Here is a 57,671-nt window from a genome sequence, read left to right on the forward strand (position 1 = left end):
CAAGTGGTGCGTTTGGTGATAAGAACGTCGGGACAGGAAAGGCGGTGAGTGTCAGCGGCGTCACGATCAGCGGCACTGATGCCAGGAACTACACGTTGCTGCAGCAGAGTGGCCTGAGTGCGAATATCACGCCGCGGGGCTTAGATGTTGAAATCCTGCCGCAGAGCAAAGTGTATGACGGCACGACAAGTGCAATGTTGAGGACGAGTGATTATCAGCTAATGGGCTTCGTTGGAGGTGAAGATGCCACGATCACCAATACTTCCGGAGCTTATGACAGCGCCAATGTGTTTGAAGCCGGCATCGTGACTGCCGCACTAGAAGGTGGGGATTTCAGCGCGGGTGATGGCACTTTACTTAGCAACTATCAACTGCCAGTTTTGGCTGAGGGAGTCGGAACAATTACGACTCGTTCACTATCGACTTGGCTTGGTAGCGAAGGCGGCCTTTGGAGTGACTCCTCTAATTGGGATGTTCTTCCTGCTTTCGGCAACGTCGATTCTGTCTTTATTGGAGCAGGTAGTGGATCAATTGTTTATGATTCCAGCGCCGGCTTTGTGTCGTTGCAGACTCTGAATATTGGGGGCAGTCTCAGTATCTCGAGCGGATCACTGGCAATTTCTGGAGCTACAGAGATATTGGGAGGGGGGTCTCTCAGCGTCTTGGCTGGTGTCTTCTCCACGGCTGAAGTACTGAATTCTGGAAATGTACGTCTAGCCTCTTCTGCAGCCTCGCTAGGTTCTATTACGAATAATGGGGGAGGCATTGTTGCTGATTCTGGCCTTCAGGTCACAAGCTTGAATCTGCTTGGAGGGACGGTGAGTGGGTCTGGCCCTCTCGCTGTGACAGATAGCTACTCACAGTCCGGAGGATTGATTAGTGGTTTTGATTCTGTCTCTATTAATCAGGCTAATGGTGATCTCAGCTTGACCGAAGGTGAGATCCTGGCCCCAGGTGGTTCCATTGCCTTGTACAGCAATTCAGGCTCACTGCTATTGGAGAGTATGTCGCTTGATGCTAGTGGCGCTGCCAATGGAGGCCTGATCACATTGGACGGTGCCAAAATTGATATTCTGAACAGTAATGTTAATACTTCTGGGGCCGATGATGGCGGAACGATTTTGATCGGTGGCGTGGCTTCGGGGGTGTTATTGCCTGATTCAGTCATAATTACGGATTCAAAATTGGTTGCAGACCCTCCGGCGGCGGGCGGAAACATCGCCATTAATGGCTCTGCCATTGACATCTCCAGCGCAGGTGGTGGGGGGACGGTTCTTAATATCTTTGGTAGCAGTGGAGGCAGCCTCACGATAGGATCTTCCCAGACCAATTCTATCTTCCTTGATTCATCAACATTGATTCAGTCTGGGCCTGGTGGATCAATCGTGTTCCTGGCTTCTTCTCCGGGTGGGATCGTCAATTCTTCCACGGTTGAAATTCTGGGTGGCTCTACCCCGTCAGTCCCTTCACCCCCAGTGGTTCCTCCTGTCTCGGTTGCGCCAGTGCCAACGCCAACGCCAACGCCACCAACACCAATCCCTGTTCCCCCTGCCTCACCGATCGCCCCGACGATCCCTCCAGTTGCCGTGCCACCTGGTTCACCTACGTCTTCCACTCCCAGCGTTCCTTCATTGCCACCGATTAGTTCAGATTTGTCTGCTGTTGCAATTGCCTTAAACTCTGTAATCAATCAGCCTCCAATTGCAGTCCAAGAGGCCGTGCCTCTCGTCGCAGCCATTGCTCCAGTGCCGCTGAATACTGATTTTCAGTTGGAGCGAGAGTCTCCGGTGAAAATCAGTCTTGATTCAAGTTCCTTCCTTTTTTCTGACGATCTTCTGCTATCGGCAACGATTGATGGCGATTTGCAGCCGAATCAGCTTGCAGATGGATCCATCCTGATTGATTTGCAAAGCGATGCTTTGCTTCGTGTTGGTGTCGATCAAGGGGAGCTTGCATTGGCCGGCGAGGCTGATATCTTGAGGGATGTTGAGATTGCAGATGACGGATCTTTTTTGATTGAGCTCAATAACGATGAGCTCTTTATCCAAGGGCTTGAGGCTGCAGGCATACGACTTGTTGAAACTGTTGGGAGCAGTGCAGCCTCAGAAGTGGCAATTATGGTTGATGGAGCAGTGTTGATTGATCTCCGATCTGACACCTTTCTTGGTCCTTTGGCGAGCCAGGATGAGTTGGCTTTGGTGGAGCAAGTAGGCGAGAGTTTTGACACTCTGATGAAAGAGGATGGTAGCGTAGTGATTGATCTGCGAAGCGAAGAACTTGTTGCTTTGGGCGATGACGAACGCGTTGAAACAATAGCCGCTGCTGATGCTATTCAAGATTCGGATCTACTCAGTGAGCGTGTTGGAGGGAGGGAGATCGCTGCGATTGTCAATGAAACAGGAGTTGCTACAATTCAGTTGGCAATGCTGCCGATCACAAGTTTAGAGGCTTCTCAAGCCTTCGCAGCGGGTGAACAAAATGCTTTGGATTTTACGGCCGCAAAACTTGGTTTGGGTCGTGGTGACCGTAGTACGCCCGTCACAGTTGAGGAGGTGCAGAGTGTTCTTCAGCAGGTTGCGCGAGCCACGAATTATTCCCCTTACAGACCGGCTGCCCTGCGATTGAGCTTTACAACGAATTCTTCAGAGCTTGCTTCTAGTGATACAGGTTTCCTGGATGTCACTTTGGTTCCGGCACAGGGTGAGGTGGTGGGTCGTCGCGTGGTTGTCAACACGCGCCAATTTGGCGACCAACTGAAGAAGCTCTATAGCCAGCTCGCCAAGCAGGAGTCGATGAATGTGGAAGATCCGCAGTCTCCTTCTCGTCAGCTTTATGACGTTTTGATTGCACCTGTGGCAAAGGAAATGAAGCAACTGGGTGTTACCACCCTGCTTTTGTCTGCAGATGCTGGGTTGCAGGCGATACCCTTTGCCGCCTTGCATGACGGCACGGCATACCTTGCCGAATCGATTGGCATGTCGTTGACTCCTTCCATTGGTTTAATGCCGTTGGATGTACCACCGGCCGGCTCCGATCATCGGCAGTTGCGGGCTGGTGCTTCCCAGTTTGAGGGCCTGGCTCCATTGCCGCTGGTGCCCCAGGAACTCGAGCGCCTCAGCCAGGCCAAGCAGGGGGATAGTTATCTCAATGCCCAGTTCAGTCCTCAAGTGTTATTGGAGCAGGCTGGAGATGCTTCCATCAAGCAGGTTCATGTGGCCACCCATGCGGAGTTTTTGCCTGGTGGACCATCGAAGTCTCGTCTCTTCACGGGGACTGGGCCGCTTAGCTTGGCCGAGTTCGCATTTTTGCGACAACGCCGCCAAGGGGAACCGCTGGAGCTGTTCAGTTTGAGTGCCTGCCGTACGGCCTTGGGGGATCGAGATAGCGAGCTTGGTTTTGCAGGCCTGGCACTGCAAGCAGGCTCCCGTAGTGCGATCGGTACGCTCTGGTATGTGGATGACGTCGCTACGTCTGCTTTCTTCGTGCAATTTTATCGATACCTTGATGCCGGTTTGCCAAAGGCGGAGGCGCTTCAGGCTGCTAAGCGGGATTTTGCGAGTGGAACAGTGAAGTTGCAGGGTGATCAAGTCGTAGGTGTTGATGGCGTGCCATTGCTATCCGGCCTTACCGCTGCACAGCAACGTCGTGTGGTGACAGGGATGCAACATCCTTACTTCTGGGGAGGGATTGGCCTGCTTGGTACTCCTTGGTGATGAAGCCTAAACAATATCTCGATAAAACTGCATTTGGCTGTAGTAAATAATGGTGATAATTTGTCAACAGACGATCAATGTGGCTTGCTTGGCTGCAGGGGGTATGGAATGTCGTGCAACTTGTTGGGTGAGTTGTCTGCTCTGGGTGCTGAGTCTTGAGCTTCGGCTTGGTTGTCGTGGGCGTCAAGCTGCCTTGTCTTGATAATTGGTTTCATTCTGGCTGTCGCGTTCGATTTACTGGGTTGCTGCTTGCATGTCCATCTAGTTTGGAATCGACAGCGGCATCTTCAGGCTTGTAGCATCGGCTGACTGGAGGGCTGTGAGGCTTGATCGTGCTGGCGGTGCGCGTAATCCGATGAGTGCTTATTCAGAAGCCTGATACTTTCGGGCCGCTCTGATCTTTTTTAAGAAGTCTGAAGCGTGGCTGGAGGTGCCAGGGCGCCTGGAGGCGGTGATTGGGGTCGCCGTGCCCCTGTGTGGGGCAATTCTGTTTTTTTGACCTAGCGTGGTTTTATCCAGTGTAGTAATGAGTTGTCGACCATGGGCAGCAGGGGGCGGCTGGCGCTGAATCGCCCTTGGGCGATTCCCGCTTTGGGTGTTCGGACAGGATGGGCTGTCTGGGGATGGAATGGCCAGACGTCTGTGTTGGGGCCGTTGACGTGGGGCTTGGGGCTTGCCGGCCTGAGCCTCACCAGCATGCTGCTGGGCGTAAGCCCTGCAGCAGCGGAGGTCAAAGGAGCGGCTGGGGTGAGGAGCCTGGGCACGGTGGTGAATGGCGTCAAAGACGGCAGCTGCAATGCTGGCCTGTGCGGTGTGAGTGGTGGCACGGGCGCTGGCAGCAACCTGTTTCATCGGTTTGGGTCATTCGATACGCGTGGCGGTATCACGGGAGTACGAATTGAATCGGGTGGATATAGCAATGTCATGGTGGGGGTGATTAATTCTCTGGGAAGTTTTATTGATAAGCCTGTTTCACTGAGCACCAAGGGGAATCTGTTCTGGTTGTCTCCTGGCGGGATCACGATCAGTGGATCCGGCGGCTTCCAGAATGTGCAGCATCTCAATCTCAGCACCGCCACGGGTCTGCGGATTGGATCCGGCCTGTTTGATGTGCTTGCAACAACGCCGGCCCAGGCGGCTCTGCTCAGTGGTGAGCCGCTGCGGGGAAGAGGTGGCTTGGTCACGGATCCCGCCACGCTGGCGGAGATGGGGCTGCTCTCCAACGGCGACATCTCGATCTCCGCTGGCTTGCTCACCGTGGATCAGGGGCTGCTGCTGGATGCGCAGGGTGGCAACCTCTTGCTCCAGGCCGCCGGACTCCAGGTACCTGGCGGATCGGTGGAGCTGGCCGGCCGCAGCGTCGATCTCACCGACAGCCGAGTGGATGTGAGCAGCACCACCGGCCTCGGCGGCAGCATCGCCATGAGCGGGGAGACGGTGAGCCTCAGCCGCAGTGTGCTCGATGCCAGCGGCGCCAGTGGTGGTGGATCGATCACCGTGGAAGCCGTACGCCAGGTGACCCTCCAGGACAGCGACCTGCTGGCCCGTGGTGGCGGAGGCAGTGTCGTGGAGGAGGAGGTCCCGGCAGTGGAACCTGGCGACACGACCGTTTCCGGGGCGGAGGAGCCGACCACCACTGCACCTGATGCTGAGGATGAGGTGTCCGGTCCTCCGCTGGATCCCCCGGCCGAGGCGTCTGGGGAGGATCCGGTCGCCACCGCCGAGGTGCCGCCGTCAGAGCCGAGCGCAACCGAGCCAGTTCCTGAGGCGGAGGCAGGCTCAGCGGAGACCGCCTCCATCCCCAGCTCCGATGCGGCGGAGCCCCTGCCCGTTTCCGTTTCGCCCGAACCCGAGGCGGTGGTACAGCCTGCCCCGATGCCTGAACGCAGGGTGTCCGGGGCCCTGGCGGCCGGTGAGCCCGCCGATGGGGGTTCGATTCGGATTATCGCCGAGGTGGTGCAGATCTCCGGCGGCACGATCGATGCTTCCGGCACCGATGGCAGTGGGCGAGTGACCCAGGTCGATGGCCTCACAGGCTCCTGGAGCTTGGAGACCGTGGCGCCCCGCGACCTCGCCCCCGAGGTTCCGGTAGCGCTGCAGGAGCCACAGGTGGGGAGCACCACGCTCGATCCCTTGCTGAGCGAGGCTTCACCGTCTGGTCCGGAGCTGGAGGGAAGTCTGGGGCCCATCGCTCCCCCACCGCCCTTGGATGCTGCTGTAGCGATCACGCAGCCCACTACGGCGCTGGTGGAGCCGTCCCCAGCCCCTCCCCGCGGCCACGGCGGAGCCGTGACGATCGAGGCCACCAGCGTGCTGCAGGGAGGGGCGATCACGACAGCCGGTGCCAGCGGCGGCAGTGTTTCGATCACTGCGCAGGACCTGGTGAGCGGCGCACCGATCCTGACCACGGGCATTGCCGGCACGGGGGGCTCCATCACCCTGGCGGCCGACCGTTCCTTCCTGCAGACCACCGGGTCCCTACTTGATGCCAGCGGCCTAGAGGGGGGCGGTTCGATCCGGGTGCAGGCCGGCACCGACCTGCTGGCCTCCGGCACTCTTCGGGCGGTGGGGGAAGGGGCCACTGCGGAGGGGGGGCTGATCGAGGTTTCCTCGGGCGAGAGGGTGTCCCTGCTGGGCGCCAGCCTGGATGCCAGTGGGGGGGGCGGGGGCGGCACCATCCACGTGGGTGGCGGCTTCCAGGGGGCGCCCCTGGAGGGGGGCGGTGCCAACGCCTCGGCCGTGCGGGTGAACGGTTACACCAGCCTCAAGGCCAATGCCCGCAGCAGCGGTGATGGCGGCACCGTGGTGGTGTGGTCGGAGCAGGCCACCGATTTCTATGGCTGGGCCGAAGCCCGTGGGGGCAGCCTCGGTGGTGATGGCGGCCTGATCGAGGTCTCGGGCCGCGACAGCCTCGTGTTCGGCGGCATGGCGGATGCCTCAGCTCCGGTGGGCACCGCAGGTTCGTTGTTGCTGGATCCGAAGAACATCATCATCGATGCCTCCGGTGTGGGGGGCTTCAGCTACAGCATCCAGAACATTCTGGCGCCTACCGGTGATGCGCAGGTCAACCTGATCGAAACCTTCCTCGGCAACAGCCGCATCCTGGTCAACGACCTCAACGCATCCTTCGGTGGTGCTTCGGGCGCGGCCTATTTCTTTGACGGCACCAGCAATGCCCTCCTGGCCACGCTGTTCGGCACGGCGGCCTTCGGTGAAGACGACACCATCCTCGGCTCAGGACTGGCCTCCAGCAAGCTGTTCCTGTTCACCCCCGAGGCGGATGTGGGCGGGGTGATTGATGCCGGTGCCCTCTCCTGGGTGGATCTCAATCCAGTGGGGGCCACCAGCCCCACGGTGCGCTTCTCCGATGGAACGTCCACGGCCGTGATTGGGACCGGAGTGTCGATCGTGGGGGGCAGCACCGGTGATTTCAACGGCTATTCGCTCAGTGGCGCCTACGCCGGCTACGACTTCGATCAGGGAAACTCCATCTATAACTATCTTCTGCTCACACCCTCCTGGGATCAGGGTGCCGTGGCGGATGCCGGCGCCGTGACCTGGATCCAGGGCAGCACCGGCCTGCTCTCGGGTGGCGCCACCGGTGCGGCGATCGGCACCAGCCATTCCCTGGTGGGCAGCTCCAGCGGCGACTTCACCGCGGTGTATCTGCGGGATCTGAGCAGCACCAACGACTACAACCGCCTGGTGCTCACGTCGCTGTGGGACAACGGTGCCGTGACCGATGCCGGTGCCCTCACCTGGATCAACGCCAGCACGGGGCTGTTGGCGGATGGGACTACCGGCGGGGCGATCGCGGCGAATCACTCACTGCTGAATACCGGCAGTGCGATCTACAACACCACAGACCCTTCCACTGGCCTGATCGACAACTCCAACCAGTGGTATACCGCCCGCGACGACTTCTCCCAGAGCTCCGGCTCACTTCTGGTCTACAGCGGCGGCTGGGATTCCGGTTCTGTCGTGGATGCCGGTGCCCTCACCTGGATGAATGGACGCACCGGTGGGATGGTGGATGGCAGTTCCGGTGGGGAGATTTCTTCGCTCAATTCCCTTGTGGGCAGCCAATCCGGAGATCTCCGCTGGCCTGATGCCCAAGCTTCTGACGATGCGGAAGCCTTTTATAATTATGGTTACCTCTACAGTGGCCAAGGCACGGTCCCCGGGGATGCGGGTCCGGTGCCCGTCTCCACGGTGTTGATCGGCCATTCCTACTGGGATAACGGCAGTGCCATCGATGCGGGCTTCGCTCTCTGGCTCAATCTGGATGCTTCCACCGGAGTGGGCCGTCTGGCGGATGGCAGGCCCGCAGCGGGTGTGATTGGCGCAGCCAATGCCTTGGTGGGCTCTTCCTCGTACGACTCCATTGGTGATTACTGGGAGACGCAGGGACTCTTTTATCGCTACAGCTCTCCCCTCGCTAGTGAACGCTTCCTCCTGACCAACCACCGGTGGGACAACGCCAACCTCGCCGATACCACCTCCGGTGTTGTGGCAGTGGATGCCGGCGCCGTGACCTGGCTCAATCCCCTCAACGGCACCCTCGCCGATGGCTCGCAGGCCTTCGGGGCGATCTCCAGTCGCACGTCCTTGGTGGGTACCAGCACGAACGATCTGATCGGATGGTCCCTCCAGCAGGTTCCCGTTCAACAGAGTTACGGCACCACCCCCAACGTTCTGATCACGGCGACCGGCTGGGATCGGGGCACGGTGCAAGATGCAGGCGCCCTGGTCTGGATCCGCGGCAGCGATGGCTCCCTGGCCCAGGACGCTGCTGCCACAACTCCGCCGCCGCTGGCGTTCGGCAACGTTTCGCCTGCCACGGCCCTGGTGGGCAGCTCCGCTGGAGATGGGGTGGGATCCGGCCTCAACTTCCTCTACGCGCCCTACGACATCGATCTGGGTGCCTATCCCACCCCCAACCTTCTGCTGGCCACCCCGGCCTGGGATAACGGCGCTGCGGTGGATGCCGGAGCGGTCACCTGGATCTCCATGGATACCGGCCGGCTCTCCAGTGGTGCAACGGCCCTCGGAGATCTTGGCAGCGTCAATTCCCTGGTGGGCTCCACGGCCGGTGATCAGATCGGTTCGCGGGTGGAGGCCGGCTATGCCTATCAGTACTACGCCCCGCAGAACGCCCTGATTGTGGCTCCGGGGTGGGATGCCGGTCCCTCAATTGTGGATGCGGGCTCGGTGACCTGGATCAGCGGCGACACCGGCAAGCTGGCTACGGGGGCCGACAGCTTCGGGCCCATCTTCTCCCTCACCTCCCTGGTGGGTTCCTCTTCCGGCGACCAGGTGGGAGCGGAGATCGCCCAACTCACGAGCTTCTACTCCTACGACGGGCGGGTGGCCGTGGCCCTGCGCACCCCCGGTTGGGACGCCAGCCCCACGGCCCAGGACGCAGGCGCCGTGACCTGGCTGGATGTGCGCAATGGAGCCCTCGCGGATGGTTCGCCAGCCGTGGGGGTCATCAGCGGGCGCAATTCCTTGGTGGGGCGCTCCACCGGTGATGCCGTGGGGGCCGATGTGGCTACCCAGGGGCTCAGCGATGGCTCTACTGGCCTGGCGCTTCTCTCTGGCAGTTGGGATAACCCGGAGACCGGTGCCGTGAACGCCGGTGCCTTCACCTGGCTGAATGGCGGCTCCGGGCAATTGGCCGATGGGGCCACACCGGCCCTGGGGGCGATCTCCAGCCAGAACTCCCTCGTGGGGACCAGTACGGGAGATGAGGTCGCTGCTCTGAACTACACCACGTCTCCGGGCATGCTCCTGCGGATGCCGTTCTGGAACAACACGGCGCTGGGAGCTACTGATGCAGGTGCCGTGGCCTGGGTCAACCTCTCGAATGGATTGCTGGCAGACGGCTCCACAGCCATTGGTGATGTCTCCAGTGCTAATGCGCTCGTTGGCAGCTCCACTGGCGACAATGTCGGAATTCAGGCTTTCCTCTGGTACGGGAATGCCTTGCTTGGAAGCCCCACCTGGGATGACCCCACCAGCCTTGTTCGGGATGTGGGGGCTCTGACGTGGATCAACGTTCCCAGCGGCCTTCGCAGTGATGGTGGCGCTCTGATTGGCCAGCTCGATAGTAGTAATTCCCTTGTGGGCAGTACCGCCGGGGACAAGGTTGGGACCTTCCTTTCCACCTCCACCTCAACCGCTGGTGCGGTGACCGAAGACACGCTCGTTCAGACCCCGCAGAGCAGTTCCTACTGGTTGCTCGGTACGCCCGATTTCGATGCCGGGGGCGTGGCAGATGCGGGTGCTGTGACCTTCCTGGATCTCTCGGGGGGGCGCCTGGCCGGTTCCCAGCTGATCGAAGGCCTGCTCAGCAGTGTCAATTCGCTGCTGGGGGCCAGCACAGGCGAGCGCTTTGGGGTGCTGGAGGTTGTAGGTACCGAAACCCAGCAGCAGGTCTACTTCGCCAACGGCGGACTTCTGCTGCACAGCCCAGGGTTTGATGCTGGAGCCGCGGCGGATGCCGGCGCCCTTGCCTGGATGCGTTACACCGATGGTCAGCTTGCCGATGGCAGCTTCGGTGGAACGCTTGGAACCACGACAGCGCTTTTGGGCACGACGGCAGGGGACACCACCGACTTCGGGGTGACCAATCTCTCCGGCAACAGCCTGGCCTTCTTCCCCCAATGGCACGACACCAGTGGCGCCGCCGTGGGCGCCCTTGCCTGGATCAGCGGGAGTAGTGGCGTGCTTGCCAACGGCAGTGGTGGGGCCGCGATTGGAGATGTGTCGCTCCGTGGCGCTGCCCTGAATGATTTCAGCGGTTATTCCACCTCCCTTCTGGGGGGCAATGCCCTGCTGTTCACCCCCGGCTGGGACAACGGGGCGGCCCAGCCGGATGCCGGCGCGGTGACCTGGATCAACATGGCCAATGGTCAGCTCGCCACTGCGCCCGGTGCTCCGCCACTCACCTCCGGCGTGTTGGGCTCTGCGGTGTCCCTGGTGGGTAGCCAGTCCGGCGACCTGGCGGATGTGAGCCTGCAGGGTGTGGGCTTCAACAGCGCTCTGTTACTCACCCCCAGCTGGGACCGCGGCGCCGTTGTGGATGTCGGCGCAGCCACCTGGATCCAGGCAGCCACGGGCCAGCTGGCGGGAGCCCAGGGTCCCGCCGTAGGAGCGATTGGCCCCGAACTCTCCCTGGTGGGTACCAGCAGCGGAGATTTCGCGTCGGCCTCGATTCGCTCCACCGGCAGCAATCAGCTCCTGTTCACTCCCCTCTGGGATGACGGCAGCCACCCGGATGTGGGCGCAGTGACCTGGATGAACGCGGCCACCGGCCTGTTCAGCGATGGATCCACAGCTGGAAGCATCGGCACGGCCCGTTCCCTGGTGGGATCCAGCAGTGGTGATTTCGCGGATGCTCTGCCGCTGGCCGCTGGCACGAATGCCCTGGTCTTCACGCCCGGGTGGGATCAGGGCTCCGTGGCGGATGCCGGTGCCATCACCTGGATCTCCTCGGAGACTGGCCTACTCAGCACCGGGGCCACCGGAGGGGCCATCGGCAGCTCCCTCTCGTTGCTGGGCACCACCAGCGGAGATCTGCTGGATCTGGATCTGCGCTCGCTGGCGGCGGGTCCAGTGCTGATCAGCAGCCCGCGCTGGAGCGACGGCACCCGAGTGGATGCTGGCGCCATCACGTGGATGGATGCCTCCAGCGGTCTGCTGGCTGATGGCAGCACGGGTGCCGTGATCGGTACGGCCAATTCCTTGCTGGGGACCGGTTACAAGCCGGGCGACAACACCGATCTGCGTTACGCGATCAATGAATTCTCCTATCCCACCTCGGATGGCACTGGTCACAGTCTTCTGATCTACAGCCAGTACTGGAATCCCGATTACAGCTCGGTGGCGTCTACTGATTCCGGCAATGGGGCTCTCACCTGGATGGATGCCCGCACGGGTTTGCTGCTGGATCGCAGCAGTGGCGGGGCGATTGGTTCGAGCAATTCCCTCGTGGGTTCTGTCGCGGCGGATTTCCAGCCGGAGCGAGATAGCTACTTTGATTCCTACAGCTACTTCTATGGCTACTACAACGCCAATGGACTCCCCTATACACCCTCTCGGATCTATGGCGAGTTCAACCTGATCCGTAGTGGCTCCAAGGTTCTGGTGCGTAATACTTTCCTTGACCAGGGTTCTCTGGTGGATGCCGGTGGCCTCACCTGGATCAACATGGAGACTGGTCGCTTGGGTGATGCACTCACCAGCGCCACGGGTGTGATTGGCTCTTCCAATTCCCTGGTGGGGAATGCGGCTGATCAGGCCTATGGCTCCCGTTTCCTTGGCCTCGCACCGCAGTTCGTCGACACCCAGCAGCTGAGTGGCTGGGCCCATGGCAGCGATCCCATTCCAGAACTGAATCGCATCGCGGTTCTCTCTGCCTCCTCCGGCCCGGTGGGCAGTGCCGATGCGGGGGCTGTGACCTGGGCGAATGTCCAGTCGGGCCAGTTGGCGAACGGTGCACCAATCCTGGGGACTGTTGGCAGCGCCAATTCCCTTGTGGGTACAACCAGTGGGGATCAAGTGGGCGTCCTCTATTCCCGCTTCCCGGGTGCCGCCTCTTCCTGGAATCTGGTGCTTGAGACCCCCAACTGGGATAACGGAGCCGCCAGCGATGCCGGAGCTGTGACCTGGCTGCAGGGCAATACCGGCCAGCTGGCGAGCGGCCAGGCGGCGGTGGGGCCGATCAGCAGCGCCAATTCCCTCGTGGGGAGCACCACCAACGACCGCATCGGGGAGACACGCCGCCTTCTGGGCCAGGTGCAATACGACTCCTACGGCGCCTATGGCTCGAGTGTGGCCTACATCAGCAGCACTTGGGATAGCGGAACTGCAGCGGATGCCGGCGCTGTGGTGTGGATCAACGGCGCCAACGGTCAACTCGCCAATGGTGCCGTGGCTGTGGGACCCGTCAGCAGCCAGAACGCTCTGGTGGGTCTGGCCAGTGGCGACCGCGTCGGCGCCGCCGCTGAGGATGTGGGCTATTACTACTCCCCATCCGGGGTGAATCTTCTCCTGCTCAGTGGTGACTGGGATAATGGCTCCCTGGTGGATGCCGGCGCCGTGACCTGGATCAATGGCGGCACGGGTCAGCTGATGGATGGAACCGCTGCGATCGGAGCGGTGAGTTCCACCTTCTCCCTGGTGGGATCCCAGGCTGGTGATCGGATTGGGGGCGACTATCTCTCCTTCGGTTCGATCTCTTCGAGTGGTGCGGGTCCCGCTTCCTCCTCCTATGGACGCAACATCCTGTTGATCTCCCCCGATTGGGACAACGGTGCCTTCGCGGATGCCGGCGCCGTCACCTGGATCAGTGGCTCCACCGGTCTGATGGTGGATGACACGGGAACGGGGGTTGTGAGCTCCACTAACTCCCTGATTGGCAATTCAAGCGGCGATCGGATCGGCTCCTCCGTGGTGAAGCTCTCCACGGATGGAAGCTCTGATCCCAATGCGTTTCTTGTGAATGGTCCCGGTGCCACCCCTCCGGGCACCGGCAATCCGCTCAATACCACTTCTGCAGACGAGAACCGCGTCGCCCAGCAGGTCACGATCGCGACCCGTCCGCCCCTCTCCGCTCTGCCCGATGCCAACGGCACCGGCACGAACAACGCCCTGCTGTTCGGTACCAGCTCCGGGGAGAACGTGACCATCCTGCCCTCTGCCATCACGTCGGTCACCAGCACCGGAACCGATGTGCTGCTGCAGGCCACGAACGACATCTTCCTGCGCTCCAATTCGCCGATCACGGCATCCGGTGGAGCTGCCGGGGCTCTCACCCTCCAGGCGGGGCGAAACATCACCCTCAATTCCAGCATCACCACCAGCAATGGCGATCTCTCCTTGCTTGCCAACGACGCTGCCGTGAACAGCGATCCAGCCAACCTCGCCAAGCGCGATCCAGGGCCGGGATCCATTCTTCAGCTCAGCGGCACCAGCATCAATGCTGGCAGCGGCACCGTCACGATGCGGGTTGGGGCCACGGCACCCGGGGCCGAGGCCGGCACCATCAGCCTCGCCCAGGTGTCTGCGGGAAGCATCGATCTTGCGGGACCCACGATCGGTCTTTCCGGTGCCAGCCTCACCTCCCGGGGAGGATCGATCCGGCTGGAAGCGGATGTGCTCTCCCTTGCCTCCAGCCGCATCGACGCCTCCGCATTTAGCGGCGATGGAGGCCATATCCAACTCGATGGCACATCGATGGTGATCGGGGGCAGTGTGCTCACCGCCTCCAGTACCGATGCCGCCGGTCGGGGGGGGCGGATCGATGTGGGATTGAATTCGGAATCGCGTCTTCCTGATCTCTCCATCACCACTTCAAATCTGTTGGCCCAGGGCGGCCTTGACGGCGGCTTGATCGGATTGGATGGCCACACGATCACCATCTCAGGCGGTGAGATCAACACCTCTGCCACGGGAACCGATCCTGCGGCCACAGGGGGGCGAATCCGGATTGGCCTGTATGACGATGGTGCCTCAATCACGGGCTACCTGCCGAACGTTGTGACACTGAACGATGCCACCTTGATCGCGGATCCTCCGGCAATCGGTGGCCTGCTCACCGTGAATGGAACCACGATCAATGTGAACCAATCGTTGTTCAACATCACCGGGACGAGTGGGGGCACGTTGTTGATCGGTTCCCCCTCCACCAATACGCTCGCTTTCGGTTCCGGAACGACGCAGTTGCTGGGTGGCACTGGCGCCAGTTACACCCTTCAGGGCACCACGATCTTCGGCTTCGGAAATGTACGCGGTCCTTCCGGGGCCACGATCCAGACCATTGGCCAGCTCGGCCCTGCCCCCACGCCGACGCCGACGCCGATTCCCACGCCTGTGCCGTTGCCCACGCCGACCCCCCTACCCACGCCCACTCCAGCGCCGGCACCCACTCCATCTCCTGGCCCTGCGCCCACACCCACTCCGATCCCGACACCCACTCCGATCCCCACGCCCACGCCGAGTCCAACACCAATCCCCAGCCCAACGCCGTCGTCCACGTCCCTGCTGGAGCAGGTGTTGATTGTTCAGTCGCTGATCAATCAGCCGCCAAGCACGGATCAGGAGGTGAACCCGTCTCTGGATGCGTCAGCGCCGTTGCCACTGGGAGCGGAGTTGGATGTCTCTGTGGAACAACCCATGCGCATCAGCCTGGAGACTAGCTCCTTTCTGTTCAGCGAGGAGCTGGCCCAGGCGCCGGGCTTGCTGAGTAATGCCTTGGTGGCTGAGTCGATCCTGGATGGCAGTCCGGATGCTGGAGACACGGGCAGCGATGTTCTGAATCAGGACCTTTTGTCGGCCTTGTCTTTTGCCCTTGAGTTTGAGCTGGATACGCTTGCTGATCTCCCGGCGCTTGCTCTGTTCGATCAGGAGGGACTGGCCCAAGCGGATCTGGCGTCTGATGATTTCAGTCGCTCCTTACTGGAGACGCGTGAGTTGGGATCCTCCAATGATTTCGCGAATGCCTTTCTGTTTGTCAACGAGATCGCCCAGCTCCCCGGCAGAATTTCGGACGTCTTCCTGAACCAGTCGATCCTGGATGGCCAGCTGGATGGCCAGCTGGATGCCACCGTCACGGCCACCGCCGGTGATACAGCACAGCAGAGCCTGTTTTCTGACCTTCCTTTCGCCACCGTGTTCGAGGTGGACGTTCAGACTGAGCTGCCGTCGATCGAACTGCAGGATGATGACCTGCTGGCCCGGGCGGATCTGGCGACGGATGATTTCAGCCGCTCGTTGTTGGAGGCCCAGAAGCTCCGCTCCGCAGATGTGGTCATCTCCATGCTCAATCTGCTCGATGGACTGGGATCTCCCCTGCAGCTGTCGGTGCTGCCGATGACCACGGCCCAGGCGATCCAATCCTTTCAGCAGGGTGAACAGCGCGCCTTCGATGACACGGCCGAGAAGCTTTCCCTGACGGGCGAACGCCGTGTCACCCCGCTCACCACGGAAGAGGTGCAAAGCGTGCTTCAGCAGGTACAGCGTGCCTCCAACTATGCGCCTTACAAGTTGGGAACCCTGCGGATGAGCTTCAGCCGAACCGCTGGTGCTGCTGGGGATGGAGATTTCATTGGAGACGGCTTCCTCGACATCACGCTGGTGCCGGCGGAGGGCACGGTGGTGGGTCGCCGCGTCACGGTGAATGCGGCTCAGTTCGGCGAGCAGCTGCGCCAGCTGTACGGACAACTGGCCAAGCAGGATTCGATGGATCTGGCCAATCCCCAGGCGCCGGCGCGACAGCTCTACGACGTGCTGATCCGGCCGATGGAGCAGGAGATCGAATCCCTTGGGCTCACGACGCTGCTGCTGTCGGCGGATGCGGGCTTGCAGGCGGTGCCGTTCGCGGCACTGCACGATGGCAAGCAGTACTTATCGGAACGCATCGGCATCGCCCTGACCCCGTCGATCGGGTTGATGCCGCTGGATGTGCCACCGGCGGGGGAGAAGAGTCAGCTGCGCACAGGTGCGTCGCACTTCCAGTCACTGGCGCCCCTGCCGCTGGTGCCTCAGGAGCTGGATCAATTGGCGTTGGCGATCCCAGGGCGCGCTTTCCTCAATGCGGCCTTCACACCCCAGCTGTTGCTGGAGAAGGCTGGTGATCCCGCCTTCCAGCAGGTGCACGTGGCCACCCATGCGGAGTTTCTGCCGGGCGGACCGGCCAAGGCACAGTTGTTCTCCGGCACGGGGCCGATGAGCCTGGCGGAGTTCTCCAGCCTGCGCCAGCGGCGCGAGGGCCTGCCGCTGGACCTGTTCACCCTCAGTGCCTGCCGTACGGCCCTTGGCGATAAGGACAGTGAACTGGGCTTTGCCGGCCTGGCCCTGCAGGCGGGATCCCGCAGTGCGATCGGCACGCTGTGGTACGTGGACGACGTGGCCACTTCCGCCTTCTTTGTGCAGTTCTATCGCTACCTCGATGCGGGCCTGCCGAAGGCGGAGGCGCTGCAGGCGACCCGCAAGGCCTTTGCCAGCGGTGCGGTGCGGCGGCAGGGGGATGGGGTGATCGGTGCCGATGGACAGGTGCTGCTCAGCGGCCTCACCGGGGCGCAACAGCGGCGCGTGGAGAATGGACTGATGCATCCTTACTTCTGGGGTGGGATGCAGTTGCTCGGTACTCCCTGGTAATCGCTGATGACACGCCTTCTGCAGGTCCGGCGGTTCTGGGGGTTGGCCCTGCTGCTGTCATCTCCGCTGCTGGGCCTGCTCACCGTGGTGAAGCCGGCTGGCGCCCAGGTTCAGGTGCTGTGCGACGGCACCTTGCTGGAGGCGCAGGGCAGCGCTGAACGCAAACGCACCACCCAGCGGCTGGGCATCTCCCTGGGGCTTGAGGCGGAGGCGGCCTCGGCCGATGTCGCCCTGGAGGATCTACAGCGCCGGCTGGCGGCCGTGCGCACCGCCCTTCAGGATCTGGGTGTGAAGGACTTCAGGGTCAGTTCTCCATCGACCTGGCAGCGTTCGGCAGAACCGAAGCGGCCTGCAGGGTTCACCGCACAGCTTCAGGTGAGCGGCGACCTGGCACCGGAGCGTCTGCAGCGTCTGGTGCGGGAGGTGGGTGCCCTGCCGGGGGTTCGTTTATCTCCGGTTCGGCCTCAGGCGGATCCCGTCGGCGACGCAGGGGTGCGCCGCGAGCTCCTGCGGCTCGCGTATCAGGACGCCTTGCGGCAGGGCCGAGAGCTGGCCGAGGCGATCGGGCTCTCCCAGCTCCGCCCCTTGCAGGTGACGGTGGATGGCGGATACAGGCCGATGCCGATGCTGGCCAAGGCCGCCGATGCGGCCGCTCCCCCACCCTTTGATCCGGCCGAACTGCCCAGTCCGATCGACAGGTTGCAGCTGCAGGCCCAGTTCTGCGCGCGCTGAGCTGATCGCTGCTGGGCCTAGCCGCCTCGCAGCACCCCGAACAGCTGCCGCATCCGCTGCAGCACGCTCACTTCGGTGGGCAGGGAGCTCTGCTGCATCAGTTGATCGAGACCAGCCTGTCTGTCCTGCACCATCCGGGCGATGCGCTCCAGCAGCACGGGATCCTGCTCCAGCAGGGGTTGCAGATCCTGCCGCTCCACCTCCAGTAGCAGGGTTTCGCTGACCGTGCGCACCGAGGCGCTGCGGGGTGCGTCGGTGAACAGGGTCATCTCCCCGAACACATCGCCAGGTCCGAGGCTGGCCACCCGGTGGCTGCTGGAACCCCCATCCGACTTGAGCACCTCCACGGATCCAAAGACGATCTGAAACAAGGTGTCGCCTCGATTGCCTTCGCGCACCACCGTTTCCCCGGGTCCAAAGCGCAGGCAGCGGCTTTCGCGGGCCAGGTGCTCGCGCTGGCTCACATCCAGACTGCTGAACAGGTTGTGTTCGCTCAGCAGCGCCGCGCGCGCGGCCGGATCCAGCGGCTCGATCGGCGGGGTGCCCCGGTCCGGACGCTTGGGCCGCAGTTCACGCACCGGGTAGGGAACGCTGTGTCCGGCGCGTTGCAGCGCATACCAGATCTGGGCCAGCAGATCGCTGCGCACGTCGTAGCGGCTGCCATCGGTGGCATCGAGATGCCACACCATCAGGTCGTACATGATGGCGCTGTCGCCGTACTCCGCCACCCAGATCCGCGGGGCAGGATCGGCCAGCACCCGAGGGTGCTTCTGCAGCACGGCCAGCATGAGTTGCTGCGCCTGGGCCGGCGGCAGGCCGTAATCCAGCCCCAGGCTGAAGCGGTTGCCCACCGGATCCCGCTCCTTGTAGCGGCGCAGGACCGCCTGGGACACGGTGTCGTTCGGCACGACCACCCGAGCCCGATCCAGACCCATCAGGTGGGTGTTCATCAGGGTCAGTCCCACCACCGTGCCTTTCGCCTCGCCCAGGTCGATCCAGTCGCCTTCGCGGAAGGGCGGATCCAGCTGCAGGGTGATGCCGGCGAACAGGTCCTTGAGGGTTTCCTGCGCCGCCAGGCCCACCACGGCGGTGAGCACGGCTGAGGTGGTGATCAGGCCCACCAGGTTGACCCCGGCGTAGTCACGCAGCACCAGCACCGTGGCGGCCGCCGCCGTGAGCAGTAACAGCAGATCCCGCAGGATCTTCGGGACGGGAGGCCACCAGCCCAGGGCGGGCGGGACCTGCAGACAGCCCCAGAGCATCAGGCGGATCAGGGCATAGAGAGCCGCGAGCACAGCGGCTGTCTGCAGCCAGCGTGTCAGATCGATCCCCAGCGGATTGCTCCCCGCCAGGGCAGCCGGCAGGAGGATGGCAACGGCCTGGATCCCCAGGGCAACCAGTGGGAAGGCCAGGGGCAGGGGGGGCAGGCGTGGCCGCCGCCGCACCAGCGCAGCCAAGGCGAGCAGAGCGATCGCCAGCCCGATCGTGAGCACCAAGCGATCGAGGGCCGGCATGGCCATCCGCTCAAACCGCGAGCATTCTGGTGGGAATGTTCCCCCTGTGCCGTGCGGTCGTGAATGATCCCGCCGTGACCTTCAACCTGTTTGTGATGCTCTCCCTGGGGCACTTTGTGGGGGATTTCGCGCTGCAGAGCGATCGCATGGCGGTCGAGAAGTGCCCCGGCTGCGAGGTGGTGCTCTCCTGGCGGTGGTGGCTCACGGCCCACGCCGCCATCCATGGCTTTCTGGTGGCCTGGATCACCGGCGTGCCACTGCTGGGTCTGGCGGAATGGGGAATCCACACGTTCATCGACCTGGGCAAATGCCGCGGCCTGTACCGGCTCAGTACTGATCAGTTTCTCCACATCCTCTGCAAAGCCCTGTGGGCCGGATTGGCCACAATCCCGCTGGTTGCGGCAGGCTGGAGGGGATGAGAGAGGCTGCGGGTCCATGGCAGGTCACCCTGAACGAAATTCATCCACCTCCAGGCCCTTGATCCGGCCACTGCAGGCGCTCGTGCCTGGTCTGCTGTTACTGCTGGCCGCCAGCCTGTTGCCGGAAGTGCTGGCCCAGTCCACCCTGCGCTCCACGTTCCCCGGACGACGGGTCGGAGGGGGGACCCGCGGCGAGTGCAGTGCCCGGCTGGTGGCCAACCTGGTGCCCTCCACCAGTGTGTTCGCGCCGGGCTCGTCCCTCCAGATCGGTCTTCTGGAAGGACCGACCGCCAACCCGCGGCCCTTGCGCCTCTCCTTCCGCCCGCTCAACAGCAGCGGCAGCGCCGATGCCGCCCGCTCCTCGGGTTCCCAACGGCTGCTGCCGGCATCTCCTGCGGGCGTCACCCTGCTCGCTCTGCCGGCCCTGAAGGTGCCCACCGTCTGGGAATCGGCCTACCAGTGCGAGGAGGGCAGTGCCGCCCCAGCCGATGATCCGCTGGCCTTTGTTCAGTCGGAATCTCCGCCTGCGGTGAGCCTGCTGGTGGCTGACAACGACAGCACGCCGGAGGACAAGCCACTGCAGAGTGCTCTTCAGCAACTGCGCAAGTCCTGTGGCTCCACCGTGCCGCGGGCCCAGGTGGCCAAGGCCTTCGGCCTGGCGGATGTGGTCACTGGGGAGTGGCCGGCGCAGCTGCCGGTGCGCTGTCTCTGAGCGCTGCTCCGCGCAGCTCCCAGATGTCGAGCGGCTCCTGCCGGCCCTTCACCTGCAGCTCGCCCCAGTGCTCCCACTCCAGGGCCCAGTCTTCAGGCAGCAGCGCCCGGGTCGCCGACGACACCAGCACCCGGCAGATGTTGTCCTGGCGGGTTTTGTCGATGCTCTCCAGCCGGGAGGCGCAATTCACGGTGTCGCCGATCACGGCATATTCCAGGCGTTCGCTGCTGCCCATCGAGCCGGCCAGCACCTCGCCGGAGTGGATGCCGATGCGCAGATGCATCGCCGGGGCCCCTTCGCGGGCCAGCTCCTGGTTGAGGGTGTCCAGGCCGTTCTGGATGTCCAGGGCGGTTTCGATTGCGGCGCGGGCATCGGCCGTGGGGCTCTCGCTCACCGGTGCTCCGAACACGGCCAGGAAGCCGTCGCCGGTGAACTTGTTGACCATGCCGCCGCGCTCGGTGATCGCCGGTACGCAGTAGGCCATGCCCCGGTTCAGCCAGCTGAGCAGCTCGGCTGGCTGGAGTTGCTCGGACACGCTGGTGAAGTTGCGGGTATCGGAGAACAGGATCGTGACCGGCAGCTGGCGGCCCTCGAAGCGCCCGTCGCTCAGCAGCTCCTCCCGTTGCTCCCAGAGCTGCTTGGCCACCGCCGGGGAGGTGGTCTGGCCCAGCAGCCGCTGGATCTGCTGGCGTTGCTGCTGGCTGGCCGCGCCGCGGCGCAACCAGCCGGCACCGGCCATCAGGGAGAGGCCGGCCAGGGGAGTGATGGCACCGATCCAGATGTGCTGAATCGACAGCAATGCCACCAGCCCCCCGGCCAGTCCCAGCCCCACCAGCGCCACCGCCACCACACTGCGCCGCAGGCTCCTGAAGGCCTCGCCGAGGGCGATCCCCAGCACCACGGCCAGCAGTTCCAGGGCCAGGTCAAGCTGGCCCGAGGAGGTCCAGACATGGAGGCGCAGATCACCGTTCTGCCGATCCAGCAGGGCCGCCACCCGCAGGGCATGGATCTCCACGCCCGGCATCAGCAGCTGCTTGGCACCACTTGTGAAGCGGGTGTGGGGGATCTCGAACAGATCCCGCAGGGATGGTGCCGTGCTGCCGATCAGCACGATGTGGCCCTGGATCTGCGTCGCCGGCACCTTGCCCGCCAGCAGGGCCTGCAGATTCCAGGTGGGGAAACTGCCCGGTCGGCGGAACGGCAGCATCTGCTGGTATCCCGCTGCATCGAGCCCGTGGTAGCCGCCGGATTCGGTTTCCAGCCAGGGGCCAGCAGCGGAACCCTGATCCAGATTGCTCCGCAGGGTCTTGCTGCCGCTGGCCACCTCCACCAGCCGCAGCGGCAGGGACACGGTGGCTTCGTCCTGTCCGGCCACGTGCACCAGATCGCGGCGCATCACCCCATCGGCATCCACCACCAGATCGTTGAAGCTCAGCCGTTCGGGGGGTGCTCCAGGGATCGGCTCGATGCCCTCGGCCACGTTGAAGATCGTGACCAGGCGGGGCTCGCTCTTCACCAGCTGCCGCAGGCAGTCCTGGTTCGGCCCCATGCCTTTGTCGCGGTATAGATCCAGGCCGATCGCCACCGCACCCTCCTGCCCCAGCTGCTCGATGGCCCGGCAGAGCAGGCCATCCTCGATCGGCCAGCCGTAGGTCTGGATGTCGGACTCATCCAGGCCGATCAAGGTGATCGGCAGTTCCTTGCCGGCCGGGGCCGGGCGTTGGCTGGTGAACAGGTCGTAGAGGAGCAGGTCGAGGGATTCGGCGATCCGGCTGCGCTGCAGACCCACAAGCAACACGGCGGCAACGCCGTAGGGGGCCATGCCCTTGAGCAGGGCAACGCTCCAACGACCCATGCAGCTGATCTCCGCGGAAGGATGCGCTGATTCTGGCGGCTGTCTGGGGAGGCGCTGCGGTGGGGAGGGCCTGGCAGGCGTGCCCGATTCGGGAAATCTCCATACAGTGGGAGACGGCGGAACGATCCCTGCAGCTCCTGATGATCAGTCCATCGCTGCCCACGGCGCTGTCCACGGATCCTTCAGCCGATGGTTTAGCCGGTGGCTTGTCCAGCGATCACGCGCTGGTGGAGATCCTCTCCATCGCCACAGCCCTGAGCAGCGCCAGTGATCTGCGCAGCCTGTTGCATCTCATCCTCTCGAAATCGAGGATGCTCACCAATAGTGATGCCGGCAGCATCTTTCTGGTGGAGCGTCCCGATCGCCGCCGCGATCCGAAGGGCCGTGAGGAGCTTTGGTTCGCCGTGTCTCAGAACGCCACGGTGGCCGCGCGCGCGCACGCCGCCGGTGAGACGGATGCGTTCGAGGACAAGATGATGGATATCCGTTTTCCGCTCACCCCGGAGCGGCTGGTGGGCTGGACGGCCCTGGCCGGCGACGTGCTCAATATTGCGGATGTCTACGACCTGCCAGAAGATCTGCCCTATCACTTTGATGCCAGCGTTGATCAGAGCCTCAACTACAGGGCCGTATCGATGCTGTGCGTGCCGATGCGATCCACCAGTGGCCAGATCGTGGGGGTGATGCAGCTGATCAATCGAAAACATGAGGCCGGCAGCCTGATTGATCCCCAGACTGCCGTGTCTTTAACCCGGCCATACAGCCAGTTCGATCAGCAGTTGATTGAAGCCCTGGCCAGTCAGGCGGCGGTGTGTGTGGAACGCACGCGGCTGCTGGAAGCCCAGCAGCAACTGATCGATTCGATGATCACCTTGCTGGCGGGCGCGATCGATGCCAAGAGTCACCATACCGGAGGTCACTGTGCCCGTGTCCCCGAACTCGCTTTTCTGCTGGCCCGAGCGGCCGATGCGGAGACCGAGGGTCCCCTGACGGACTTCCGCTTTGCGACCACCGATGATTGGCGTGAGTTCCGCATCGGTGCCTGGTTGCACGATTGCGGCAAGATCACCACGCCGGAATACGTGGTGGACAAGGCCACCAAGCTGGAAACGAACTACAACCGGATCCATGAGATTCGCACCCGTTTCGAGGTGCTGCTCCGCGATGCCTGGATCGAACGGCTCGATGCCGTGCTGGCGGGCGGTCACCCCGAGGAGGCGGATCGCGTCTATGCCGCCACCAAGGCCGAGTTGGAGGAGGATTTCGCCTTCATCGCCTCCAGCAATCTGGGGGGGGAATTCTTCGATCCCCAGAAGGTTGAACGTCTCAGCAAGATCGCCCAACGCACCTGGTTGCGCTGCTTCGATGATCGACTGGGCCTGTCATGGGAGGAACAGCAGCGTCGCTGCAGCGAGACTGACATTGCGGCCGACCACCTGCCTGCGTTGGAACATCTGCTGGCTGATCAGCCCTGGCAGGTGATTCCCAGGTTGCCGGAAGATCGCCCGGACTCTAAATACGGCTTCAAGATGGATGTGCCTGAGAACCTTTACAACCGCGGAGAAATCTATAATCTCTCTGTGTCGCGCGGCACCCTCACCGACGAGGAGCGCTACAAGATCAACGAGCACATCATTCAGACGATCGTGATGCTCGAAAGCATGCCCTTCCCTGAGAATCTCTCGCGGGTCTGCGAGTACGCCGGCTCCCACCACGAGACCATGGATGGCCGGGGGTACCCGCGCAAGCTCAATGCTGAGGATCTGTCGGTGCCATCGCGCATCATGGCGATCGCCGATATCTTCGAGGCGCTGACCGCAGCTGATCGCCCCTACAAAAAAGCCAAGACCCTTTCGGAATCGGTGGCGATTCTGGCCGGATTCCGGGATCGAAAGCATATCGATGCCGATCTCTTTGCCCTGTTCCTGCGCAGCGGCGCCTACCGCGACTATGCCGAGCGTTTCCTGGAGCCAGGCCAGATCGATGCGGTGGATGTTGAGAAATTTCTCTAGCTCAGCCACCGCTCCTGTTCGCGCTCAAACCCGATGACGCCGCAGACCCCGATTGAGGTGCTCAGCGGCCAGGCTCTGGATGCTCTCCGCCAAGGTCAGCCGGCCAAGGCTCGGGCCCTGCTGGAGCAGGCGCTGCGGCTGGATGACTCTCACCCCGCGGTGCGCCACAACCTGGCCGAGCTGCTGGCCCGCAGTGGCGAGTTGGCAGAGGCCGAACGCCTGTTCCAGGCGCTCCTGCGGGATCAACCCCATTTCCTGCCGGCCTACCGCTCCTACCTGCGGTTGCTGGAGCAGCGACAGCGGGCCGGGGCGGCCTCGTCACAGGGTTCGGACCAGGGCGCGCCGGCTGACGATCCCCGTTCGGTGGTGCTCAACAACTTCGGCAACGCCCTGCAGGCCGCTGGGCAGCTCCCCGAATCGGAGACGGCCTACCGCCAGGCGCTGCAGCTCGCTCCTGACTATCCGCATCCCTGGTCGAACCTGGCCAACGTGCTGCGTCTGCAGGGACGGTTGTCGGAGGCGGAGCAGGCGGCCCGCCGGGCGCTGGCCCTGCGCCAGGACCATGCCGGCGCCTGGGTCAATCTCGGCTGCGCCCTCACCGAGATGCTCTGCGAGGCCGAGGCCGCCACCTGTTTCGAGCGGGGCCTGGAGCTGACGCCGGCCAATGCGGAGGCGCGCCATGCCCTCGGCAGTGGCCAGCTGCTGAACCTGCTCAGCCGTGACGATCTGTCCGAGGCCGAAGTGCTGGCCCGCCATCGGGCCTGGGGAGAGGCCCTGGTGGCGGGGATTCCGCCCCGGCCCCTGCCGCCGGTCCGCGCCGGTACCCCCCGGCTGGCCTTCCTCTCCAGCGATCTGCGCCGCCATGCGGTGACGCTGTTTCTCGAACCGCTGCTGGAGCATTGCGATCGGCAGCGGTTCGAACTGGTCTGCTATGCCAGCCAGCCGCAGCCGGGCGATGCCGTGGCCCAACGGCTGCGTGCCCTGCCCCTCACCTGGACCCCTTGCCTGACGCTCTCCGATGCGGCCCTCGCCGATCGGATCGCAGCCGATGGAATTGATCTTCTGATTGATCTCAACGGCCACACCCGTGGCATGCGCCTGGCGGCGCTGGCCTCCCATCCGGCCCGGCGTCAGGCCTCCTGGCTCGGCTATCCCTTCCTCACCGGTCTGCCCAGCCTCGACTACCGCCTCACGGATGGCTGGGTGGATCCCGAGGGGGAGATCGCCACTGACGAGATGATCGCCACGCACGAGGAGAGCGGACCGGAGCGTCCGATGCGGCTGGACCGTTGTCAGTTCGTCTTCCGTCCGCAGGAGGGGATGCCGGAGGTCTCGCCTCTGCCAGCGCTGTCCAGTGGGCGGATCACCTTCGGCTCGCTGAATAATCTTCAGAAGTTGAATCCTGCCGTGGTGGCGCTGTGGAGTCGCCTGTTGCTCCAGGTCGAGGGCAGCCAGCTGCTGCTGCAGTACAGCCAGGCCACCGATCCCTACTGGCGCGGCCGTGTGCACGGCCTGTTTGCCGCCAGCGGGGTGCCACCGGAGCGTCTGAAGTTGCGCCCCTACGTTGCCGGCAATACCCACCTGAGCAGCTACCACGCGATCGACATCGCCCTGGATCCGTTCCCCTACAACGGCCTCACCACCACCTGCGAAGCCCTCTGGATGGGGGTGCCGGTGGTGAGCCTGCGGGGTGCCAGCCGCCAGGGGCGCGGCGGCACCAGCTTGTTGCAGGCCCTGGGCCGGCCCGACTGGATCGCCGCCGATGGGGAGAGCTACGTGGCGATCGGCCGAAAGCTTGCGGCCGATCCTGTGGCACTGGCCGCCGAACGCCTCGCCCTGCGGGAGCGCATGCGTCTTTCGCCGCTCCGGCAGGAACAGGAGCATGCCCGCTCTTTCGAGCGCTGCGTTGATCAGATCCTTGCGCTGCCCCCCTCAGGGCTGGTGGGATGAAGGCCCCTGGAGGTGGCGGGAGTAGCCGCTGCCCCGCGCGTCCTGCAGGGCGGCCGTGGCCCTCAGCGCCAGACCGTAGAGGGACGCAGGAAGCGGTGTCGCCAGCGGGGGGGAGCTTGCACTGGCGGCGGGGAGTGCTGGGGCGTGCCCCCTGGCGCTGAACAGATCTGTCCGCTCCAGCCAGGACAGGGTGGGCTGGAGTGCTTGCTGCAGGGTTGAATCGACGGTCACCCGCAGTCCGTCGTTCGGGGCCATCAGGCGCTGCCCTGGGAGGGACGCTGGGGGGGCGCCAGCATGGGAATGGCGCTGCCAGAACTGCTCCAGCAGGCCAAGCGATTCGACACGGTTCAGCATCTGGTTCTGCCAGCTATACCAGGGGGGCATGCCGTCTGCGATGTGGCGCCGCCCCCAGGCACTCTTGCGCCGCAGTTTCGCCAGGCCCGTGAAGGGGATGTGCTGGCAGCGCAGGTGATCACGATGCAGCCGCAGCATTGCCTGCGGCCGTCGGGGAAGGACCTCATGGGCGCCTGCCGTGAGCCATAGTCCCCGACCCGGTCGCAGGAGCACCTTGCTGCCGAAGGGAAAGCAGAAGTAGTTCAGCTGCCCCTGGAGGATGCCATCCACGCTGCGACTGTCACACACGCCGGTGGGCTGGTCCGGCAGGGACCGGCTGTGGATCCGGCCGTAGTGGGACAGGTCAGCCTCATCGAAATCGGGCGGCACCAGCCAGTTCTCCACGGTGTAGTGGAGGCTGTGGATCGTGGACGGAATGGCTCCCAGAAGGGCGCGCAGTCCAGCGGGGGCATGCAGGAATTCATCCGCATCCAGCGGATAGATCCAGTCGGCAGTGAAGGACTGGGCGATCTCCACCAGCACGTTGGTGAAGGCCTCCTCCTGGAACGCGGCATCGCTGAGGGTGTAGAGGTGCAGCCGCGGACCCAGTTCCGTGGTCTTGAGGCGGGCCAATCCAGCTGGGGTGCCGTCGCTGCTGCCGTGATCCAGCACGATGAGCTCATCGGCGTGGTGAAGCAGGGCATGCACGATCGCCACCGCCGCGAGGGGCCATTCGTTCTTCACCTTCAGGAGTGCCACGATCCGTGGGGCGTCCCCTCCGGAAGCGGTTGCCCTGGCTCTGGACACCGTCAGCTCTGCAGGTAGGTGGTCTGACGGAGGCTGGTTTCGAGGTGATCCATCAGGCGGCGCACTTCGCTGATCCGCAGGTCGCCGCGTCCGATCGCCGCCTCGCTGGCCACCCGCAGCCGCTCGAGCAGCAGCTCCGGGTCGTGTTCCATCGCCTCGAGCACCTCGGCGTTGGTGTTGCCCCGCACCACGTGGTCGACCCGGTAGCCGCCGCCGGCCCCGAGGCGGATGTGCACGGCATCGGTGCTGCCGAACAGGTTGTGCAGGTTTCCCATCACCTCCTGGTAGGCCCCGGCCAGAAACAGGCCGATCCAGTAGGGCTCACCCGGCTTCAGCTCGTGGAGCTCCAACAGGGGCTTCACCTGGCCGCGGTCGATGAAGCGGGCCAGCTTGCCGTCCGAATCACAGGTGAGGTCAGCGAAGCTGCCCAGCCGGTCGGGCCGTTCGTTGAGCCGGTGGATCGGCATCACCGGGAAGAGCTGATCGATCGCCCAGGTGTCGGGCGCGGAGCGGAACACCGAGAGATTGGCGTAGTAGGTGCTGGCCAGGGCGGCCCGCAGGGCGCGCAGATCCTCGGGGATCGGCCCGCTGGCCGGCAGCTGCCCGGCGATGGCCTCGGCGCAGGCCCAGCTGAGCTGTTCGGCCATGGCCCGCTCCGGCAGGCTGAGGTAGCCAAGCCGGAAGGCGGCCAGGGCGTCGTCGCGGAACTTGATCGCGTCGTTCCAGGCCTCCTGCAGCCGCTCCAGCGGGGGAACGTCCCCGGCTTCAAGAGTGGCTGCAGGGGTGGTGTCAGAACTTCTGGCGATGGCCTCGCTGCCCCTCTCTTCCAGGAGCCCTGTGATGCCAGCCAGGGTGTCGCGCAGGTTGCGCACGATCAGCGGTTCGTTCGCCTGCAGCGGCGGCACCGTTCCCGGCACGCCGCTGCGGCCGAGCACATCGAACACCAGCACCGAGAAATGGCTGGCGATGGCGCGGCCGCTCTCGCTCACCAGGGTGGGGAGCGGAATTCCGTGCGGTTCGCAGCACTCCCGCACCGTGGCCACCACGTCGTTGGCGTAGTTCTGCAGGGAGTAGTTGGTCGAGGCGGCGGTGGCGGTGCGGCTGCCGTCGTAGTCGATGCCGAGGCCACCGCCCACATCGAGGAACCCCATCGGGGCCCCCAGACGGACCAGTTGCAGATAGATCTGCCCGGCTTCCTGCAGGGCGTCCTTGAGGACGGCGATGTCGTTGATCTGGCTGCCCACGTGGAAGTGCAGCAGCTTCAGATCGCCCAGCAGATCGGCCTGGCGCAGGGCCTCCACCGTGGCCAGCACATCCGGGATCGACAGACCGAACTTGGCCTTCTCCCCCACCGAACTGCCCCAGCGGCCGGTGCTGCGGGTGGAGAGCTTGGCCCGGATGCCGAGAAAGGGCGCAGCGCCCAGCTCCTGGCTGGCACGGATGATCCGTTCCACTTCATCGGCCTGCTCGATCACCACCACCGGCTGGCGACCGAGGCGGCGGGCCAGAATCGCTGTCTCGATATAGCGCTGGTCCTTGTAACCGTTGCAGATCAGCAGGGCTTCGGGGTCGTCGAGCAGCGACAGGGCGATCAGCAGTTCGGCCTTGCTGCCGGCCTCCAGGCCGAAGTGCCAGCGCCGGCCGCTTTCCACCAGCTGTTCCACCACATGGCGCTGCTGGTTGCACTTCACCGGGAAGACGCCTTGGTAGCGGCCGGCGTAGCCGTACTGGGCGATGGCGCGGGCGAAGGCGGCATGGAGACGCTCCAGCCGGTCTTCGAGGATGTCGTCGAAGCGGATCAGCAGCGGCAGCGACAGGTTGCGGCCCTGCAGCCCCTGTACCAGATCGACCAGATCCAGGGATCCGCCCCTCTCTCCCTGGGGCTGCACCAGCACGTGGCCGCGGGCATTGACCGAGAAGTAGGGATCCCCCCAGCCGTCGAGGCCGTAGAGGGAGGCGCTGTCGGCGGGGGTCCAGGCCGGAGGCCCGGCCGCCGCCATGGCCATCTCGCCGGCGAGGGAGGGTTGGGCGAGCACCATGGAAACGGCGACGGAGCAGCAGGCGAAATCTAGGCAGTGCGGACCTGGAGCCCTGAGCGGCGGCCGCGGGACCGGTTGGCTGAAGTGGTGTGCTTGCCAAGCGGCAGGGCCGACGCGGACGATGGGCCTGATCCGATCTTTCCGATTCCATGGCTGCTGAACGCACCTTTGTTGCCATCAAGCCCGATGGCGTGCAGCGCGGCCTGGTGAGCGAGATCCTCGGTCGCTTCGAGCGCAAGGGCTTCAAGCTGGTGGGCCTCAAGCAGCTCACCCCCAGCCGTGAGCTGGCCGAGAACCACTACGGCGTGCACAGCGAGCGCCCCTTCTTTGCTGGCCTGGTGGAGTTCATCACCAGTGGCCCCGTGGTGGCGATGGTGTGGGAAGGCGATGGCGTGATCGCCAGTGCCCGCAAGCTGATTGGCGCCACCAAGCCCCTCGAGGCCGAGCCCGGCACCATCCGTGGTGACCTGGCGGTGAACATCGGCCGCAACGTGATCCATGGCTCCGATGCACCCGAAACCGCGGAGTTTGAAATCGGCCTCTGGTTCCTGCCCTCTGAGCTGAGCGACTGGACGCCGTCCGACCAGCAGTGGCGCACCGAAGGCTGAATGGCCAGGCTGGGGATCGCGATCCCTGGCCCCTCCATGTCCCTGTTCGGCCACCCATTCCGGTTGTCCTTGTCTTCGGGACCTCCGGCTTGGTCCCGCCGCGGGGCCCTGCTCTGGGGCACCACGGCTCTGATCGGCCTGGCGGCGACTCTGTCGCTCGGCCCCGCCAGGGAGGCTGGGGCTGCGGCCTCGTTGCCCAAGGTGGTGGATGTGCCCTCGCGGCCGGCCTTTGTTCGTCCGCCGGGCCGCAACGAGCAACGGGCTCAGTCTGGTCAGGTGTTGCCTGGTCGCTCCGTGCTGCGCACCCAGAATCCCGGCCGCATGCAGGTGCAGCTGGCCAATGGCCGCAGCTTTCGCCTCGGTGGTGATGCGGTGCTGCGCCTGGCCGCGGCGGGTCTGGATCTGGAGCGGGGGCAGATCATCGCCTGGGTCAATCCAGGCTCCAAGGGGGGCGCGCCCCTGCGGGTGAAAACGCGGGTGGGGACCGCCTCGATCGAGGGCACCACGGTCTTTCTCGAGGTGACCGACGACAGCATCAAGGTGTTCAGCTGGGAGGGCCAGGTGCGGGTGACCCCCGAGGTCCCTGTGGCTGGAGCTCCGCGGGATGTGGTGCTGCGCAGCGGTGAGGAGCTGACCTACAGCAAGGGCGCCTGGCAGGCGCCGCGCCGCCTCGATGCCGCCGAAGCGGGCGAGCGCCGCCGCAAGAGCATCCTGCTGAATGGCTTCACGGCGCCGATGGCCACGCTGCCGGTGATCGAGCGGGAGCTGGGCCTCAAGCCCGGTCCATGAAACGGGGCCAGCGGCTCCTCGGCGGCCTCTGGATCCTGGGGGTGCTTCTGCCCCTGGCAGCCTCGCTGCCAGCGTTGCGCCCCAGCCCGGTCGGCGAAGCCGTTCAGGCCCTCGATGCCCAGCTGCGCGCCACCGCCTTCCGCCTGCGCGGTGCCCGGCCGGTGGCGCAGCGCAGCGATCCGGTGGTGCTGGCGATCGATGCCGATTCGCTCAACCTGGCTCAGCTGCTCACCCCGGAGGAACGCCAGACCTCCCCCCTGTGGCAGGCGATGGGCCCCTGGCCCTGGCCGCGGGCGCTGCAGGCGGAGCTGGCCGCCTGGGTGCTGGAGCGGGGTGCCAGGCGGGTGATCTTCAACGTGGTGCTGGCCAGGCCCAGTCGCTTTGGGGTGGCGGACGACCAGGTATTCGTGCGGCGTCTGGCTCCGTGGCGGCAGCGGGTCGTGCTGGCGGCGGCCTACGTCAGCACCGAGCAGGAGGGGTTCGAACGGGCCCAGCTGCAACGCCCCTTGCCGCTGCTGCGTCAGGCGGCTGCGCCCGGTGCGGCACTCACGGGGCTGTTGCAGAGCCCTCAGGGTCTGACCGAGGCGATCCCGGGCCGCCGCTGGCTTGAGGCACAGCTTGCTGATTTCGCCCGCCCCTGGCCCCTGCCCCTGGCTTATCTCGGTGATGCCGTGGAGCCGCAGCTGCCCTGGGGGCCACGCTTCATCGATTTCGCCGGACCGAGCGGCACCTGGCCCCTGGTGCCGGCCTGGCAGTTGCCCGAGCTTCCCGAAGGCTTCTGGCGTGACCGTCTCGTGCTGATCGGGGTCACGGCCGCCGGCCTCGGCGATCAGATGGAGACCCCCTTTGGTCCCCAGAGCGGCACGGAGGTGCAGGCCGCTGCCCTGGCCAGCATCCTGCGCCAGACGGCGCTGCGTCCGCTTCCCTCCCTGGCGGCGGTGCTGCTGTTGCTGCTCTGGGGAGTCGCCACGATCAGCGTGCTGGCCCGCAGCGGCCAGGCCCTGCGCACCATGGCTCTGGCCGGGGCTCTGGCCGCTGGGGTCCTGGTGGTGGCGGCTCTGCTGTGGGGCACGGTCCACCTCTGGTTGCCCCTGCCGGGTCTGTTGCTGATGCCGGTGCTGGGGGGCAGCCTGCGGGGGGCTCGCCAGTGGTGGGCGGAGAGTCGCGAGCGGGCCTACCTGCACCAGGTGCTGGCGCGTCGGGTGTCGCCGGCTCTGCTGCGCGACATCCTGCGCGATCCCGGGCCGCTCGGCACCCAGGTGGGTGGCAGCCGCTGTCGCTGCGTGGTGCTGTTCACCGATCTGGTGGGCTTCACGCCACTCAGCTCCCGGCTGGATGCCCAGGCCCTGTTTGCGCTGCTGAACCGCTACTTCGAGGCGATTGCATCGGCGGTGATCGAGGAACAGGGGCTGCTCGACAAGTTCATCGGCGATGCCCTGATGGCCGAGTTCGGTGTGCCCCGCAGCCGCGGCGAGGCGACTGAAGCCCTGGCGGCGGTGCGTGCCGCCCTGGCGATGCAGCAGCGCCTCGAGGCCCTCAACCGCGACCTGGCAGCCCAGGAGCAACCCACTCTGCAGCAGGGCATCGGCCTGCATGTGGGCGAAGTGATCGCCGGCAATCTCGGCTCTTCGCAGCGGCTCGAGTTCACCGTGGTGGGAGCCGCCGTGAACGTGGCCAGTCGGCTCGAAGGACTGACGCGCCGTTTCCCCGACCATCCGATCCTGCTCAGCGGTGAACTGGTCGACCTGTTGCCCGGCGCCCTGGACGTGGTACCACTGGGCGAGCAGATGGTGAAGGGGTGGCCCGAGCCGGTGCGGGTGTTCGGATTGCGGGGGCTTCTGCCTCGGTAGACGGCTCCACTGCCGCCCCGCCTTGACCTGCGCGACACTCAAGCCCTGTCCGTGCATGCTTGCCACTATGGATCTTTTCCAGCACCGGACTGCCCGGCAGCTGTTGTGCCTGGGTCTGCTGGGCCTGGGGCTGGCGGCTCCAGCGGCCCGGGCGGCCACCGAGACGGCCACGGTGGTAGAAATCCTCGATGGCAAGGAGCTGTTCATTCAGGCCCGGCCGGCCAAGGTGAACGAGCGAGCCCGATCGCCGGAAACGGTGAGCACCCGCAACAGCCGCGGTCAGCTGCGCTTCGATACGGGCGCGGTGGGGCGGATGAACCGCTTCTCCCAGGTGCGGCTGGGCAGCCGCTGTTTTCTGCTCAGCCAGGGCCAGATTCTGGTCTCCGGTCCCCAGAGCGGCTGCACCCAGTCGGCGCGGATGAGCGTGCGCGGTACCAACTACGTGCTCAATGTGGCCGAGGACGGCCAGGCCGAACTCTCGGTGCTCGAGGGAAGCGTGGCGGTGGAACCCCTCAGGACTGGGGAATCCACGGACACGGACCCCACATCCACTGACCCCAAGGCCACTGACCCCAAGGCCAAGGACCCCACGGCTACCGAATCCTCCGGCGTCGAACCCACCATCGTGGAGGCGGGCCAGAAGGTCAAGCTTTCGCCTCAGGGGGTGATCCTCACCCTGCTGCGCCTCAGCGCCGGTGACTACAACGCCATCTTCGCCGGCCCTCTGTTCAAGGGCTTCACCCTGCCGCTGCCGGCGATGGGATCCCTGGAGAGCTACATCCGAGGCTCTGTGCCGGGGGTGACGCTGCCGTCCGTTCCGGTCGTTCCCTCCGTTCCTTCGCTGCCACGGTTCGGGATCCCAGGCCTGTTCTGAACCTCCGCGATCCTCGTCCATGGCCACCGTTCGCGCTGCATTGATCAGCGGCGTTCACTAATGGCTGCCGCGCCCCTCTGTCCCCTGCTGCGCTGCTGATGTCCGCTCGCCGTTCCCAGGTCGTCGCCCTGCTTTCGGGGGTCGTCGTGCTCGGTGCGGGCCTGCTGGCGGCGGTGCCACCCCTCGACTTCAGAACGTGGGAGCGGGGTGCCGAGTCCCTGATGCTGCGGCTGCGGGGACCGCGCACACCACCGGCTTCGGTGGTGCTGGTGGCGATCGATGATTCCACCTTGCAGCAGGGGGCCTGGTTCCTCGATCAGTCCCGGGGCGAAGCCGGGATGCCTGCCTGGGCCCAGGGCATCAGCACCCTGCCCTGGCCCCGTGCCCGCTACGGGGATCTGCTCAGTCGTCTGTTCGAGGCCGGTCCCAAGGCGGTGGGGTTGAACCTGGTCTTCGAGGGGCCGAGCAGTCGTGGCGGCGCCGACGACCGCGCCCTGGCCGCGGCGATCAGCGCCCATCGGGGCCGCGTCGCCCTGGCATCAGAAATGCTGGAGACCCGGGATTCGGGCTTCGCCGGCCTCACGCTGATCCAGCCGGAGAGCTTGCTGGCCCAGGCGGCTGGCCCGCTCAGCCAGGGTCTCACCAACGCCCTGCCCCCCACGCCTGGACAGCCCGCCTTCCATCCAGAGGTGTATGGCAGCACGGTGCTGTCCGCCAGTGGCGCCCAGCCCTATCCCACCCTCATTGCCACGCTGCTGAAGCAAGCGGGCCTGTCCAGCCGCCAGCCCGATGCGCAACGGCAGCTCAACTTCTACGGGCCGGAAGGCTCGTTCCTCACCCTGCCGGCCTGGCAGGTGCTTGATCCCGAACGCTGGCGCAACCATCCCCTGCGCGGCCGGCTCCGCGAAGCCGTGGTGCTGGTGGGGCCCGTAGTGAACCAGGGGGGTTCCGGCACTCCCACTCCCTTCGGGCCCATCTCCGGGCTGGAGTTGGTGGCTACCGCCGTTGCCAACTCGATCGCCGGCGATGGTCTGGCCAGCTGGCCCAGCTCCAGGGGCGCGCGCGGCTTTCTGGCGATGGTGCCGGGGGTACTGGTGCTGTTGGTCGCCTTGCGGTTCACCAACAGTCGCTGGCGTCTGGTGGCGGTCGGAGGGGTCCTGGTGGTGCAACTGCTGGCGGCTGAGCTGGTGTTTCTCAAGGCCAACCGCTGGCTGCCCCTGCTCGCCCCTGCAGGCTCCCTGCTGCTTCTGGGGCTGCTCTACGGCGGCGATGCCTACCTGCGCGAGGAGGGCGAGCGCCGCCGGCTGCGGCGCACCTTTGAGCGCTACGTGGCCCCCAGCGTGGTGGCCGAGATCCTCTCCGATCCGGAGGCGGCTGAGGGAATCCTGCGGGGCCGGGCCCTGCAGGTCACGGTGCTGTTCAGTGATCTCAAGGGCTTCACCCAGCTGACGCGGGCGCGCAGTTCCCAGGGGCAGATCGTGCAGCACGTGGATCAGCTCAACCGTTATCTGGGCGAGATGGTGGAGGTGATCACCGCCCATGGCGGCACGGTGGACAAGTTCATCGGCGATGCGGTGATGGCGGTGTTCGGCTCGCCGGTGGGCCGGGGTCCAGCCGAAGAAGCCCGTGCGGCCCTCCGCTGTGCCGCCGCCATGCGCCGGGCCCTGGAGGATCTCAATGCCCGCTGGCGGTTGGAAGGCCTGGCGGAGCTCGACAGCGGCATCGGCCTGGCCAGCGGTGAGGCTGTGGTGGGTCAGATCGGCAGCCCGCGCCGGATGGAGTTCACCGCCATCGGCGACACGGTGAATCTGGCCAGCCGCATGGAGGGCCTCACCCGCTTGGCCGGGGAGCCGATCCTCTGTGATGCCCGCACCGCCGAGCTGGCCTCTCCAGACCTGGCGACGCGCAGCATCGGCGAGCAGGCCGTCAAGGGCATGGGGGCCCTGCCGGTCTTCACCCTGGCGGCTGAGCCGGCGCCGTGAAGCGCTCCCAGTGGAACGCCTGCAACAGGCTGGCCCTGAGGCCGGCGGGCAGGGCCTGCTCGTCTGACTGGACTTCGCCGCCGGCACGGTCACCTCGGCTGGGCCGGCCCTCCGGAGCAACGGAGCAGGCCAGCAGTTCCGCTGTGATCGCCGCCAGCAGCACGCCATTGCGATGGTGGCCGGTGGCGAGCCAGAGCCCTTCGATCGGGCTCGGACCCAGCAGCGGCGCCTGATCCGGGGTGCAGGGGCGGAACCCCCACCAGCGCTCCATGGGGGGCCACTGGCTTGCCTGAGGCAGCAAGGCCGCGATGCCCGCCTGCAACTGGCGTTGGCCGAAGGGCGTCAGTCCTTCGGCGAAGCCCGCCTCCGGCTCGCTGGTGGCTCCCACCACCAGCAGCCCGTCTTCCCGCGGCACCAGGTAGGTGCCCGGGCCGAAGATCACCCGCTGCAGGGCCTGGCGCGGCCCCTGCAGCGACAGCATCTGGCCCTTGACCGGAAACACGGGCAGCTGGGGCAGCAGCCTGGCGCTCCAGGCCCCGCCGGTGAGCACGGCCCGGCGGGCCGGCAGCTGGTTCTCGTCTCCTTCGGCCGTCCGCAGGCGCACACCCGCCAGGGCGCCACGCCCGTTCTGCCGCAGTTCCAGCACCTCGCTGCCTTCCTGGAAGGCCACGCCGAGGGCCACGCAGGCCCGCTCCAGGGCCCGCATCAGCCGGCGGCGGTTGTCGATCTGGCCATCCTGCTCAAACAGCAGGCCCGCCTGCCAGCCGGGGCCGATGCCGGGTGCCTCGCGCTCCAGGGCAGTGCGATCGAGGGGCTGGCCCCAGGCGGCCGTGGGGTAACGGTCCCGTTCGGCGATGGTGGCGAAGGGAACCACGATGCCGCAGGGCCGCAGGCCGCAGGAGCTGCCGCCGTCCGCTTCGATCTGGGCGACCCAGGCAGGGATGCGCTGCAGCGACTGCTGACCCAGCTCCAGCAGGCTGCCCTGCAACCCTTCGGCGTGGGGCGCCAGCATGCCGGCGGCCACGAAGCCGGCGGCTTCGCTGCGCCGCCGGCTGAGCACCACCACCGCAGTGCCGCAGCGGGCGAGCTGATGGGCGATGGCCAGGCCCATCAGCCCACCACCCAGGATCAGCACGGGGTCGCGGTCGGCAGCCGCCTGGTCCACGGGAACGTCTGGAATCGGGCTCTCCAGTGTTCCAGTTGGGCCCCGACCGGCGCGAGGCAGGCACCCACCGCTGATCGCAGGCACCGCACAGCGCCGCGATCACGACCTGCCCGCAGGCTCCAGCGGCGCTCCCCATAGGATCAGACCACGCATGGGATCTGGAGAACGGTGATGGCAGGGGCTGCTGCAAAGGCCACGGCTGAGGCTGCCTGGGAGGCGGTGATCGGCCTCGAGACCCACGTGCAGCTGGGCACCGACAGCAAGATCTTCACCTGCGCCTCCACCGCCTTCGGCGACGACCCCAACACCCATATCGATCCGGTGGTGTGCGGCTTGCCCGGCACCCTGCCGGTGCTCAATCAGCGGGTGCTCGAGTATGCGGTGAAGGCCGCCATGGCCCTCAACCTCAGGATCGCCGAGCACAGCAAGTTCGACCGCAAACAATATTTCTATCCCGATCTACCGAAGAACTATCAGATTTCCCAGTACGACGAGCCCATCGCCGAAGAGGGCTGGATCGAGGTGGAGGTGGCTGAGAAGGGCAAGGAGACCTACCTCAAAACGATCGGAATCGAGCGGCTTCACATGGAGGAGGATGCCGGCAAACTCGTGCACGCCGGCAGCGATCGCCTGGCCGGCTCCACCCATTCGCTGGTGGATTACAACCGCGCTGGGGTGGCCCTGGCCGAAATCGTCAGCAAACCCGACCTGCGCACCGGCCGGGAGGCCGCCGAATACGCCTCCGAGATCCGCCGGATCATGCGTTACCTGGGCGTCAGCGATGGCAACATGCAGGAGGGTTCCCTGCGCTGCGATGTGAACATCTCCGTGCGCCGTGGACCCGATGCTCCCTTCGGCACGAAGGTGGAGATCAAGAACATGAACTCCTTCTCTGCCATTCAGAAGGCGGTTGAGTATGAGATCCAGCGCCAGATCAAGGCCTATGAGGCCGGTGAGCCGGTGGTCCAGGAAACCCGCCTCTGGGACGAAGCCAAGCAGCTCACCAAGAGCATGCGCAGCAAGGAAGGTGCCAGCGACTACCGTTACTTCCCTGACCCCGATCTTGGCCCGATCGAGGTGAGCACGGAGCAGCGGGAATCCTGGCGGGCCGAGCTGCCCGAGCTGCCGGCCGCGAAGCGCCATCGCTACGCCGATCAGCTCGGCCTTTCGATCTACGACGCCCGCGTGCTCACCGATGAGCGCGCCATGGCCGAATATTTTGAAGCCGCCGTGGCTGCCGGTGGAGATCCCAAAGCCGTGACCAACTGGGTGACCGGTGACATTGCCGCGTACGTGAATGCCAACCGGCTCCTGATCACCGAACTGCCGTTTCAGGCCGTCCAGCTGGCCGAGATGGTTCAGATGATCGAATCCGGAGTCATCAGTGGCAAGATTGCCAAGGAGATTCTGCCCGAACTGCTGGAGAAAGGCGGCTCGCCCAAGGCGATCGTGGCGGAGCGCGGCCTTGGCATGCTCAGTGATCCGGTGGCGATCACCGCGATCGTGGAGGAGCTGCTGGCCGCCCATCCCGATGAAGTGGAAGCCTTCCGGGGCGGCAAGAACAAACTCCAGGGCTTCTTCGTGGGCCAGCTGATGAAGAAGACCGGCGGCAAAGCCGACCCGAAGCTGGCCAACCAGATCCTGCTGGAGAAGCTGAAGGGCTGATCCCGGCGACCTTCTCCTTCGCCCCGCCATGGCCCAGCTGCGTCCGCCCCGCTTCGCCAAGGGGGCTCCCTTCCACCTCACCGACCTGCCCGGCCCGCTGCAGAGGGCCCTGGATGCAGAGCTGGCCCGTCTCCACTTTGTTCCCGTGGAGGAAACGCCGGCCCTCGATCCGGAGTACGGCGCGGTGGTGGTTGGTGGTATCTCAGCCGCGGGTCAGGGGCGGCCGCAGCTTGGCCATGCCCCCATGGTGGAGGAGCTGCAGGAGCGCTTCTACGCCACGCTCACGCCCATGCTGGAGACCTGGGCCGGTTGCCGCCTGGAGCGCACCTGTGCCTATGGCATCCGTAGCTACGGCCCCGGCTGCCGCCTGCATCTGCACCGCGATCGCGTCGATACCCACGTGATCAGCTGCATCGTGCACGCCGACGACCGCTCCGATCAGGCCTGGCCCCTTGATTTCGTGGATCACGAGGGGGCCCATCACCAGGTGTTCTTCCGGCGGGGTTCGTTGCTGTTCTACGAGAGCCTCTGCCCCCATGGCCGGCTGACGCCCTTTGCAGGGGAGTACTACCGCAATCTCTATTTCCATTGGCGGCCGGTGGGCTGGGATCCCGCTCCCTTGCGCGGGATGGTCTGCAAGTACCGCAGCCTGCAGCAGTGCCTCGCGGAGTGGGCCGTGGAGGCGATCCCTCCGGACTGGCAGGAGTGGTTCCGGCTCAACCGCGATCGCGGCTGTGACCGCCGCGGGCTAATCGAGCGGGGGCTGGCCCAGGGCTTTACGAGCGAGGCCATTGCAGCGGTGCTGGACGCGAAGGCTGCGCCTGCTGCGCTCGCGGCGAGGCCGGCACCGGAGCCCCCCCAGGCCAGCTGGCTTCATTGGTTCGAGGCCCGCCTCACCGATCCCCGCCAGCGTCCCCGCGCCTGGCGCCTGGATACGCCGCTGGCGCAGGTGTACGAGATCCCTGGTTTTCTCTCGGCTGAGGAGTGCGCCGCGATCCGCGCAGCGATCGATGGTTCCCTGCAGCCATCCACCGTGACCCAGGGTCCGGCGGACTATCGCACCAGCCGCACCTGTCACCTGCGCGATGGCGATCGCGCCCTGGCTGCGGATCTCGATCGGCGGCTGGCGGAGCTGCTGGGAGTGGATCCGGCCCTCTCCGAGGGGATTCAGGGTCAGCGCTATGGAGGAGGCGAGTACTTCCGGGAGCACACCGACTGGTTCACCCCCGGCACCGAGGAATACCGGCAGCACACCCGCCCGGGGGGGCAGCGCACCTGGACGGTGATGATCTACCTCAATGCCGTGGAGGCCGGCGGCGAAACCCGCTTCCGCCTGCTGGATCGCTCCTTCACGCCGGTGCCGGGGCTGGCCCTGGCCTGGAACAATCTGATGGCCGATGGCACCCCCAACCCCTACGTGCTCCATGAAGCCCTGCCGGTGCGGCAAGGCTGTAAGTACGTGATCACCAAGTGGTTTCGCGCTGAGCCGGGGCGGAATTCCTGAGCTCTCCGCTCAGATCAGTGGCAGGGGGGAGCTCGGATTGAAGTGCCCTGCGGCTGCGGGGAACGCAACGGGGACGTGCCCGCCAGGGCTGATGTCGGCAGTGAAGGGAGTGGCCCAAGGCCAGGAGTCCATCAGCGGCGGCAGGATTGCGTTGCCGTCGCCACCGCCATCGCCATCGCCACCGCCATCGCCATCGCCACTGGAGTGGTGATTGGGATCCTGGCTGGAGCCTCCTCCCACCACGGCGCCGCTGGGGAGTTCCGCCAGGCCTGTGATCGGATCGCTGCTGGCCGTGTCGTCGGCCAGAACGGCAACGCCACGGAAGCGACGCCAGCGCCCCACCCCCGGGACCCACACGCCCGCGGCTGCCCCGGGAACGCCGAGCTCGTCCATGACCTGCTCTAGCGCGCCATTGAGCCGGGCCTTGGGCAGTCGGTTCACCGCCTGTTCCCCCTTCTCCAGGCCGGTGATGCCTTGGCGATCCAGCAGTTCCGCCATGCGGCGGAACAGCAGGGTGGGGGGATGGCCCTGCGGCCGGCCGGCGGTGTTCATCACGATCACCGCCCGGGCATCCGAGAGGGGCTCGTGCATCACCAGGGCGGTGAAGCCCAGTCCTTCGCCGGTATGGCCCCACCAGCCCGAGAGTTCTCCGATGCCGAGCCCGTAGCGGTCGTACTCCGGTCCCCTTGCCAGGGGTTGGGCGGCGTTCAGCCGCTCGGCCTGGCTGGCGGGGCTCAGGAGGGTGCCCCGGCCCAGGGCTCTGGCCCAGCGCCTGAGGTCGCCGAAGCTGGCCACCATCTCGCCGGCGGCGGCGTAGATGGAGAGGTTGGGGAGCTGTGGCTCCGGCACGCCGTTCACCTGCTCGTACCCCACCGGGTGGGGGTCGGGCCAGAGGCGGTCGTCCGGGGTGGCCAGGGTGTGGCGCAGCCCGAGCGGGCGCAGGATGCGCCGCTCCAGTTCCTGGGCGAAGCTGCGGCTGCTCACGGCCTCCACCACCCGGCCCAGGAGCACTGTGTTGGAGTTGGTGTACACGGCTTCCGCGCCGGCCGGACCCTGCAGCGGTTCCCGCCAGGCATAGGCCAGCAGCTCCTGGGGCCGGAAGATTCGGGTGGGGTCGCTCAGCAGGTCCGCGAGGAAGTCGGGAGTGGTGTAATCCGGCAGACCGCTGGTCATCGCCGCCAACTCCCGCAGAGTCACACGCTCGCCGTTGGGCACGCCGTCCACGTAGGTGGCCACGGGCGCGTCGAGGTCGAGGCGGCCCTCCTCTGCCAGCTGCAGGATCAGCGTGACGGTGAACGACTTGGTGACCGAGCGCAGCGGCCAGCTTTCGTCGCCGCCCACGGCACGGCTGTTGGTCGTAGGGCTGATTGCAGCAGGGTTCTCCTCTGCAGCAGCGTGGTCTGTGGCAGCGCTTTCAGTCATTCGTTTCAACCATTCGTTTCAGTCATTCGTTCGGGCAGCTGTGATGTCTCGATTGCAGGGAGCGCAAAGGAGCGCGCAACAGGCAGTGCAACAGCTCAGTCTGGATGACAGGCTAGGAGGCGCGCGAGCGTCTGCTTTGCGGATTCAGTTGCGTGGCCACTGAGGCCAGGCTCGGCAGCGGACTTGGGCAACGCAAACGGCTTGGCCTCACACCATGTCTGGGCTGTGACAACTTTGCACAGAACAACAAGAAGCGGGGAGGTGAGGCTAGTTTGGAGCCATCGATGTTGGTAAGGGGATGGCGGCGAATCCTCTTGGGGCGATTCCTTTTGTTGTGACCATGAGTCACAACATCAATCTGGACAAGATCAAAAGCTCCAGTGAATTTCTAAACCGATGGTATCTGCAGTTGCTTGGTGATGTCGCCAAAGGGGCTTTCAATCTCGGCTCCGGCAACACAATCAATGCAGCGCCCGGTAGTGGAACGGAGCTCACGGCCATTCGCTCTGAGGCCCCCAAGTCCCTGAGTCAGCTGCGGGCCAGTGACCCCGGTGCCATCTATCCCTATCTGCTCGATCCTGCGACCCATGCCGATTACGCTGCGGCCTATGGTAAGGCGAACGCAGAGATCGGCAAATTCTTTTCCTCGGCCAACAAAGACATCCTCTCGGATCAGTCTGCCTTCCCCGCCCTGTGGCTGAGCGATATCCAGAACGGACAGTTTCTGTTTGCTTCGCAGCAACCGGCGGGAACACTGGTTAACGATGGAAGTGGTGCCCCCAACCCAATCCAGGAAAGCTACAATTACCTCTTGGGGGAGCTCTATGTGGGCCTTGGACCAACGGGGAGCAACAGCAACAATGGCGATATCACCTACATTGAGCAGTTTGGTCTGCCGGCCAGCCTGAGCGTCTAGTTCGCCGATGCTGCTGGCTCTCTACCGCGGCATCGTTGATCAGAATGGGAGTGGACTCAGTATTCCCGGCACCAGTTCCTTTCTGCTCCCGGGCGGAGCCTCGAATCCGGGGGTGAACAATGCTTCGGCTTTTGCTGAGACCCTGAGGGGCTATCCCCAGCTGGAGCAGAAGCAGCTGGGTGAGGCCGACGGTGAGCTCTATGCGAATCCCAAGACGATCTACAGCGGCGTGTCGAATGCGATCGTGAATCCGGCCTATGGTGATTTCTATGATTATTTCCAGTATCTGAAGAGTCTGAATCCAGTTTCCTCTCCAATCCGCTGGTCGGGTCAGTTCAATCAGCAGACGGCCTACCGCGTCACCGATGTCGTGTTGGATGGATTTACCGGCCAGGGAGACTTCTCTGGTTACGACCAGAATGCTTCGATTCATCTCAGCCTCAGCTACGACTCCTACACCACCGATAACAAGCCGCCCCCAAAACTGACGCAAACTGCGGATGTGGTGATTCCCTGGTTCGGGATCCCTCAGACGCCGAGCCTGCCTGGCATCAACACCGCGGCGCCTGCGGCGAATGCCTACACGGTGGCCAACTCCGATCGTGATCCGCAGCAGCCCTCCGGGGGCTGGACGCTGGAGTGGGCGCCTGCCTACCAGAACGGGCAGACCTTCTCGGGCGCCTTGGCGCCCCTCACTCCCTTTCGGGGCTCTGCGGAGGAGGTCAGTTCAGGCGGGAGTGATCAGGTTGGCGGCCTCTATTCCTATTACGACGAGCTGTTTGCCTATGACAAGGCCGGGATCACCCTGACTCCGAAGCCCTACGAGTGGAACCCTACGGGGGATGTGCTGCTGTCCTTCTCTCCGCCGGCGAACCCGCAGGTCTTTGATTGGCAGTCGCTGACGCTGAACGGGGCGGCTGCCGAGGCGGTGCTGCAGATCAAATTTGATGGAACCCACTGGTTTTTCCAGGGGAACAGCGGTCAGTTGTGGAACAACATCGCCACGGGCGCGGAGTTCAAAGTTCCAGGCGGAGGGAATCTGCCGGGTGGCTTTTCTCCCACCGTGGGTCTGCAGCGCGCTCCAGGCGCGGTTACCGCGCTCGAGGACCTCACTTTCAAGCCCCAGAGCGGTGTTTCCACGGCTGCGCCAGTCACCAGCTTTCAGGTGCTGGATGCCGGCAACAATCATGCTCGGGTCGCCACCTTGTCGCTCGAGGACAGTTGGCAGGCCAACCAATTGGTGAATCCCACCAACTTCACCTATGCCGCCACCACCGCGGGCATCCTCGGGGCCGGAGCCGGGTATTACATCAGGCCTGGGACCACAGGTAACTATCAGACCGTGAATGGCCTTCAGAATGATCTCTATGGCACGGTTGTTGGTGATTTTCTTTCGCTGATCAATGCGGGTCTGCTGGGCGCCACCAAGCCCTTTACCTATGGCGCCCAGGCCCTGCCGATCGGTGAGCTCGGCCAGCTCGATTCCGGCTATCAGATCCATGAGGGTGCCGTGGTGCCCTCACCCTGGTTGGACAAGGTGAATGGCCCGGTGGCGAAGGATGCCCTTTTTGGGGCTTCGGCCTGGAACCAGCCCCTGCCCACCGGTCTGGAGGCGCCCTACAGCGTCTGGGCGTCGCTAGTGAATGATTATGCGACGAGCGTGTATGGCTTTGGCCTGAGCGATCGATTCCGCAACGGCTACGACATCAGCTTCAACCTGGAGAAGATGGATCTCTCCAGCCTGAGCGATGCCCAGAAGGATGCCATCCAGCTGTAGCAGTTCATCCCCAATGCCGCTTCTCCTGCGGAGGCGTTGAAGCCCACGAATGCGAAGGAGACTGGTGCCACAGCGTTGTATCCGGTGTTTGTTGAGTATCAGATCGGTGACTTTGGCACCGGCCCCTACGATTTTTGCCCACTTACGCCACTCCAACTCCAACTCCAACCCCAGCCCCCACTCCAACTCCTGTCCCCGCCCCATCCCCAACTCCAGCCCCCTCTCCAGTCCCGACGCCGGCCCCTGTTCCCAGTCCAACCCCAGCCCCAGCACCATCCCCCAGTCCAGAGCCGGATCCACGGCCGCGTCCCCAGCCTTCTGAGCAGCCATTGCCGCCCCAGGTGGCTCGCTTCGAACCCCTGAATGACTCGATTCCAGTTGGAGACCCTGGCTTTGTGGTGGCTGATGCCGGGCTGGTGATCTCGGAGGCCTCGGTGCTGCAGGTTCTGGGAGCCGAGCAGGTGGTGGTCACAGCGCCCGATGGCTCACAACGCTCTGCCTTGCCGCCGACTGGGATTGATGAGCTTCTGGATGGCTACATCCAGTATGTGGTGTCTGGACTTCAGCCTGGAGCCAGCACCGTGGTGTCGTTCTTCCTGCCCGACTCTCTACAGGTGGAGGGGGTGAATGGGAATGCGCTGGTGAAGTTCAACGTCCAGAGCGGCTTGTTCGAAGACTATCTCGATCTGGATGGCTCACCTCTTTACAGTCTTATTGACAGCAATGCCGATGGCATCACCGATCGGATCGACATCGTTCTGCGGGATGGAGATCCCCGCTGGGATGGCGATGGTCTCGCCAATGGATCCGTGGCTGATCCAGCTGGCTATATCGCCGGATCGATTGCCATCCAGGCTCGCAAGCCCAAGGGGCGCGGTGACGGGCGCGGCGAACGGATCGAAGCGAATCTTCTGGCCAATGTCATCACGGGCAGCAAGGGTAGCGATGTGATCATTGGCGGGCTGGGCGCCGATCTGATGAAAGGACGCTCCGGGGATGATCGCTATGTCTGGCTCAGCTCCGCAGAGAGCGGCGTTGCCCCTGGCAGCAGGGATGTGATCACAGATTTCCAGGCTGGTAAAGATGGAAATCCGAAGGATCAGCTCAAGCTCAGGGCCCTGGCCCCAGGGCTGGCTTACATCGGCGCCCAGTCTTTTCCTGCCACGGGCGCTGAGGTTCGTTTTCAGGCGGGTCTGCTGGAGGCTGATTCGAATGGTTATGGGCTTGCCGATTTCTCGGTGGCGCTGCAGCGGCACGGTGATCCTGTGGCCAAGTTGTGGGAGAGCAACCTGCTGCTGTGAGTCCTCAGCCGTTCCGAGACGCCGCGAGGGCCCCTTCCACTGCTGTGGTGAGCCCATCGCTCGTTCCCCGGTTGTCGATCAGACGGTCGGCCAGGAGCCGCTTGCGCTCCAGGGGCCACTGGGCGTGAATGCGGCGAAGGGCCTCCGCCTCCGGCAGGCCATCACGGTGGATCAGGCGCTGCCTCTGCTCGGCTTCGTCGCAGTCCACCAGCCACACCTCGCTGCAGAGGTTCTCAAGGCCCACTTCGAACAGCAGCGGGATCATCAGCACCACTACCGGTTCAGCCGCCAGCCGCTCCAGCTCCTGATCGAAACGGGTTCTGACCAGCGGATGCACCAGTTGCTCCAACCAGAGGCGCTCGACCGGATCGGCAAAGACGATCCTGCCGAGGGCAGCGCGATCAACCGCTGCGGTGCCGTTGCTGCTGGCCTCGGCCCTCACCAACGGGCCGTAGCGCCCCAGCACGGCCGCCGCCCCGCCACTCCCTGCGGCGAGGGCCTCGCGGGCGTAGGTGTCGGCATCCAGCACCGGCAGTCCGTAGGTTTCAGCCAGGATCCGTCCAACCGTGCTCTTGCCGCTGGCGATGCCGCCGGTGAGGCCGATCCGTCGCTGATTGCCCTGCCACCGCTCACCCCGCCACCGCTCCTCCCGCGATCGGTTGCCATTCCCCTTGCCACTGTTACTGCCAGCCCCACTACTGCTGCCAACCACCCTCAGCCCCCCAGCAGGCGCTGAAGTCCTCGGGTCAACAGGGTGGTGAGGTCGGCTTCCAGCCAGTCGTTCTGGCCGCGGCCGGTCTCCAGGTTCTGCAGCTCCTGTTCGGCGGCGCGGCGTTCGACCTCTTCCTGCCGCCGGCGCCGCTCCTGTTCCCGTTGTTCCTCCTCCATGCGGGCGGCGTGGTGCAGCAGGCCGCCCGCATGGGCCCACTCCATCAGTTGCCGCAGTTCGCCGGCATCGAGCCAGAGCCCGTGGTCGCGGCAGCGGTCCACGATCACGCCACTGCGCTTGCCGTAGAGGCTGCGGTTCATCAGGTCGTCGCAGACGGGGCAATGGCGGTAGCGCAGCGGTGGGCTGCTGCCGGCCGCCTGCTCCACCAGGCTGTTCAGCCTGGGGGCGTCGATGTCGACTGAGGGTCGCACCGCCTGGCTCAGCAGCTGCTCCAGCACGCCGTGGCCCAGGAACAGCCCCAGGCAGGTGTGGCAGCGGCCCACCACCAGCGGCGGATCGCCCCCCAGCCGCAGCTCCTCGAGGGGCTGGCGGCAGTCCGGGCAGCTGAGCTGCTGCATCGGGCCGATCGATTCGGCCTGCACCCAGCTCTGCAGGTCCACGTCCTGGCGGCTGCCGCAGTAGGCGCAGACCACCGCCTGGGGGGGCAGGGGAGCGGCGCAGCAGGCACACTTCATGGCTCTGGTCCTGCCGGCGGCACCGGCGGTGGTGGCGGAGGGGGCGGTGGCGTTTGCAGCAGTACCGCCAGTTCCGCCAGGTCGGCGGCCCGTTGCCAGGTCTCCAGGCCCGGATGCCACAGCAGGTTGGCGGCTGTGAGCTGGCCCTGATCGCGCAGCACCAGCAGTTGCTCGGCGGTGTAGGGCCCGAGCTGCTGCTGGCCCGCCAGCAGGTGGTACTGGCGTGGTGGCGGGCTGGCCCCTGGCCCTGATGCCGGCGGCCCGGAAGCCGCTGCCGTTCCAGCCAGCCGCTGGGCCATCGCCATGCCGATGCCCATTCCCACCCCCGCCGCCGCTTCTCCGCCGGGATTGGCGGCGGCCTGTTCCATGGCGATGCCGGCCTGATAGGTGGTGAAGGCCTGCAGGTCGCCGCTGAGGGCGATCTGGTTGCGGCGATCGAGGGCCGCCTCCACCTCCGGCGGCAGTGACAGGTTCTCGATCAGCAGGCTGGTGAAGGCCAGTCCGTAGCCCTCCACCTCCTGCGCCAGCCGTTGGCCCAGCGCGCTCGCCAGTTCGTCGTAGTTGGCCGCCAGCTCCAGCACGGGATGCTCGCTCTCACCGAGCAGGTCGGCCAGGCGGGTCACGATCAGGTTGCGCAGCTGCTCGCTGATCCCCTCGATATTGAAGTGCGGTTGGCTGCCGGTCACTTCACGCATCAGCTGGGCCGGATCCCGCACCTGCAGGGCGTAGGTGCCGAACCCCCGCAATCGCACCGGCCCCAGCTCCCGGTCGCGCACCAGCACCGGATGGCGGGTGCCCCACTTGAGGTTGGTGAACTGGCGGGTGGCCACGAACACCACCTCGGCCTTGAAGGGGCTCTCGAAGCCGTAGGGCAGGGAGAGCAGGGTGGTGAGGAAGGGCAGGTTGCGGGTCTCCAGTACGTAGCGGCCCGGCCCGAAGCCATCGGCGATCCGCCCCTCGTTCACGAACACGGCCCACTGGCCTGGGCGCACCGTGAGCTGGGCGCCCATCTTGATGGCATTGCCCTGGCGCGGAAACCGCCACACCAGGGTGGCGGCGGCATCGGCATCGGGGCCCTCCGCCTCCCCCTGCTCGGGCCATTCGATGACGTCGATGAACTCGCTGCGCACCTTCTCCCAGATCGCCATCGGCGTCGTGCTGCGGTCTTGAACGCAGGCTAGGGGGGTGGCCAGCGTCCGTCAGGGCAGGATTGGCCCAGGCGTTTCCAAGCCGCGTTGTTGGCCGCCTGCCGTTTCCGCCGCCGCCGCCCCATGTCCGCCGGTTCCCTCTCCGCCCTCTGGCATCCGATCACCGGTGGCGTCACGGCGCCTGCCGGTTTCCTGGCGGCGGCGGTCACCGCGGGCCTGAAGCCCTCGGGCAACCCGGATCTTTGCCTGGTGCTGGCCCCGGAGGGGGCCGTCTGCGCCGGCACCTTCACCACCTCGCTGGTGCGCGCCGCCTGCGTCGACCTCTGCGCTGAACGGCTGATGGTCAGCGGCGGCCATGCCCGGGCGGTGCTCACCAACTCCGGCCAGGCCAATGCCTGCACCGGCGATCGCGGCCTGATCGACAGCCTGCGGGCCACCCAGGCGGTGGCCGATCGACTGGGCCTGCAGGCCGAGGAGGTGCTGATCTGCTCCACCGGGGTGATCGGCGTACCGATCCGGATGGACACCCTGGTGGCAGGCCTCGATCCACTGGTGGTCGCCCTCAGCCCCGAGGGCGGCGCCGCTGCCGCCACGGCGATCCTCACCACGGATCTGATCGACAAACAACTGGCCCTGGAGGCCGATCTGGGCGGCCGGCGGGTGCGCCTCGGTGGCATGGCCAAAGGCTCGGGGATGATCCATCCCGACATGGCCACGATGCTGGGCACCCTCACCTGCGATGCCGGTGTGCCCGCCGAGCTGTGGCAGGCGATGGTGCGGCGGGCGGTGGATCGCTCCTTCAATGCGATCACGGTGGACGGCGACACCAGCACCAACGACACGTACCTGGCGTTTGCAGCCGGGGAGCCCTTAAGCCCCGAGCACTTCGACGCGCTGGAGGCCGGCCTCACGGCGGTGTCGCAACACCTGGCCCGCGCCATCGCCCGCGACGGCGAGGGCGCCACCTGCCTGATCGAGGTGCGGGTGGAGGGGGCGGCCGATGAGGCCGGCGCCCGCGTCATCGCCCGCACCATCTGCGGCTCGTCGCTGGTGAAGTGCGCCGTGCACGGCCGCGACCCCAACTGGGGACGGATCGTGGCGGCGGCGGGCCGGGCCGGCGTGGCTTTCGATCCGGAGGCGGTGGCCCTCTGGCTGGGGGAGTACCAGTTGATGGCGGCCGGTCAGCCCCTGCCCTTCGATCGCCCGGCCGCTTCGCAGTATCTGAAGGATCGCGCCGCCGGCCGTTATCTCGGCGGGCCTGGAGCCGGCGGCGACACGGTGCTGATCCGCCTGGTGGTGGGCGAGGGCCCCGGCCAGGGCTGCGCCTGGGGCTGCGATCTCTCCGACCAGTACGTGCGCATCAACGCCGATTACACGACCTAGCCGGCTACTCGACCTGGGCCGGAATCCGAGCCTGGTTCCGGCGGCCGTGGCGGGTCCTGCGGCAGACCTTGGTGGGTCGCTCCGCGTGATGGGGCATCAGGAAAACGGGCGCAGAGCCACGGTCCGTTACAAACTGCAATACTATGGGGATGGTCATCGAGCGGGTCCTCTGGGTCCGCTTTTTTGTGGGCGGATCACTGGCTGTTGTGCGGTGGTGTTGTGCGGTGGCAGTCCAGGATTCAAGGCTGTGCTGTGGGCGCACACGGCGTTGGTTTGGCCTTCGATGATGCGATCGACATCTCCAGCGCCAGTGGCTCCTTCCGAGCCTCCGACTGCGTCTGCAGTGTCAGCGGTGCCAGCGTCAGCAGTGAAAGCCTCGGTAGTGCAAGCGGCACCTGGATTCCGCAGGCGGCTGCGAAGTCTGCCCTGGCTGTTGTTGGTGTTGCTTCCCGATGCGGGTCTGGCGGCTGACGCTGTGCGCTGTGGGGCCCTGCTCGATCGCCGCAATGCGCTGGCGGAGCAGGCCATGGCTGAGGAGATCCGCCTGGCCGGCGCCGTGCGCGATCGTCTCTGCCCGGCGCTGAACCGTCGCGCCGATGCCGCCAATGCCAACCCGGACTCCGCGGCTGCCGGGGCACCGCAGGAGCAGCCCTTCGATTACGGCGGTTACGTGGAGTGCCGCCATCGGGCCGAGGCGGAGCTGGCCCGCAGCCGCGCGGTGTTGTATCGCAACCGGCTGGGCTTTCCCTTTTATACCGAGGCCGGCGCCGACCTGGCCCGTCAATCGGATCGGCTGGTCCAGGAGCGGCTCCAGGTGGGCTGCCCCGGTCAGTCCTGAGTTCACGGGGGTCCGTTCCCCTGGTCCAGAGGCAGGATGGCGTCACAGTTGCAAGGTTCTGTGATGGCCGCCGCGGCCCCGCCCCCCTCCAGACCGCGGCCGAATCCCTGGCTCGGGCCCCTGCTGGTGGGGGTCTGTTTCGGGGTGGGGTATGGCCTCACCCAGCGCCTGCTGACCCTCAACCTGCCAGGCCTGATTCATCTCGGCCAGGGCTTTTCCCTCAAGCCGTTCCCCGGTACCGGCCTGGAGGCCCTGAGGCAGCGCTTCGGCCAGGAGGGTCAGCAGATCCGCGGTGATCTCGACCTGCTGGAGCTGGAGGCCCAATCCCGGCAGCAGGACGAGGAGATGCGCAAGCGGCAGGACGCTCTCGATGCCGAAGAGAAGCGGCAGTCTGAGGCCCCCGAGCCTCTGGCGCTGCCGGAGGCTGAACGCCCACAGGACGGTGGTGGTGGCGGAACCCCAGCGGCGACCCCCGCAGGACCCTCTGCCGCGACACCTTCGGGGAACCCTGCGGTGAAGCCAGAGGCTCCCCCGCCGGTCCAGCCGGCCGCCGAGCCGGCCCCGCCACCACCGCCGAGCCCCGGTCCCAGGCCGTGATCGTTCACAGTCCCCACCCCCGGCTGCCACAGTGACGGCAGTACCAGGCCCGAGATGAGCGCGCCCCAGTCCCTCTTCCAGGCGGCCGTCAACCGCTTCACGGCCCGGCTGGGCAGTGGCCTGGCCGATGCCGCAGCAGGACTGGCGGTGCTCGCCCAGGAGGCTCCGGAACGGCTGCAGCAGGAATGGCAATTGTTCTGGCAGGAAGTGGAACTGGAAGCTGAGAGGCTGGAGAGGAGCACGGGCAGCACAGCCGATGCGGCTGGCACCAACATTTCGACTGTTTCGACGTCTCCCTTTGAGGGAGATGGCATGCCGGGCGAGGCCTTCGCCCGTGATCCGGGCTTCTCGCGTTTCCCCCGGGAGACCCAGGCTCAGATCGATGCCCTGCGGGCCCAGGTGGCCACCATCGCGCGCCGCCTCGACGAACGGCCCGCGGTGCAGGACTGAACGCCATGACGGTCAGTGGCGTAGCGGTCAGTGGTGCGGCGGTCAGCGGGATGGCGGCTGGAGTGCCAGTCCGTGGCATTGGTTCGTGGCGCCGTGCAGTGCTCGATGGCGCCACCCGGATCTGGCGGCCGCTGCGGATCTGGGGCCTCACCCTGAGGCTGCTGGCCAGCCTCTGGTGGGATGGCCGCCGCTGGAGTTATCCCGGTGGGTTCACCCCGGAACGCCTGGCGGCACGGCAGCGCCGCCGGGCCCGCTGGCTCACGCAGCAGTTCCTGTCTTTGGGCTCGGCCTTCATCAAGCTCGGTCAGCTGCTGTCTGCCCGCCCCGATGTGCTGCCCGCCGATGTGGTGGAGGAGCTGTCCCATCTGCAGGACCGGGTGCCCGCCTTTCCGTTTTCGGTGGTGGAGGGTCTGCTGGAGCAGGAACTGGGTGAGCGCTGCGCCGAGATCCTCGATCTCGAGGAGGTGCCGCTCGGCTCGGCCAGCCTGGCCCAGGTGCACCGCGCCAGCCTGCGCAGCGGCCGCCAGGTGGTGTTCAAGGTGCAGCGCCCTGGACTGGAGCGCCTTTTCCGGCTCGATCTGGAAGTGCTGCAGCAGGTGGCGGCGGCCGTGCAGCGCCACCCCCGCTGGGGCCAGGGGCGCGACTGGATCGGCATTGCCAAGGAATGCCGCCGCGTGCTGCTGCGGGAGCTCGATTTCCGCCTGGAGGCCGAGCATGCCGCCCGCTTTCGGCAGCAGTTTCTTGAGGATCCGGGCATCCGCATTCCGGCCGTGGTCTGGGAACTGAGCAGCCGCCGCGTGCTCTGCCTCGATTACGTGCCTGGCATCAAGATCACCGACCGCCCGGCCCTGGTGGCGGCAGGCATCGAGCCCGCTGCCGTGGCGGAGAAGGGCGCCGCCAGTTATCTGCAGCAGCTGGTGCGCTTCGGCTTCTTCCACGCCGATCCCCACCCCGGCAACCTGGCTGTGGCAGCCGATGGTGCCCTCATCTACTACGACTTCGGGATGATGGGGCAGATCTCGGAGCGGCTGCGCAGCCGCCTCGGCCGCATGGTGCGGGCCGCCGCGGCGCGGGATGCCTCCACCCTGGTGGAGGAACTGCAGCGGGCCGGTGTGATCGCCGAGGGCGTTGATCTCGGCCCGGTCCGGCGGCTGGTGCGGGTGATGCTCACCGAGGCGCTCACGCCTCCGTTCAGCTCCAACGTGCTGCAGAAGCTCTCAGGAGATCTCTATGACCTCGTCTACGACCAGCCATTCCGCCTTCCACCGGAACTGATCTTCGTGATGCGGGCCCTCTCCACCTTCGAGGGGGTGGGCCGCAGCCTCGATCCCGGCTTTAGCCTGGTTTCCATTGCCCGCCCCTACCTGCTGCCCCTCATGACTGCCAGTGGGTCCGGCCCCAACGACCTGATCAACGAGCTGGGCCGCCAGGCGGCCGAAGTGGGCAGTCGCGCCCTCGGTATTCCCCGCCGGCTCGATGAGAGCCTGGCCCGCATCGAGCAGGGGGATCTGCAGGTGCAGATCCGCGCCGGCGAAACCGACCGGCTGCTGCGGCGCCTGGCCCTGGCGCAGCAGAGTGCCGGCCAGTCATTCCTGCTGGGCGGCCTGGCCGTTGCAGCCGCCCTGCTGGCGGCCAGTGCCAGGCCTGCCCTGGTGGCGATTCCCCTGGTCCTCGGCCTGCCGGTGGGAACGGGCTGGCTGAAGCTGCAGTCGCGCCTGCAGCGCGATGGTCGCCTCGATCAGCTGCAGGGGAACGGCAAGGGCTGATCAGCCCTTGCCGCGGGGGCCGCGGTCCACGGCGCCGGCGTAAACGGCCTGGTTCCCCAGTTCGTCTTCGATGCGCAGCAGCTGGTTGTACTTGGCCACACGCTCGGAGCGGCTCAGGGAGCCGGTCTTGATCTGGCCGGCCCGGGTGGCCACCGCCAGGTCGGCGATGGTCACGTCTTCGGTTTCGCCGCTGCGGTGGCTGATCACGCTGGTGTAGCCAGCCCGGCCGGCCAGGTCGATCGCCTGCAGGGTCTCGGTGAGCGAACCGATCTGGTTCACCTTGATCAGGATCGAGTTGGCCACGCCCCGGTCGATGCCCTGCTGCAGCCGCTCGGTGTTGGTCACGAACAGGTCGTCGCCCACCAGCTGCACCGTGCTGCCCAGCTTCTGGGTGAGCAGATCCCAGCCGTCCCAGTCGTCTTCGGCCAGCCCGTCTTCGATCGACACGATCGGGAAGCGGCTCACCAGGGCCGCCAGTTGGTCCACCATCTCGGCGCTGGTGTAGTGGCTGCCGCCGAAGGCATAGCGGCCGTCCTTGAAGAACTCGGTGCTGGCCACGTCGAGGGCCAGGGAGATCTGATCACCAGCGCGATAGCCGGCCTTCTCGATCGCCTTCACCAGCAGGTCACCGGCGGCATCGTTGCTGGCCAGATCCGGCGCGAAACCGCCCTCGTCGCCCACGGCGGTGGAGAGGCCCTGCTCGTGCAGCAGACCCTTGAGGGTGTGGAACACCTCGGCGCCCATGCGTAGGGCTTCGCGGAAGCTGTTGGCGCCGTGGGGCACCAGCATGAACTCCTGAAAATCGAGGTTGTTGGTGGCGTGGGCGCCGCCGTTGATCACGTTCATCAGGGGCACCGGCAGCAGGTTCGCCATCGGGCCGCCGAGGTAGCGGTAGAGGGGCAGATTCAGCCCCTTGGCGGCGGCCTGGGCCACCGCCAGACTCACGGCCAGGATGGCGTTGGCGCCCAGCACGGATTTGTTGTCACTGCCGTCCAGTTCCGCCATGGCGTTGTCCACCGCCACCTGGTCGAGGGCGCTGAGGCCACACAGGGCCGGTGCGATCCGCTCCTCGATGTTGGTCACGGCCTGGGTCACGCCCTTACCGAAGTAGGCCTTGCCGCCGTCGCGCAGTTCATGGGCCTCATGGGCGCCGGTACTGGCGCCGCTGGGCACGATCGCCCGGGCATTGGCGCCACCCTCGAGGTAGACCTCGGCTTCCACGGTGGGGGTGCCGCGGGAGTCGAGCACCTCGCGGGCAACGATGGAATCGATGACGAGGTCGAGGGAATCGATCACGTAGGCCGCTCTGGATTGCAGGGATCCTATGGGTGCCCCCCGCCCCCACTGGTGTGCCCACGCGTACCGCGAAGCGACTGGAATTGCCCCTCACAATGGATTCTCACAACCCTGTCTCGCCGCGCTTCCAGAGCCTGCGGCCAGAATGGCGGCAGACCGAACCGGCGCAGGGCGCCGCAGGAGCTCGCCGATGCGATTGCTGCACACCATGCTCCGGGTCGGAGATCTGGAACGCTCACTCACCTTTTATACGGAGGTGCTGGGGATGCGGCTGCTGCGCCGCAAGGACTACCCCTCCGGTCGCTTCACCCTGGCCTTCGTGGGCTATGGCGAGGAACGCGACACCACGGTGCTCGAACTCACCCACAACTGGGACACCGACGCCTACACGGTGGGCAGCGGCTACGGCCACATCGCCATCGGCGTGGACGACATCCAGGCCACCTGTGCCGCCATCGGTGCCCAAGGGGGCCGGGTGGTGCGGGAGCCGGGGCCGATGAAGCACGGCAGCACCGTGATCGCTTTCCTGGAGGATCCCGATGGCTACAAGGTGGAGCTGATCCAGCGCTCCGCCCCGGCGGCGGCGTCCGCCTGATTGCCCGCCGCCCTGCCTCCTGCGTCATGGTCTCCTCCGTCTCCACCTCGCCGGCTCCGCGGAGCCTCACCAGCGATCCCGATCGCTTCAGCGAGGAGGCCTGGGAGCTGTTGCTTGCCTCCCAGGACACGGCCCGCCGTTGGCGCCACGGCGCCATGGATGTGGAGCACCTGCTGCAGGCGCTGCTGCAGGATCCCCGCTGGGCCCGGTTCGTGGACCCTCTGCCGCTGGATCTGGATCTGGCCCTCGATCGGATCGAGGCCTTCTGCGCCGAGCAGCCCCCTTCCCGCGACGGCGAGCTCTACATCGGCGACGCGCTCGAGGATCTGCTCGAGGCGGCTGATCGTTGTCGGGCGGTCTGGGGGTCGCAGTTGCTGGACGTGCCCCATCTGCTCCTGGCCCTGCTGGAGGAGCCCCGCCTCGGCGCTGAGCTGCTGGCGGAGCAGGGCCTCAGCGAAGACCTGCTGCGCCGCCAGCTGCGGCCCGGTGCCCCGCCGGTGGAGCGCAACGTGGCCGAGGATCCCTGGCAGGTCGAGGTAGGCCGCGCCCCGGCAGTGCCCCAGGCTGTGGCTCCTGCCGCGCCGAGCACCGGCGCTGGCAGCTGGGTGGACGCGGAGGCCCCCAGCCGGCCGCTCCCCGGCGCCCGGCGTTCTCCCTCCCGCAGCTCTACGTCCAGCCTCTCGTCCTCCAGCCCGGAGCCCAGTCGGCAGCGGCGACCTGCGCCTGGGTCAGGCACTGGCGCCGCCGTTGGATCGGCGGGCCTGTCCACGGGGGCGGCAACGGTGGCAGCCGCCGCCGGCGAGCCGGCCACGGACGATGACGGCCTGAGGCTGGAGCTGGAACCCCCTGCCCTGGAGCGCTATGGCCGCGACCTCACCGCCGCCGCCCGCAGCGGCGAACTTGATCCGGTGATTGGCCGCGATCTGGAGATCCGTCGCCTCATCCAGGTGCTGTCGCGCCGCAGCAAGAACAATCCCGTGCTGATCGGTGAACCCGGCGTCGGCAAGACGGCGGTAGCCGAACTGCTGGCCCAGCGGATCGAGGCCGGTGAGGTGCCTGAGGAGCTGCGCGGTCTGCGGCTGGTGGCCCTGGATCTCGGTGCCCTGATCGCCGGGGCCAAGTACCGCGGCCAGTTCGAGGAACGGCTGCGCAGCGTGCTCGAGGAGGTGCGCGAGGCCGATGCCGCGGCGGAGAGCGGGGGTGGGGCCGGCGTGGTGCTGTTCATCGATGAGCTCCACACCGTGGTGAGCAGCGACCGCTCCAGCGCCGATGCCGGCAGCATCCTCAAGCCGGCCCTGGCCCGTGGTGATCTGCGCTGCATCGGCGCCACCACCCCCGAGGACTACCGCCGCACGATCGAGAAGGACCCGGCCCTGGATCGGCGCTTCCAGCAGGTGGTGATCAAGGAGCCCGACTCCGAAACCTGCGTGGAGATCCTGCGGGGGCTGAAGGAGCGCTATGAGCTGCACCACGGCGTAGCGATCACCGACCCGGCCCTGGTGGCGGCGGCGCGGCTGGCGGATCGCTACATCGCCGATCGCTGCCTGCCCGATTCGGCCATCGACCTGATCGACGAGGCCTCCGCCCAGCTGAAGATGGAGGTGACCTCCAAGCCCGAGCCGGTGGAGCAGGCCGAGGCCGAGCTCCGGCGGGTCGAGCTGGCGCTGCTGTCGGCCGAGACCGCGCCCCTGCCGGAGCGGGTGCAGTTGCAGGAGCAGCGCCGCCAGGCCGCCGAACGGCTGCAGGGCCTGCAGCAGCGCTGGAGCCAGGAGCGGGAGCGGCTGGCGGAGCTGCGGGCCCTGCTGCAGGACGACGAAGACCTGCGCCATGCCATCGGCGAAGCCGAGCGCGACGGCGACTACGAGGAGGCAGCTCGCCTGCAGGTGGATCAGCTGCAGGGCGTGCAGCAGCGCCGTCTGGAGCTGGAGGAGGAACTGCAGCGGGAGCTGCTCGACAATCCGCCGTTGCTGCGGGAACAGGTGGAGGCCGACGACATCGCCGATGTGGTGGCCCGCTGGACCGGCATCCCCGTGCAGCGGCTGCTGGCGGGTGAACGCCAGAAGCTGCTGGAGCTCGAGCAGCGACTGGGGGAGCGGGTGATCGGCCAGCCCGAGGCGGTGGCGGCGGTGGCGGCGGCGATCCGCCGGGCCCGGGCCGGCATGCAGTCGGCGCGGCGGCCGGTGGGCTCGTTCCTGTTCCTCGGGCCCACCGGCGTGGGCAAGACGGAACTGGCCAAGGCCCTGGCGGCGGCCCTGTTCGACGAGGAGGAGGCGCTGGTGCGGCTCGACATGAGCGAATACATGGAGCGCAACGCCGTGGCCCGGCTGGTGGGAGCTCCGCCCGGCTACGTGGGCTACGAGGAGGGTGGTCAGCTCACCGAGGCCGTGCGGCGGCGCCCCTATGCGGTGCTGCTGCTCGATGAGGTGGAGAAGGCCCACCCGGAGGTGTTCAACCTGCTGCTGCAGGTGCTCGACGACGGCCGTCTCACCGACTCCCAGGGCCGCACGGTGGACTTCCGCCACACCGTGGTGATCATGACCAGCAACCTGGCCAGCCGGGCGATCCTCGAGCACGCCCGGGCCCGGCGGGCTGCCATGGCCAGTCCTGCCATGGCCAGGCCCTCTGGCGCGGCGCCTGATATCGGTCCGTCCGATCAGGACCGTGCTGCACAAGGGCCTGCAACCGCTGGCCCCGAAACCGTTGCGGCCGAAACAGTTGCCGCCGAAGCAGCTCTGGAGCGAGCTGTGGATCAGGCACTGGCCAGCCACTTCCGGCCGGAGTTCCTCAACCGCATCGATGAGGTGATCCGCTTCCGTCCGCTGGAGCCGGCCGATCTGCAGCGGATCGTGCGGCTGCAACTGGCGGAGCTGGCCGGTCTGCTGCGTGAACAGCAGCTGGAGCTTCAGGTGGACGAGCCTGCGATCGAAGCCCTCGCCATCCAGGGCTACGAACCGGAATACGGCGCCCGGCCGATGCGGCGTCTGCTGCGGCGCCGCATCGAGAACCCGCTGGCCACCGAACTGCTGGAAGACCGCTTCCAGGGGGCCAGCGGCGTGCGGGTCAGCCTGGCCGACGACCCCGGCGCACCGCTGCG

The 57,671-nt window shown here is 65.9% G+C and carries 34 protein-coding genes (1 of these 34 running past the window's edge); 24 read left to right on the plus strand and 10 right to left on the minus strand.

The window, feature by feature from the left end:
* From KQ310_RS00580 to KQ310_RS00590, 3 genes are all read left to right on the plus strand, one after another.
* Positions 1 to 3,713: CHAT domain-containing protein (locus KQ310_RS00580; protein WP_399237284.1), on the plus strand; the 3,713-nt coding region annotated here is incomplete at its 5' end.
* Between the two features lie 696 nt (positions 3,714 to 4,409).
* A complete protein-coding gene (locus KQ310_RS00585; protein WP_259719857.1) occupies positions 4,410 to 16,874 on the plus strand; it encodes a CHAT domain-containing protein in 12,465 nt (4,154 codons plus the stop codon).
* A 6-nt stretch (positions 16,875 to 16,880) separates the two neighbouring features.
* A complete protein-coding gene (locus KQ310_RS00590; RefSeq protein ID WP_259719858.1) occupies positions 16,881 to 17,606 on the plus strand; it encodes an SIMPL domain-containing protein in 726 nt (241 codons plus the stop codon).
* A 17-nt stretch (positions 17,607 to 17,623) separates the two neighbouring features.
* Here KQ310_RS00590 and KQ310_RS00595 read toward each other — a convergent pair whose 3' ends face one another.
* Positions 17,624 to 19,126 carry a mechanosensitive ion channel family protein gene (locus tag KQ310_RS00595; protein ID WP_259719859.1) on the minus strand — a complete coding sequence of 501 codons (1,503 nt, stop codon included), beginning with the start codon at positions 19,124 to 19,126 and terminating at the stop codon, positions 17,624 to 17,626.
* A gap of 53 nt (positions 19,127 to 19,179) precedes the next feature.
* Between KQ310_RS00595 and KQ310_RS00600 the strand changes: the two genes are divergently transcribed.
* Together KQ310_RS00600 and KQ310_RS00605 are read left to right on the plus strand one after the other, a co-directional pair.
* Complete coding sequence (locus KQ310_RS00600; protein ID WP_311134676.1) at positions 19,180 to 19,539, plus strand: DUF3307 domain-containing protein; 360 nt, start codon at positions 19,180 to 19,182, stop codon at positions 19,537 to 19,539.
* A gap of 58 nt (positions 19,540 to 19,597) precedes the next feature.
* Positions 19,598 to 20,251 (plus strand): hypothetical protein, encoded by a 654-nt coding sequence (locus KQ310_RS00605; protein WP_259719860.1) that lies wholly within the window; start codon positions 19,598 to 19,600, stop codon positions 20,249 to 20,251.
* On the opposite strand, the gene KQ310_RS00610 is transcribed toward KQ310_RS00605, so the two are convergent.
* Positions 20,208 to 22,106, minus strand: a complete 1,899-nt coding sequence (locus KQ310_RS00610) for an adenylate/guanylate cyclase domain-containing protein (protein ID WP_259719861.1) — start codon at positions 22,104 to 22,106, stop codon at positions 20,208 to 20,210. The two genes, KQ310_RS00605 and KQ310_RS00610, sit on opposite strands and share 44 nt — an antisense overlap.
* A 206-nt stretch (positions 22,107 to 22,312) precedes the next feature.
* Between KQ310_RS00610 and KQ310_RS00615 the strand changes: the two genes are divergently transcribed.
* Both KQ310_RS00615 and KQ310_RS00620 read left to right on the plus strand, forming a co-directional pair.
* Entirely contained in the window at positions 22,313 to 24,118 is a 1,806-nt protein-coding gene (locus tag KQ310_RS00615; RefSeq protein WP_259719862.1) for an HD family phosphohydrolase, read from the plus strand.
* 33 nt (positions 24,119 to 24,151) lie between these two features.
* Positions 24,152 to 26,068: a glycosyltransferase family 41 protein gene (locus KQ310_RS00620; protein ID WP_259719863.1), complete on the plus strand. Its 1,917-nt coding sequence runs from the start codon at positions 24,152 to 24,154 to the stop codon at positions 26,066 to 26,068.
* Here KQ310_RS00620 and KQ310_RS00625 read toward each other — a convergent pair.
* Together KQ310_RS00625 and speA are read right to left on the minus strand one after the other, a co-directional pair.
* Entirely contained in the window at positions 26,051 to 27,160 is a 1,110-nt protein-coding gene (locus KQ310_RS00625) for a glycosyltransferase family 2 protein (RefSeq protein ID WP_259719864.1), read from the minus strand. The two genes, KQ310_RS00620 and KQ310_RS00625, sit on opposite strands and share 18 nt — an antisense overlap.
* Before the next feature lie 50 nt (positions 27,161 to 27,210).
* Positions 27,211 to 29,214: a biosynthetic arginine decarboxylase gene (gene speA, locus KQ310_RS00630; RefSeq protein WP_399237312.1), complete on the minus strand. Its 2,004-nt coding sequence runs from the start codon at positions 29,212 to 29,214 to the stop codon at positions 27,211 to 27,213.
* Between the two features lie 182 nt (positions 29,215 to 29,396).
* On the opposite strand from speA, the gene ndk reads away from it, so the two are divergent.
* The 5 genes from ndk (at position 29,397) to KQ310_RS00655 (ending at position 35,350) form a co-directional block, all read left to right on the plus strand.
* The gene (gene ndk, locus KQ310_RS00635) at positions 29,397 to 29,855 is read left to right on the plus strand and encodes a nucleoside-diphosphate kinase (RefSeq protein WP_259719865.1); all 459 of its coding nucleotides are present in this window, start codon (positions 29,397 to 29,399) and stop codon (positions 29,853 to 29,855) included.
* A 69-nt stretch (positions 29,856 to 29,924) separates the two neighbouring features.
* Positions 29,925 to 30,644, plus strand: coding sequence for a FecR family protein (locus KQ310_RS00640; protein WP_259719866.1), 720 nt, complete (start codon positions 29,925 to 29,927; stop codon positions 30,642 to 30,644).
* Entirely contained in the window at positions 30,641 to 32,494 is a 1,854-nt protein-coding gene (locus tag KQ310_RS00645) for an adenylate/guanylate cyclase domain-containing protein (protein ID WP_259719867.1), read from the plus strand. The genes KQ310_RS00640 and KQ310_RS00645 overlap by 4 nt, the downstream gene beginning before the upstream one ends.
* Before the next feature lie 55 nt (positions 32,495 to 32,549).
* Complete coding sequence (locus KQ310_RS00650; protein ID WP_259719868.1) at positions 32,550 to 33,368, plus strand: FecR family protein; 819 nt, start codon at positions 32,550 to 32,552, stop codon at positions 33,366 to 33,368.
* 98 nt (positions 33,369 to 33,466) lie between these two features.
* Positions 33,467 to 35,350 (plus strand): adenylate/guanylate cyclase domain-containing protein, encoded by a 1,884-nt coding sequence (locus KQ310_RS00655; RefSeq protein WP_259719869.1) that lies wholly within the window; start codon positions 33,467 to 33,469, stop codon positions 35,348 to 35,350.
* Here KQ310_RS00655 and KQ310_RS00660 read toward each other — a convergent pair.
* Complete coding sequence (locus KQ310_RS00660) at positions 35,322 to 36,461, minus strand: FAD-dependent oxidoreductase (protein ID WP_399237314.1); 1,140 nt, start codon at positions 36,459 to 36,461, stop codon at positions 35,322 to 35,324. The two genes, KQ310_RS00655 and KQ310_RS00660, sit on opposite strands and share 29 nt — an antisense overlap.
* A 225-nt stretch (positions 36,462 to 36,686) precedes the next feature.
* Between KQ310_RS00660 and gatB the strand changes: the two genes are divergently transcribed.
* Together gatB and KQ310_RS00670 are read left to right on the plus strand one after the other, a co-directional pair.
* Positions 36,687 to 38,180, plus strand: coding sequence for an Asp-tRNA(Asn)/Glu-tRNA(Gln) amidotransferase subunit GatB (gene gatB / locus KQ310_RS00665; protein ID WP_259719871.1), 1,494 nt, complete (start codon positions 36,687 to 36,689; stop codon positions 38,178 to 38,180).
* A 28-nt stretch (positions 38,181 to 38,208) separates the two neighbouring features.
* The gene (locus tag KQ310_RS00670; protein WP_259719872.1) at positions 38,209 to 39,684 is read left to right on the plus strand and encodes a 2OG-Fe(II) oxygenase; all 1,476 of its coding nucleotides are present in this window, start codon (positions 38,209 to 38,211) and stop codon (positions 39,682 to 39,684) included.
* 9 nt (positions 39,685 to 39,693) lie between these two features.
* Here KQ310_RS00670 and KQ310_RS00675 read toward each other — a convergent pair whose 3' ends face one another.
* A complete protein-coding gene (locus KQ310_RS00675; protein WP_259719873.1) occupies positions 39,694 to 41,106 on the minus strand; it encodes a serine hydrolase in 1,413 nt (470 codons plus the stop codon).
* A gap of 298 nt (positions 41,107 to 41,404) precedes the next feature.
* On the opposite strand from KQ310_RS00675, the gene KQ310_RS00680 reads away from it, so the two are divergent.
* The 3 genes from KQ310_RS00680 (at position 41,405) to KQ310_RS00690 (ending at position 45,100) form a co-directional block, all read left to right on the plus strand.
* A complete protein-coding gene (locus KQ310_RS00680; protein WP_259719874.1) occupies positions 41,405 to 42,022 on the plus strand; it encodes a hypothetical protein in 618 nt (205 codons plus the stop codon).
* Between the two features lie 7 nt (positions 42,023 to 42,029).
* The gene (locus KQ310_RS00685; protein WP_259719875.1) at positions 42,030 to 43,799 is read left to right on the plus strand and encodes a hypothetical protein; all 1,770 of its coding nucleotides are present in this window, start codon (positions 42,030 to 42,032) and stop codon (positions 43,797 to 43,799) included.
* Positions 43,800 to 44,140: 341 nt separating this feature from the next.
* Entirely contained in the window at positions 44,141 to 45,100 is a 960-nt protein-coding gene (locus KQ310_RS00690) for a choice-of-anchor U domain-containing protein (protein WP_259719876.1), read from the plus strand.
* Between the two features lie 4 nt (positions 45,101 to 45,104).
* On the opposite strand, the gene coaE is transcribed toward KQ310_RS00690, so the two are convergent.
* The 3 genes from coaE to KQ310_RS00705 all read right to left on the minus strand — a co-directional run bounded on the left by coaE (position 45,105) and on the right by KQ310_RS00705 (position 47,652).
* Positions 45,105 to 45,704, minus strand: a complete 600-nt coding sequence (coaE, locus tag KQ310_RS00695; RefSeq protein WP_259719903.1) for a dephospho-CoA kinase — start codon at positions 45,702 to 45,704, stop codon at positions 45,105 to 45,107.
* A gap of 110 nt (positions 45,705 to 45,814) precedes the next feature.
* Entirely contained in the window at positions 45,815 to 46,504 is a 690-nt protein-coding gene (locus tag KQ310_RS00700) for a zf-TFIIB domain-containing protein (protein ID WP_259719877.1), read from the minus strand.
* A complete protein-coding gene (locus tag KQ310_RS00705; protein ID WP_259719878.1) occupies positions 46,501 to 47,652 on the minus strand; it encodes an SPFH domain-containing protein in 1,152 nt (383 codons plus the stop codon). The genes KQ310_RS00700 and KQ310_RS00705 overlap by 4 nt, the downstream gene beginning before the upstream one ends.
* A 123-nt stretch (positions 47,653 to 47,775) precedes the next feature.
* Between KQ310_RS00705 and argJ the strand changes: the two genes are divergently transcribed.
* The 5 genes from argJ to KQ310_RS00730 all read left to right on the plus strand — a co-directional run bounded on the left by argJ (position 47,776) and on the right by KQ310_RS00730 (position 52,686).
* Positions 47,776 to 49,035: a bifunctional glutamate N-acetyltransferase/amino-acid acetyltransferase ArgJ gene (argJ, locus tag KQ310_RS00710; protein WP_259719879.1), complete on the plus strand. Its 1,260-nt coding sequence runs from the start codon at positions 47,776 to 47,778 to the stop codon at positions 49,033 to 49,035.
* A gap of 436 nt (positions 49,036 to 49,471) precedes the next feature.
* A complete protein-coding gene (locus tag KQ310_RS00715; RefSeq protein WP_259719880.1) occupies positions 49,472 to 49,873 on the plus strand; it encodes a hypothetical protein in 402 nt (133 codons plus the stop codon).
* A gap of 63 nt (positions 49,874 to 49,936) precedes the next feature.
* Positions 49,937 to 50,470 (plus strand): hypothetical protein, encoded by a 534-nt coding sequence (locus tag KQ310_RS00720; RefSeq protein ID WP_259719881.1) that lies wholly within the window; start codon positions 49,937 to 49,939, stop codon positions 50,468 to 50,470.
* 54 nt (positions 50,471 to 50,524) lie between these two features.
* Positions 50,525 to 50,920 (plus strand): hypothetical protein, encoded by a 396-nt coding sequence (locus KQ310_RS00725; protein ID WP_259719882.1) that lies wholly within the window; start codon positions 50,525 to 50,527, stop codon positions 50,918 to 50,920.
* A gap of 5 nt (positions 50,921 to 50,925) precedes the next feature.
* The gene (locus KQ310_RS00730) at positions 50,926 to 52,686 is read left to right on the plus strand and encodes an AarF/ABC1/UbiB kinase family protein (RefSeq protein WP_259719883.1); all 1,761 of its coding nucleotides are present in this window, start codon (positions 50,926 to 50,928) and stop codon (positions 52,684 to 52,686) included.
* Here KQ310_RS00730 and eno read toward each other — a convergent pair whose 3' ends face one another.
* Positions 52,687 to 53,982 carry a phosphopyruvate hydratase gene (gene eno, locus KQ310_RS00735; protein WP_259719884.1) on the minus strand — a complete coding sequence of 432 codons (1,296 nt, stop codon included), beginning with the start codon at positions 53,980 to 53,982 and terminating at the stop codon, positions 52,687 to 52,689.
* A gap of 190 nt (positions 53,983 to 54,172) precedes the next feature.
* Here eno and gloA point away from each other — a divergent pair, with 190 nt between their 5' ends.
* Positions 54,173 to 54,577 (plus strand): lactoylglutathione lyase, encoded by a 405-nt coding sequence (gene gloA / locus KQ310_RS00740; RefSeq protein ID WP_259719885.1) that lies wholly within the window; start codon positions 54,173 to 54,175, stop codon positions 54,575 to 54,577.
* Between the two features lie 26 nt (positions 54,578 to 54,603).
* A protein-coding gene (locus KQ310_RS00745; RefSeq protein ID WP_259719886.1) for an ATP-dependent Clp protease ATP-binding subunit crosses the window boundary here: on the plus strand, positions 54,604 to 57,671 show its 5' portion. 34 nt of this gene lie beyond the right edge of the window; only the first 3,068 of its 3,102 coding nucleotides appear in the window; the start codon lies at positions 54,604 to 54,606; its stop codon lies off the right edge, out of view.

This window comes from Synechococcus sp. CS-1328, from assembly GCF_025128095.1.
In the GTDB taxonomy this organism is placed as follows: domain Bacteria; phylum Cyanobacteriota; class Cyanobacteriia; order PCC-6307; family Cyanobiaceae; genus CBW1002.

What these genes read in the sequence shown, in the direction of transcription:
- KQ310_RS00585 (WP_259719857.1), top strand. Translation starts at nt 4,410, where the DNA reads ATGCTGCTGGGCGTAAGCCCTGCAGCAGCGGAGGTCAAAGGAGCGGCT.
- KQ310_RS00590 (WP_259719858.1), top strand. Translation starts at nt 16,881, where the DNA reads ATGACACGCCTTCTGCAGGTCCGGCGGTTCTGGGGGTTGGCCCTGCTG.
- KQ310_RS00595 (WP_259719859.1), bottom strand. Translation starts at nt 19,126, where the DNA reads ATGGCCATGCCGGCCCTCGATCGCTTGGTGCTCACGATCGGGCTGGCG.
- KQ310_RS00610 (WP_259719861.1), bottom strand. Translation starts at nt 22,106, where the DNA reads ATGGGTCGTTGGAGCGTTGCCCTGCTCAAGGGCATGGCCCCCTACGGC.
- KQ310_RS00620 (WP_259719863.1), top strand. Translation starts at nt 24,152, where the DNA reads ATGACGCCGCAGACCCCGATTGAGGTGCTCAGCGGCCAGGCTCTGGAT.
- speA (WP_399237312.1), bottom strand. Translation starts at nt 29,214, where the DNA reads ATGGCCATGGCGGCGGCCGGGCCTCCGGCCTGGACCCCCGCCGACAGC.
- ndk (WP_259719865.1), top strand. Translation starts at nt 29,397, where the DNA reads ATGGCTGCTGAACGCACCTTTGTTGCCATCAAGCCCGATGGCGTGCAG.
- KQ310_RS00645 (WP_259719867.1), top strand. Translation starts at nt 30,641, where the DNA reads ATGAAACGGGGCCAGCGGCTCCTCGGCGGCCTCTGGATCCTGGGGGTG.
- KQ310_RS00650 (WP_259719868.1), top strand. Translation starts at nt 32,550, where the DNA reads ATGCTTGCCACTATGGATCTTTTCCAGCACCGGACTGCCCGGCAGCTG.
- KQ310_RS00655 (WP_259719869.1), top strand. Translation starts at nt 33,467, where the DNA reads ATGTCCGCTCGCCGTTCCCAGGTCGTCGCCCTGCTTTCGGGGGTCGTC.
- KQ310_RS00660 (WP_399237314.1), bottom strand. Translation starts at nt 36,461, where the DNA reads ATGGGCCTGGCCATCGCCCATCAGCTCGCCCGCTGCGGCACTGCGGTG.
- gatB (WP_259719871.1), top strand. Translation starts at nt 36,687, where the DNA reads ATGGCAGGGGCTGCTGCAAAGGCCACGGCTGAGGCTGCCTGGGAGGCG.
- KQ310_RS00670 (WP_259719872.1), top strand. Translation starts at nt 38,209, where the DNA reads ATGGCCCAGCTGCGTCCGCCCCGCTTCGCCAAGGGGGCTCCCTTCCAC.
- KQ310_RS00675 (WP_259719873.1), bottom strand. Translation starts at nt 41,106, where the DNA reads ATGACTGAAAGCGCTGCCACAGACCACGCTGCTGCAGAGGAGAACCCT.
- KQ310_RS00680 (WP_259719874.1), top strand. Translation starts at nt 41,405, where the DNA reads ATGGCGGCGAATCCTCTTGGGGCGATTCCTTTTGTTGTGACCATGAGT.
- KQ310_RS00685 (WP_259719875.1), top strand. Translation starts at nt 42,030, where the DNA reads ATGCTGCTGGCTCTCTACCGCGGCATCGTTGATCAGAATGGGAGTGGA.
- KQ310_RS00700 (WP_259719877.1), bottom strand. Translation starts at nt 46,504, where the DNA reads ATGAAGTGTGCCTGCTGCGCCGCTCCCCTGCCCCCCCAGGCGGTGGTC.
- KQ310_RS00705 (WP_259719878.1), bottom strand. Translation starts at nt 47,652, where the DNA reads ATGGCGATCTGGGAGAAGGTGCGCAGCGAGTTCATCGACGTCATCGAA.
- argJ (WP_259719879.1), top strand. Translation starts at nt 47,776, where the DNA reads ATGTCCGCCGGTTCCCTCTCCGCCCTCTGGCATCCGATCACCGGTGGC.
- KQ310_RS00720 (WP_259719881.1), top strand. Translation starts at nt 49,937, where the DNA reads ATGGCCGCCGCGGCCCCGCCCCCCTCCAGACCGCGGCCGAATCCCTGG.
- KQ310_RS00725 (WP_259719882.1), top strand. Translation starts at nt 50,525, where the DNA reads ATGAGCGCGCCCCAGTCCCTCTTCCAGGCGGCCGTCAACCGCTTCACG.
- KQ310_RS00730 (WP_259719883.1), top strand. Translation starts at nt 50,926, where the DNA reads ATGACGGTCAGTGGCGTAGCGGTCAGTGGTGCGGCGGTCAGCGGGATG.
- gloA (WP_259719885.1), top strand. Translation starts at nt 54,173, where the DNA reads ATGCGATTGCTGCACACCATGCTCCGGGTCGGAGATCTGGAACGCTCA.